Below are 54298 nucleotides of genomic sequence, written 5' to 3'. Positions count from 1 at the left end.
TGCAGGGACTCCTTGAGGACCGCTTCGATACGCTCCTGCCAGTCCAGAGCCTCGCAATCGAGAACGGCCTGCTGGAAGGCGACGACCAGCTCGTCGTGAGCGCGACGGCGACCGGAAAGACGCTCGTCGGCGAAATGACGGGGCTCGACCGCGTCCTCAACGGCAAGGGCAAGATGCTCTTTCTCGTGCCGCTGGTCGCGCTGGCAAATCAGAAACACGAGGACTTCGAGGACGAGTACGGCGATCTCGTCGACGTGACGATCCGCGTCGGGGCGAGCCGGGTCCGGGATAACGGCAGTCGGTTCGATCCCAGCGCCGACGTCATCGTCGGGACCTACGAGGGGATCGACCACGCGCTCCGGACCGGACGGGATCTGGGCGATATCGGTACCGTCGTCATCGACGAGGTGCACACGCTCAAAGAGGACGAACGGGGCCACCGGCTGGACGGGATGATCTCGCGGCTCAAGTACTACTGTGAGGAGCGGGCAACGTCCCGTTCGGGGTACAGCGGCGCTCAGTGGATCTACCTCTCGGCGACAGTCGGGAATCCCCGCGAACTCGCACAGGGACTGCGGGCGAACCTCGTCGAGTTCGAGGAACGCCCCGTTCCGATCGAGCGTCACGTCACCTTTGCCGACCAGCGCGAGAAGACCAGACTGGAGAACAAGCTGGTCAAACGGGAGTTCGACTCGAAATCCTCGAAGGGGTATCGGGGACAGACGATCATCTTCACCAATTCGCGACGGCGCTGTCACGAGATCAGTCGCAAACTGGAGTACGACTCGGCGGCCTACCACGCCGGGCTCGATTACGGGCAGCGTAAATCCGTCGAGCGGAAGTTCGGCGATCAGGACCTCGCCGCCGTCGTGACCACGGCCGCACTTGCCGCCGGTGTGGACTTCCCCGCTTCACAGGTCATTTTCGATACGCTCGCGATGGGTATCGAGTGGCTCTCGGTTCAGGAGTTCCACCAGATGCTCGGCCGGGCCGGACGCCCTGACTACCACGACAAGGGCACTGTCTACGTGCTGGTCGAACCCGACACGAGCTACCATTCCAGCATGGAGATGAGCGAGGACGAGGTCGCATTCAAGCTTCTGAAAGGCGAGATGGAATCGGTTCGGACAGTCTACGACGAACGCGCGGCCGTCGAGGAGACGCTGGCGAACATCACCGTCGCGGGCAAGGCCACCAAACGGCTCAACGGCCGGATGCTTGGCGACGTCCCGACCAAACACGCCGTCGGTAAACTGCTCCAGTACGAGTTCATCGACGGCTTCGAGCCGACACCGCTGGGGCGGGCAGTGACGACACACTTCCTCTCGCCGAGCGACGCCTTCGTCATGCTCGATGCGATCCGCAAGGGCAAGGATCCCTACGATATCGTGGCCGAGATTGAATTGCAGGATCAGTTCTAGCGCCAACCTGTTTGGTGGCGGTCACATCCCGACCCCGAAGATTATTTTACGCGTGGGTCGAACTCGATACTGTGACAGATACAGTAGGGGACGGAGAAGCGGACGAGCTCGTCGTCGATTCCTCGATCGCCGATGACGATATCGAGTTCTACCGAACCCTGCTTGCGAACACGTCAGAAGGGATCCTCACGATCGACGAGGACAGCAATATCGTGTTCGCAAACCCGGCTATCGAAGAGATTCTTGGCTATTCCCCTGACGAACTGGTCGGAAGCTCGAAGATGACGATCATTCCCGAACGGCACCGCGACGACCATCGGGCGGGGTTAGAAGCGTATCTACGAACCGGCAAGCGACATATCGACTGGGACGGCGTCGAACTACCGGCACAGCACAGGGCTGGCCACGAGCTCGTCGTCTCGATCAGTCTCCGCGAACACGAATACAACGGAGAGCGGTTTTTCACCGGCATTTTCACCGACGTAACGGAACGCAGGGAGCGCGAACAACGGCTACAGGAAAAGAACGAACGCCTGGAAAGCTTCGCGTCGGTCGTCTCTCATGACCTTCGCAACCCGCTCGGCGTCGCCAGCGCCTATGTAGAGATCGCTCAGGAGACCGATACCGAGGCAGTCGACGAGCTCGTGGAGGTCGAACGCTCCCTCGATCGGATGGAGCGGATCATCGACGACCTGCTGTGGCTCGCCCGCACCGGGAATCAGGTCGGCGAGCAGGAGCTACTCGATCTCGCCGCGGTCGTCGAAGACGCCTGGGAGACGACGGAGACTGCCGACGCAACGCTCGTGGTCGACTCAACCGGCTGGATCCGTGCTGACTACGACCGACTGATGCAGTTACTCGAAAACCTGTTCCGGAATGCGATCCAGCACGGCGGCGAGGACGTCACTGTCCGGGTCGGACGGATCGAGGGGGGATGGTACGTCGAGGACTCGGGCCCCGGCATCGATGCTGACCTCACTGAGGAGATTTTCAGTCCGGGAATGTCGACGGAAGAACTCGGAACAGGCCTCGGCCTCTACATCGTCAAGAGCGTCGCCGAGGGGCATGGCTGGGAGATAGCCGTCGGGACGAGTACTGACGGTGGCGCGCGGTTCGAGTTCACTGGGATCGACGAGGAGTGAAGCGACCGGGGGTTTCTTGATGCTCTCACACCACGTCCGGGTATGCCCGAGTTTGATGCGTGTTACTTCTGCGGTGTCGCCGTCGACGCTCCGGTTGCCGATTACGACGTGGTCCCGGCCGCGGTGGACGACGAAGAGGGGCCGATCGCATCGTTGTGTCCATCGTGCAAGAGGAAGCTCGAAAAGGTGCTCGAACCGACCGTCCGACGTCTTGGTGCGACCGGGGAAAACGCGGCGGTGACGCTCGAACCGATCACTGACGAGGACGACGCACAGGAGAAATCGAGATCCGACAGTCGGAGCGCCACCCCGACGCCGACAATCGACGATACGCCGGACGGGCGGAACGGAGCAGCGGACGACGAGCCAGCTCCCGGAACCGGCTCATTCGACGATGGGATTGAAGTAGAGCCAGCCGACGGGACACACGACGACGAACAGGCCGAGCACTCGGGCGAACAGCGAGATGAGCAGTCCACTTCCCCCAGTGCGAACGCGTCCGCCGCTGCGGAAGCGAACGCACGCGATACTGACGACGCCGATCCCGACGCTCCCGAACGACCAGAGACGGAGACGTACAACCAGGTGGTCCGTCTGCTCCAGAACCGTGAGTTCCCGGTCGACCGTACGGAGTTCGAGACGCTGGCGAGTTCGGCGTACGACGTCTCACCCGCCGAGTGCGAGCGCGTGATCGCGTACGCGATTTATCGCGGCGAACTCGACGAACGGGATGGGCTGTTGGAAAAACCAGACGAGGCGTAAGGATCAGGCAATATCCCGGTCGATCCGCTCCGGCGCGCGCCAGTCGGTCGTCCGCTCGAGAAAGTCGACGACGATCCGGCCGGTTGCGCCCCAGACTGTGTAGCCGTCGACATGGAAGTAATGGATCACGATCTCGCCGTAGTGGGGGTGGTCACGCTCCTCGAACTCGTAGTTGTCCGGATCGACGAGCCCCGAGACTGGCAGCACCACGATCTCGGCGACTTCTGATTCGTCCGGGACGTACTGGCGGTCGGGGACGCGGGCGACGACCGGCGTGACCGCGTACTCGGTGATCGTCCGGATGTCGTCGAGACGGCCGACGATTCTTGCATCCGCGGGCTCCAGTGCGATCTCCTCGTTTGCCTCCCGGAGTGCGGTCTCGTGGCTGTCGGCGTCCATCGGTTCGCACCCGCCACCGGGAAAGCTCATCTGACCGGGGTGCTCGCCGAGATGGTCGGCACGTTTCGTAAACAGGAGATGGCTCTCGCCGTTCCGGTCGATCACCGGGACGAGGACCGCGGCATCGTGGCGCTCGTCGGTAATCGCGCGCGGGTCGTACGCCGCGACGCGTTCCAGATCGAGATCCATCGGTCGGTACGCCCCGCTACGACCTCCGGATGTATAGCGTTTCAGAATCCGATCGCTACTCGCCCGTCGTCGCGTGCTCGTCGAGCCGTTCCCGGACATCGTCAAGGTCGACAGGGGCCCACGCCTCGATGTCGTAGCTGACGTCGATCAGCGTCTCGATGCGCTCCGTGTCGCTGGCCTCGATCGCCGCATCGGCATCCGATCGGACCCGTTCCGCGGCGACGGTTCCGAGGTCGTCACGATCCGGCGAGCGATTCGGAACGTCCATGATGTGGGGCAGATCCTCCGCGTGCTCGGGGAGCGTCGGAAACGCCGCGGGACCGGCAACGAGCAAGCTGGGATCTGCGGTCTCGTAGCGTATCAGATAGTACTCGTCGAGGGCCTGCTGGATCGCGGCGTCGATCGCGTCATCATCAGGTGTGTCCCCGCGTCGTGCGCCGAGTTCGACGAGTGCCTGTGCCAGTTCTGCGCGTGTCAGCCCGTCGAAAAGGTCGACGACGCCGGCGAGATCGTCGAGTGTTGCGGTCATAGTCGATGACCTGTCCCCCATATAAATAGTCGTTTCCGTGCGTTCGCAGACGTTCGGTGCCGACAGCGTCAGTCCTCGCTCGACGTCAGGGATGGGCCGTCGAGTGCGCGGACGGCCGCCCGTTCGAGAGAGACAGGCGACAGCGAGACCTCCTTCCAGGCGGGCAGTCGCTCATCCTCCCCTGGTGGCGTCACGGCGGCGCTGTAGGCCGCTACCTGTTCGCGCTCTGCCGGGGCGTCGAACGCCAGCCCGTTCATCGAGGCGTCGAGCGCGTACTGCTCGACCAGTCGGTTCGCCGTCCGTCGGTAGTCAGCAGGAAGCGTCCCATACGCCACATCAAGACCGTGATCGTCGAGCACGCGAAACAGCGCATCACCGACGTGCTCGGCCATGTCCGCCAGCCCGGTCTCGCCACGGACCGCCCGGTGGTCGTGCTCGTGGAATCCAAGGTCGACCTGTGCAGTGCCCTCGAACCCACAGTGATCGAAAGCTTCCCCCAGCGTACCGATCTCCAGGCCCCAGCTCGGCTGGGCACGAATCGACTGTGCGAGCTCCGCCGTCATGGCGAACTCGCCAGCCAGTGCGTATCTGAAACTATCCAGATAGCGCAATACTGGGGCATGGTGTCGATCACTGAGGGCCCGGATAAGCGGCGCGACAAACAGCCGAAACAGCCGGCCATACAGGCGCTCGTCCTCGATTCGCGCGTAGTAGCCCTTCGAGAACGAGTAGTCGTGGCCCAGTGGCGCAAGCAGGCGCGGCACGTGTGCCGCCGAGTAGGTCGTCGCGTCGGCGTCGTGGACGACGATATACTCGTGGTCCGCTGCGGCCGCCCCCAGCGCGAGCCAGACGTCACGCCCCTTTCCCCGATTGGTGGGGACGCCGCTCCGTGCGAGCAGGGATTCGACCGGTTCGCTGTTGCACCAGAGCAGTTCGGTGTCGACCGCAAAACCGTCGAGCCACTCCCGGAACGGGTCGACGCGTTCGGGTGGTGCTCTGAGCGGCACCACGACCGTCGCCGGGTCGACTCTCGACAGCGTCGAGAGGGTCCGTTCTGCAGCAGGTGCACCGTGCTCCCGGTGGGTCATCGGAACGACAACCGCGGTGCTGTCCGTCGGTGCCGACGGAACGGGGTCGGTAAAATCGTGCACCGTGGCGATCCGCTCCTGAACGTACTCCATCATAGCCTAGTTGGTCCGCACGCTCAAAACCTCGGCGCTTCCGGCCGTCGTTTCCGGACCGGCCGTTCCACAGGAGTGGCCCCAGTACTTTTGCCGGTTGGTTGTATCTACATGTAGTATGAAATCAGTCCGCAAGGCGTTACGCGACGGAACCCTGGAGAAGGATACGTACGAGCGAATCGTCTGCGGGGACTGCGAGGAGAATCTCAAAACGGAGAACGATCCCGACCAGATCGGCTCCGTTCGGGTCTGTCCCGACTGTGGTGGTCGGTGGAAGGAGCTGCGATAACTACTCGAAGACTGCGTCGAACGCGTCGGCCCCGAGCGGATCGTACTCGCCCGCGATGAGGTTCTCCTCGACGTGTTCGACGGAACTCGTTCCGACGAGCGAGGCGGTTACGCCGGGGGCACTTCGGGCGAAGTTGATCGCACGCTGGGCCGTCGTCTCTCCCTCCAGGCGTGCAGCGACTTCTGCCGGGAGCTCGCCTGCCAACTCACCCTGGCCGATACTTGCGCTCGTAAAGACATTCAGTCCGGCCTCGTGGGCGAACCAGAGAGCGCTCTGCGGACCGTCCTGTGACTCGTGGGCCTTGACGGTGAATGCGTCAGCCATCACCACGTTGAACGGGAGCTGGATCGCACGGAGATGCGTCGCCGCGTTGCCGACCGTCGCCGCGGCCGACCGCGCCCGAGAGATCACCTCGGGCAACGACAGGTAGCGATCGTGGTCGGCCGGCACCCGAAAACACTCCCACGACGCGACGCCGTAGTGAGCGATATCTCCCGCCGCGGCGCGTTCTTCCAGCCGCTCGAAGGCGGCTTCTAGCTGATCGTAGACGGCTCCCCTCGATCGCTCCGCCAACTGCGTTTCTGGGTTGTGGACGTAGTACAGGTCGATCGTCTCGACGTCTAGATTCGACAGCGACCGGTCTAGCTGGTCGTCGAGGAAATCGGGATGGATAGAGTGGTGCCCGCCAACCAGCGAGTCCCGTGGGACGATATCGGTCTCGACGTACTCGTCGAGGACGTACTGTCCGGGGTCCTCGGGACGATCCTCGTCGAAGGCGATAAAGCCGCCTTTCGTCGCGACGACGACCTCCTCGCGGCCCACGTCGGCGTCCGCAAGCGCCCGGCCAACAACGCGCTCGCTGCGCTGGCAGCGGTAGTTGATCGCTGTATCGACGACGTTGATACCACCCTCCAGTGCCGCGCGGATCGCATCGTAGTACCGCTCGTCGACGGCGTCGGTCGGGTCCCCGAGGTAGGTGCCGATCCCGATTGACGACACGAGTCCATCGCCGTAACGCCGGAAGTAGGTCCGCCCGAACTCCTCGTGAAACCGGTCGCGGTAGGACCACGTGCCAGTACTGGTTGCCATAGGGTACGTTCGGACTTCGGATCAAAAAAGGCGTCTAGATGTCGCCCGACATTGCACCGAACAGGCGGTCGGTGAACTGCTCTTCCGTCAGGCCATCCGATGGACCGATTCCCTCCATGTGAGCTATCGAGATCTGTCCCCCGCCCATGCGTGCATGCCCGCCAGCACTCGCCATCGGGATATCCTCGGTGACCGCCGAGAGCACGTCACCCATGTGAACGCGGTCGTCGCGGGAGCGCCCTGACAGGCTGAGCTCCCCCTCCCGCCTGCCGTAGACGACGACCGCTGTCACACCCTCCAGTGTGAGCAGTTCGTCGGCGGCCTGTGGGATCGCATCGACGTTCGACACCTCGCCCACGTCCGCGACGGCGAACGAGCCGTCGATCCGCCGTTCCCGGATCGCCCGTGCCTTGATATCCAGCGTCTCCGCGCTCACCTCCGGGTTGGCGATCCGGTCAAGCGCATCCTCATCGATGCCGGGGTACAGGAACGATGCCGCCTGAAACTCCGCCGAAGAACAGCCTTTGGTGAGATGGTTCGTGTCCGACTGAATCCCGTACAGTAGTCCGGTCGACACTTCCCAGGGGATCCGTAGATCGATATCCTCCTCGTCGGCCACCGGTCGCGCGTCGATTGCCTCGAGATACTCGGCCAGAATCGTCGCGCAGGCCCCGTAGTTCGTCCGGGCATCGGTGAACGACTCGGCCTCCCCTCCGCCGGGATGATGGTCGATCAGCGCGTCCGGGGAGAGCCCCTCCGCGCCTGAAAACCCACGTGGGCGGTTGTGATCGACGAGTACGAGTCCGTCCCCGTCTACGTCAGCCGCAGAGTCAATCCGTGTCATTTCAACGTCGAGGACGGTCCGAAACGCCCGGTTCTCCTGATGTCTGATCTGCCCTGCAAACAACAATCGCGCGTCGGTGTCGACAGTATCAGCGAGAAACGAGACCGCCAGTGCGGCCGACATCGCATCGGGATCCGGATTCGGATGCATCAGTACGTCGACAGTATCGTACTGACCCAGTAATCGCTGGAACCGGAGGCCGGGCGTCCGGCGAAGCCAGCGGATCGCCAGCCAGAGCCCGCCCAGCAGTGCCACTACGATGGCACCGCCAACAAGAAGCGTCCCGTCGGTGTCGACGGCGCGGAGTGCGTCGTCGACGACCCCACGGCTGACGACAGCGTACCGCATACTCGTTGTGAGACCCCCACCGGCTATGAAACTTCGCCAAAGCGTATATGTACGGGGACGTTTCAGGTGGCAAGTCCAGCGGCGCTACAGCCCGGATCAGTCGGACCGATACGCCTCGATCGCAGCACGATATCCCTCACGATAGGTCGGGTACGCGAACTCGTAGCCCGACGCCTGAAGCCGCTCGTTCGAGCACCGCTTGCTTGTCAGGATACGTCGCCGCGCAGCCTCGGATAGCCCTGGATCGTCGAGTCGCTCCGCTTTCGTCCGTTTTGGCGGTTCCGCTCGCCCACACTCGGCAGCCAGCCAGTCCGCAAACTCCCACTTCGATACTGGTTCGTCGTCGACGACCACGACGGTGTCCATGGACAGTTGCGTCTCGAGAATGTGTGCGACAGCTCCGGCAGCGTCCTCACGATGGACCATGTTCAGATACCCTTCCGTGACTGGTCCCTCGATGTATCGGTCGAGACGGTAGCGATCCGGCCCGTACAGCCCGGCGTACCGAGCTACCGTTCCGTCGATACCGTACTCGGCCGCGACCTCCGTCGCGATGCGCTCGGCCTCTGCGAGCACCTGTGTCTTTTCAGTGGTCGGGTCCAGCGGCGTCGTCTCGTCCACCCAGTCGCCGCCGTGGTCGCCGTAGACACCGGTACTCGACGTGTAGACCAGCCTGTCCGGTGGGTTTTCGCGCGTTCCGAAGGACTCGATTGCCCCCCGAAGTCCGTCGACGTAGATCTCACGAGCGGCGTCCGCTCCTCTGCCCCCGGAACTCGCCGCAAAGACGATGGCGTCGACATCGGGAACCACACTCAGTTCGTCTGCGTCGGTAATATCCGCCTGTACGGCGTCGAAGCCCGCCGATTCGATCGTCTTGATACCCTCGTCGGAGCGCCTGACACCGATCACCTCGTGACCAGACTCCGTCAACTGTCGACCGAGTTCGATCCCGACGTAGCCACATCCGAGAATCCCAGCGCGCATACCATTCGTTTGCTTGCCACCGTGTTAACTGCGTAGATCCGCACAAGTGTTGCAGTGGACCGACCTCAGCGCTGGCGGTCAGCAATCGCGTACTCGATGGCGACGAACTCCGCCAGATCCATCGGTGCGCGTCGTTCGAGTTTCTGCTGGATCTCCTTTGCCGAGAGATCGAGGACTACCTCGCTCGCCAGCGCGTCGACGTCCAGCACGGCCATCGACATGCCGAGCAGCAGATGCTCACACGCCATCGTCTCGATGGTTTCGGCGTCTGGATACTCCTCGCCGAGTGCGAGGATCGCCGCCGCGTCCGAAAGCGAGAGCGACGGGGACTCGCCGTCTGCAATCGCTGAAACTGTCCCGACATCGACGTCCGACTCGGCGGCGACGCTCTCGGGGTCGGACCCGTCGATCACGGCCCGGAGCTCCCCGTCGTACTCTGCCCGTAGCCCGTCGACCGAGAGGCCATCTACGTCCACGCGCTGATCCTGAAGCATACCGAACTCGTGCGGCGCGGCGTACATAGCGGTTACCCCTTGTCCCGATCAGGTGCCGACAAGCGTCGCCTCGACACCCCGCCACCGAACCGGTCGAATACGGATCGTTTCCACGTCGGTGCGCCACTCACGCTTCCGGCTTTGCGCCGCGTTGATCGAACGCTCGAATCCATCCACCGTCTCGAACAGGTGATCCGGCCGTGCACCACGCAGTAGCTCCCAGAGGAGCGTGCCATGACACACGGGCGTAACGTGGTCAGCGAAGCGTTCGTTCGTTACCGTTCCCTCGCGTCTGAGTGCCACCGCGTCGGAGTCGATTCGGATCGCATCGGCGGATACCGTATACGACCCCTCGGACACCTGTGGGCTCGCAGCGACCACATCGACAGCAGCAGCGACGCCACCCACGCTCGCAGTTCGACCTCCGCTCAACTGTGATGCTGTGTCGCTCCGGAGCCCAATGAGTTCGACCATACCTCCTGTCGCCGCCCATTCGTGTATAAACTCGTGGACGCTCAGACGAACAATCCGCCTGCGATATACGCAGCCATGAACACCCAGACCGAACATACCAGCGCCCCGCCAGCGCGATAGCCGACCAGCGGCCGATCGAGACCGTTCTCCAGACCGACCGCAAGCGTGGTCAGGATCAGCGTCAGAAGAATCACGTAGGTTCCGACAATCGGCCCCAGTACGGTGGCTGGAACGGCCGCCGTTTCGGTACTCGTCGCATCCAGGCCACCCATCTCACCCGCGAGGGAAACGGTGATCCCGGCAACGAGCGGCCCGAAGATCGTCGCCGTGCTGCGGAGCGTCCCGGTAATCCGCCCGAGCTGTCGTTTCGCGTCCTTCTCGACGGTCCGAAGCTCCTCCAGATGAGAGGCCATCGAGACGATCGCACTCCCTGTTGGACGGCCCTCTCGTGCGGCCAGCGCAAGCAATGTCGCCGTACTCTGAACGCGTGGACTCGGTATCTCAGCAACCGCGCCGTGCTCGCCGAGAAATGCCGTCCGGACGCCGACCCGTAGGTGCCGCTGGCGTCGAACCGCCTCGGAGAGCACGTCCCCAGTCTCGTCGTCAAGTCGTTCCCCTGTCCGGGCAATGGCGGTCTCGACTGCCGTTCCCGTTCCTACCTCGCGGCCGATCAGGTACAGCGCGTCGACGAGGCCAGCCTCGACCGCGCGAGCGTGGTTTCGCACGCGGACGATCGGCCGAAACCAGGCAAGGAGACCGACTCCGATGCCGGAGGCAACGGCAACTAACGGCACCGACCACGATGGAAGCACGGCAGTTCCGACGAGAGCGACCAGAATGGCGGTCCCGGTTCCTGCCAGCACCGGCTGCCACCACTCTCCATTGATGTCTGGATGTGACCGATCGACGGTCGGGGGCGGAAACGCGACGGGCCGACGCAACAGAAGCCATACCGAGCCGAGCAGGACGACGCCCGGCAGGACAAGACAGTAGACGACCACGAGCAAGGTCTGCGTAACGGGGACGCCCGCGGTCGCCGCTGCCGGGAGCACGGCGATCAGCGCGAGCGGTAAGAGCACGCCGAAAGCGTACAGTCCGGTTGCTGGCCCCTGAATCTCGTTTGCGAACGCGGCCATCCGATCGCGCGTTCCGTCGAGCACCGTTCTGAGCGCCCGATCAAGCGAGCGCGGCCGCTCTTCGGGCTGGGCGTCCGCCGCCGTCCCAACCAGGGTCACCGCCCGCCCGAGTTCCGGGAACCAGTCATCCCACTCGGCGGCGAACGATTCGAATCCCGAATCGGGCTGCCCTCGCGCACGCCGCACGTGTTCGGCCAGGCTCTCGGCTAGCGGCCCATCGCCCGTCGACGCAGCGAAGCTCGCAGCGGACTCCGTGGTTGGCGTGATTCGCATCCGGAGCACCGCGCGGCCCACGATCCCCGGCGCGGCACCGAGCGCGAGCGACCGTCGCGCCGAGGCCAGTAGCTCCGGACCGCTGTGAATCAGGTGTGTACAGGCGAGCGCTACCGTGGCGGAACCGAACACTACCACCGGCACGGGCACGTCTGTAAACACGATACCGACCGGCATCAGAAGACAGGCGAGGAGCAGGGCAGCGCCAAAACCCGCCCTGACAACAGCCTCAGGTGCAACCGGCTCGTCAAGAAACGACAGCGAGCGCCGCAGCTCCTCGCTCGTCGAGACGGGTGCCGGATACAGCCGCGCGAGCCCCTCGACAAGTCGAGCCAGCATCACGCTCCCTCACGTGATCGGGACTGTCGGGCGTAGGCATCGGCGACGGCCTGCGGTCGCGTCCGGCCGCTGTCGGCGAGGCGATCGAAAACACGTTGCCAGTGGTCGAGCAACTCCCGGACATCGGCGTAGGACTCGTCGGATCGCGCGAGGCTGTCGACCAGTCGACTCTCCCCGCGTCCGATCCGACCGCTCGGAACCAGTTCACCGCCACTGAGTTCGTACAGTGGCGCGAACGTCACCCCCTCGTCGGTGACGAGGAGTTCCTCGATCGATCGGACTCGTCGCGCCCGGCCGTCCGGGCCCTGATACGGTTCGAGCGTTACGACGAACTCGGTGACGGCAAACGACGACTCGGGGACGTCCAGATCGGAGACGACCCGCTCTCGGACGGACTGGCCGCCGTCGCCGTGGATCGTTCCGAGGACGGCGCTGCCGCTCGCGCCAACCCGCATCGCCTCGTAGAGGACGCGGGCTTCCTCACCACGGACTTCACCCAGAACGAGTGCCCCCTCGCCGAGCCGCAGGGCGGTTCTGAGCGCCTCGCTCGGCGATATTCCTGGCCCATCTTCGACGTCAACCGCGGTTTCGAGCGCCTGGACGTCCCGGCCGGTCTCCTGTAACTGCTCGACCGGTAGCTCGGGGGTGTCTTCGATGACCACGGTTCGAGTGCCAGCGGGCAGTTCCCACAGTAGCGCGCCGAGCGTCGTCGTCTTGCCAGCCCCACGAGTTCCGGCAATGAGTCCCGCACTGGAGCGTCGGACGGCGACCGAGAGCAGGGCGGCCGCGTCCGCAGGGAGCGTTCCGTTCTCGACGAGCGCGGGGAGCGTCAGCGCCTCGTCGCCGTGATCCCGGAAGACAAAGCCCGTGCCGTCGCTGACGGGATCCGTAACACCCGCAACACGGACGCTTCCAGCCGACTCTCCGGCGGAGGTCGTCGCCGCGAGCGTCGGACTGGCGCGAGAGAAGGCGCGGCCGCTCGACCGGCGGAATCGTGAGGCGAAGGCGGCAGCCCCCGCTTCGGTGAGGCGGACGTTCGTCGCCAGCCGGTCACCGTCGTACAGCACTCGCACCGGCGTCGATTCGACTGGCGTCGTGACGAACACGTCCGAGACCGCAGGATCGGATAGTAGGTCGGTCACCACGCCGAACTCGCGGGTGTGTTTGGCGAGGAGCCGGGCGAGGAGTGCGATGTCGTCGTCGCTATCGCAGACGGCCCGAACCGCACGGCCCGGTGCTCTGTCACCCCCCTCGATCGCTCCCGAGGCCAGCCGGTCGTATGCTGCCGCAAGCTGACGATTTCCGGCCGCGGATAACTCGGTGATCGCCGGTTCCAGCTGGTACGTCCGGCTGCCGGTCGATCGGTCGCGGTAGATCCGGGCCGTGCTTTCGGTGCCGAGCGATCTCGTTTCGACGAGTGCTGTATTCGCTGGTGGTCGCGCCGACACGCGCGCACGGGCGACCGTCGATCGAAGCGCCGGCCGAAGCGCCGTCTCGTACCCTGCAACGGACTCGACGACGCTCTCGAGTCCGGTTTCGGCCGCAATTCGGGAGACAGGCGGCGTGCGCGCCGTCGCGCACCGACAGGCGTCGATCGGATCCGATCGCGCGCTATCGGCGAGTTCGGCATCGTGGACAGCGACCTGCTCGACGAATCGGCCAGCAGCCACCAGCAGTGCAGCGGCACGATCGTCGTAGATCCGGTCGAGACCATCGGCGCGAGCCACGACCGTCTCGACGTCCCGCTCGGTGAGCGCATCGATCGCCACACTCCGGCAGCCGCCGCTCTCGCCGAGCTGCCCGTTCTCCGGACAGTCAGTGGCGTCGAGCACGAGTCGATCACCCTCAAACGATGGCCGACACTGACAGCCGCCGTGTCGCTCGGCTCGCTCGTCGTCTCGAAACCGGTCGAGTACCCCCGAAGCGGCCGATCCGAGATTCATCTGTTCTCAGAGCTTCCCCCGGATTCGGTCGACCAGCCCATCCTCGTCGACGCCCTCAACCGGCGGTGTATCGGTGCTCGGCCGCTCCCCGCGATCCGGGCGGTCACGGGCGGATCCTGATCCCTTCGCCTGTTCTCTTGCCGGTGCTCTCTGTCGGGCGGAGCCACAGCAGGGGCACTCAGTTGTTGAAGGAGAGTGTGGCTCTCGCCGCGGTGTGCGTCGCGCTTCGTATTCCTGACTTGTGGTGCCACCATCGGTCGATGTGCGCCCCCGCGGAGTAGTCGGTCGGTCGTGCTCTCGGCCAGGATACGATGCGGCACCGGAGGGCGGGTCACTGGAAGGGACGGACGACCTGTCCTCGGTAGGTCCGTCGGCTTCCAGCCGGTCGACGCGCTCACGAAGGTCATCGACGGCTGCAAGCGCCGAGTCCGCCTCCTGCTCGACGGATTCGTCGAGCGAGCGAATATGGCCAACGTAGCCTCTGATCGCCTGAACTGCGGCGTCGAGTTCGGCGACATTCGCCTCGATGGTCTCGATTCTCTCTGTCAGTTCGCCGTCCGGATCGGTCAGCGCGACGTTGTCGGCGTCGCCGTCGGAAATCGCCCGCTCGACGGCACGAAGCCGCTCGTCGACGGTATCGAGATCGGTCACGAGGCCTCTGGCCGCCCGCTATGATATAAACCTGCGGCAGCTCGGGCGCGTTTCGAGAGCGAGTGCTCCAGCGCCGGGGGAAGGTTGATCACTGTCCAGTGATACTCTGGTGTCATGAAGGTCGTACTGATCGGAGTCGGACAGGCCGGGGGAAAGGTGACCCAGGCGCTGGCCGAGTTCGATAACCGAATGGGATTCGATGCGGTCCGTGGCGCGCTCGCGGTCAACAGTGCGAAGGCCGATCTACAGTCGCTTTCGATCGATACCTGCCTTATCGGACAGGCGAGAGTGAACGGCCACGGCGTTGGCGGCGATAACGAACTCGGCGCAGAGATCATGCAGGAAGACACTGGCGAGGTGATGGGCCAACTCGACGGACGGATCACCGCGGAGGCCGAGGGGATCTTCGTCGTCGCCGGACTCGGTGGCGGCACGGGAAGTGGCGGCGCGCCCGTACTGGTCCGTGAGCTTGCCCGTGTCTACGACATCCCTGTTTACGCACTTGGCGTCCTGCCCGGTCGCGACGAGGGGGCGATGTATCAGGCCAACGCCGGTCGATCCCTCAAAACGCTCGTCCGCGAGGCGGACTCGACACTACTCGTGGATAACGACGCGTGGCACAGCTCCGGCGACAGCGTGGGCGACGCGTTCGATGCGATCAACCAGGCGATCGCACAGCGTGTCGGGCTCCTGTTGGCCTCGGGCGAGGCGATCGAGGGGGTCGGGGAAAGCGTCGTCGACTCCAGCGAAGTGATCAACACGTTCCGGGAGGGCGAGATCTCCGCACTGGGGTACGCAAGCGCAACGGCAAGCGAGGACAGCGCAGAGAATATCAACACGGCGATGAGCACGGCCCGTCAGGCGCTGTTTACCGGGACGAGCCTGCCCGACGCACGGACGGCCGACGCAGCGCTGCTGGTCGTCGCCGGGAGGCCAGAATCGATCCCACGCAAGGGCGTCGAGCGCGCGCGGCGGATGGTCGAGGACGAGACCGGCAGTTTGCAGGTCCGCGGGGGAGACTTCCCGCTCGATTCCGATCGGCTGGCGGCGCTGGTGTTGCTCTCGGGCGTCGAGCGGTCCGATCGAATGGAGGAGTTCATGAAACGTGCCAGGGAAGCAAACGAGCAACAGGCCGAGAGCGACGCCGATCCAGCAGCACAGTTCCAGAACGACGAGCTAAACGATCTATTCTGAGGTCCGGTCCGAACCGTCGTAGATGTATACAAAGTAGACGACAATTGAGAGGCCACTCAAGAAACTCCCAGTCACAGCGACGGCGAGTGGCAGACCCTGATCGACTCGTAGCAGGGCGATGATCAGTAGCGTGAACGCGAACCAGAGCGTCCCCGCGATTGCACTGTACGTTCCACCGACGATCGATATCGAACTCTGACACGTCTTGAGACACGGCTAATCGCCGCTACACCAGACTCGCACCGTCGTACTCCGGACGGTCGTACTCGATGTCGAGCAGATCCAGAATCGTCGGCGTGATATCGAGCAGATCGGCATCCTTGATTTCGGCTTCGGGGTGGTCGATAAACAGCGACGCGTTCTCGAACGTGTGCATCCCATTTCGTGGTCCGGTACCGAAGACCTCGTCGTGGCCCCTGAATCCCGCTTTCAGATCGTAGCCATGGTTCGGGATCACGACGAGATCGGGTGCGATGTCGTCGTGGTCGCCCCGGAACGCGTCCTCCTTCTCGACGACGCGCTCGGCTACCGGGTTGCCATCGGGCCCTTCCAGGGCTTCGAGTTCGGCTTTGAGCTCCCCCCGGACTGCCTCGTACTCGTCTTCCGGGACGCTCCCGCGCGGTTCCCGTCCCTCGAGGTTGAGGTAGATCCGGCCCGGGATCAGCGAGTATGCCCGGGTATCGTCGTCGATATCACCCAGTTCGTCGTGCTCGTCATTCTCGAAGGAAAGCCACCCCTCCTGCTGGAGCCAGGCGTTGAGATGGACCTCGTAGTCCAGCGTCGTGAAGCCGTGATCGCTGGCGACAGCCATCGTGACGTCGTCACCGAGCATCTCCCGGAGCTGGCCGAGGTAGTCATCCAGTTTTCTGTAAAAGTCGAGGAACTCCTCTTTGTACTCGCCGTCACGTTCGTAGTCCTCGAACAGAAAGTGGTTGACCCGGTCCGTCGTCATGAAGACGCCGAAAAAGAGGTCCCAGTCCCCCTGTTCGATGTAGTGAGAGAAGGCCTCGAACCGACGGTCGAGCGTCTCGTGAGCGTTCTCGATGAACTCCGATTTATCCTCGCTGTGGCCGAGTTTGGCGTTCGCGTCGATCTTGTAATCGATCCCCTGTAGATACTCGGCGAGCTCGTCCGGATAGGCTGCCTTGTCGATACCGGGAGAGAGAAAGCCCGAGACCATCCGCTGGACGTTTCGCTGGGGCGGGAACGTGACGGGAACGTTCATAACTGTGGCCGTTCGGTCATTGTCCTGTGCGACATCCCAGACCCGTTCGGTCTGCACGTCACGCCCCATTGGGACGTACGTGTCGTAGCTCCCGACTTCCCGGTCCTGAAAGCCGTAGACACCCGTTTTCCCGGGATTCTTTCCGGTCGTCAGGCTCGGCCAGCAGGCGCTCGACTCGGGGGGAACGATACTGTCGATCGGCCCGGCCCCACCGTCCTCTGCGATCGCTGCCAGATTCTCGAACTCGTCGAACCGGTCCGCGAGCAGACTGTACGGCACCCCGTCAATGCCGAAGAAGGCGACTCGCGGAACGTCGTCGCCGCGTAGCCGATCGAATAGACCCATGTGACAAGATAGAGGGGACTGCTACAAGAAGGTTCTTTTCACTGTGAGATCATCCGCTCGTCGCGGGTCGCGTCAATCCTTGCAGTCGTCCCGGTCGAGAATCGAGTCACGTCACCGGTCGATCCCACCGGTCTCCGGATCGAAGTTCTCGGGGACAACCGTCAGATGATCGATCCCGATACGACTCTCCTCTCGGCGACCGTCGACCGATCGGTCGCCGTCGAGCCGGTCGTCGAGAGGGCCGCGAGCAGTGTCACTGGTTGCCATTGTGTATACAGGTAGCCGTTGTAGGGGTAAAAAATTACCCATGCTCATAACGTATGCGTCTCGGGGAGAGAATAACTCGAGAGTATCGCAAAGAAGCGCCCTCAGTTACGCGGACTGTCGAAGTTCTCGTCGTAGAGCTCCATCGAGTGCTCGATAGCGTCTTTGGCGGCTGCTTTGTCTTCCCAGCCCAGTGTTTCGACTTCCTTGCCAGCTTCGAGGTTCTTGTAGGTCTGGAAGAACTCGTCGATCTCGTCGATGAGCTGGTCGGGAAGATCCTGTAGATCCTCGATGTGGTCGTAGCGGGGATCCTCGGTCGGGACGGCGATCACCTTGTCGTCTTGCTCGCCGTCGTCGTCCATCTTCATCAGGGCAACAGGGCGAGCCTCGATCACGCAGCCGGGAAACGTCTGATCCTCGACGAGCACGAGGACGTCAAAGGGGTCCTCGTCGTCGTAGTACGAGCGCGGTAGAAAGCCGTAGTCGCTCGGATAGTGAACGTTGCTGTGGAGCACACGGTCCAGAACGACGCCCGGAACGTCCTTGTCGTACTCGTACTTGTTGCGCTCGCCTTTCAGACATTCCACGACAGCGTAGATCTCGTCGGGCGCGTCTGGCCCGGTTTCGAGGTCTTCCCAGAGGTTCGTCATGCAGCCTACTCTCCTGCGGGCGGCCAAAAAGTACTTTCGGGATCCGGACGTTATTCAGGAGTGAAGACTGTCCGAATCGTCCGGATTGCGCGCCCTCTTTTGCAAACATTCGAAGCTGCATCTCCGTAATTTTCCGCCAATATAACCTAATAATATCGGTTAATGGTTAAGAAGTGTTAAATATCCAGCCTTCTTTTACTCGTTTAGCCATGTCAGAGGCACAGACAGCCGCCGAAGTGGGTATTGTACGTGATTTGACCGCGTTTCAGCGGAATATTTTGATAATCCTGTCCGAAGAACCGATGTACGGCCTCGCGATCAAACGGGAGCTCGAATCGTATTACGACGACGAGGTCAACCACGGTCGACTCTATCCGAACCTCGACGAACTGGTCGAACTCGGACTGGTCGAAAAGAGTGAACTGGACAAACGAACGAACCAGTACGAGCTCACGTCGGACGGTGAGAGCGCGCTCTTCGAGCAACTCCAGTGGTCGATTTCGAAACTCAGTGCCGACAAACAGCGTGGTGCCAGGCTCCGGACACTCGTCGACGGGTCGGCCTAGTATTCCGGTACTCTCCGATCGACCGTCTCGAAGACGACCTCGATCGATCGGTCAACGACGTCCCTCTGTTCTTCTGTCGGCCAGACGTTGCGCGGGTAGTACTCCGTCCGGAACTCCTGGAGTTCGGCCGCCGTCGCCGACTCGATCGGCCGCGCGTAGTGGTTCCCTATGAACTCGGCCAGGGCCCTCGCGTTGTCCCCGTGGAGATCCCCGTGGTTCTCACGAACCCGCTCGACGACGTCCCTGTTATGTTTTTTCACCGTCTGCCAGTCGTCAGGGTCGCCGGGACCAGTCAGCGGTATCTCGACGGCACGGTCGGTATCCTCGATTCGATCGGGGCGGATCGTCCCATCGTCGAGCCACTCCGCGGGATGTAACACCAGCACCTCCCGTGAGTCCTCCGACCGGATCCGTGCCTCGAACGCCTCGTCGTCGAGTAGGTCGTCCCGTCTGGAGAGATAGGCGTCGCACTCGCTCCCGTCGCTCACTTCTCGGGCCAGTCTGGTGAGCCGTTCGGCTTCCTCGATGACGTCAGTTGGAAGTTCAGGCATCGTCCAGCGCCTCGTTTGCCAGTTCATCGGCCCGGTCGTTGATCTCTCGGGGAACGTGTTCGAGCGACCACGAGTCGAACCCGTCCAGCAGTTCCCGGGTCGTAACGCGCAGTTCGCGTAGTTCGGGGTTGTTCGTATCCCATTCACCCCGGACCTGCTTGACGATCAACTCCGAATCACCGCGGACGTCGGCACGGTCGAAGCCGAAGTCGCGAGCGGCTTCCAGCGCGCGGATCAATGCCTCGTACTCCGCCTGATTGTTGGTCGCCTCGCCGATCACCTCGCCGCCGTCGGCGACGATTCCGTCGCTATTGACAAGCACCCAGCCGACTGCACTGGGGCCCGGATTCCCCCGGCATGCCCCGTCGAAGTAAACGTGCGTGCGACCCCCCTCGTCTCTGAGATGTGCCTCGATCTCCTGCGGGCGCGCACCCTGTACGACGACCTTCTCGTCGTAGGCAACTGCGGTCGCACCATCGGTCGACGCCCGCCACTGCTCGTGGTCTGTGTTGCCGTCGGCGATCTCGACACCCCCCTCTCGGAGCCGGTTTCGCGCCTCGTCGACATCACACTCGTGAACTGGCATTGACGCAAGGTCAGCCTATTCGGGTTATATGTGTTTCCGTTTCCGCCGGGCGTTACCATCGGTATTCGACGTACTGCGATACGATGAATAAACCACGAATTAACTGACCTGCAGTAGACCACAAAATACTTACCGAGGGTTTAAGTGTGTCGGTAGTACTACTATAAAAATGCGATGACACGGTCCACTCGCCAGCGGGAGCGCGAACAAACGACGGAGCAAGGGGAGGAGGAGAGCGAGGGCGTCCGGGAATGTCCGGAGTGTAGCTCTGATAACCTCGTCAAGAGCTCTGATCGCGGAGAACTGGTCTGTCAAGACTGCGGACTCGTCGTCGAGGAAGAGAAGATCGACCCCGGTCCGGAGTGGCGGGCGTTCAACCATCAGGAACGCCAGGAGAAATCCCGCGTCGGAGCCCCAACCACCCAGACGATGCACGACAAGGGGCTGACGACGACGATCGACTGGAAGGACAAGGACGCCTACGGTCGCTCCATCTCCTCGAAGAAACGCAGCCAGATGCACCGATTGCGGAAGTGGCAAGAACGGATTCGGACGAAGGACGCGGGCGAGCGGAACCTGCAGTTCGCACTCAGCGAGATCGACCGGATGGCGAGCGCACTCGGCGTCCCCCGCTCTGTACGTGAGGTCGCCTCGGTAATCTATCGGCGAGCGCTCAAAGAGGATCTCATCCGCGGGCGATCGATCGAGGGCGTTGCGACGAGCGCGCTGTATGCGGCCTGTCGCAAGGAAGGCATCCCGCGCAGCCTCGAAGAGATTTCCGAGGTCTCTCGGGTCGAGCGCAAGGAGATCGGTCGAACGTATCGATATATCTCCCAGGAACTCGGTCTCGAAATGAAACCCGTCGATCCGAAGAAGTACGTTCCCCGTTTTTGCTCCGAACTCGAACTGTCCGAGGAAGTACAGACGAAAGCCAACGAGATTATCGAAACGACCGCCGAGAAAGGACTGCTCTCCGGAAAATCACCGACCGGCTACGCTGCTGCCGCCATTTACGCCGCATCCCTGCTCTGTAACGAGAAAAAGACCCAGCGCGAGGTCGCCGATGTCGCACAGGTGACGGAAGTGACAATCCGGAACCGGTATCAAGAGCAGATCGAAGCGATGGGCATCCATAGCTGAGTCGGCGGTCGTTTTCGACGCTTTTCCTCCCCAGCGACTGCGTCGTGATACTCGGTTGCTTCGCGCTCCGTGGCCGACCCCCAGTGGACCCGTTCAGGTAACTGGTGTCACATTGTAAACAATGTTACATTGTAACAACACGGAGGATCCACGACGCCGAGAAATCGGCTCCACGAAACGAAGATTCTTCACCCGGAACGACCAACTACGATCGAATGCGCCTCGACGAGTTCGTCGACGGGTTAGAGCGGGACGAAGCGGCAGAGCGTCGCCGCCTCGCCGAGGAGAAGTCCTACGAGATCACGGAGTATATCGACCGCGTTGCCGACCGGTTCGAGGACGCGATTCAGGACGACACGATGGTCGGATCGACGTCGCCGTCGGTGTTTGTCGGCACTTCGAACTACCCCGCAGTCTCGACCGGTATCCTCTCCCCGGTCGGCGATGAGGATCGGGCTGGCGACTATGTAACCGACGATAGCTGGTACCGGCAGGGCTACTCCATCGACGACGTCTTTCAGCGCCGCACGGGACTGATGAACTCCCAGCAGCGCGTCGACGTGGACGCGCCGGGACGCCGTGCCGGGCAAACGACGCCAGCAGTGGCCGACGCGTGGGACGGGATGCTCGGCGCACAGCGTGAGGTCGCGATCGCCGGGACCCCGGTCGACGTCGAGATCGGACTGGACGGCCGCCCGGACCTCGGCGTCGACGTCGACGATATCGCCGCGCCGACCGGCCCGAACGTCGCCGCCGAGTCGGTCGACCTCACCGAGAACCCCTACGTTCCCCGGCCCGTCAAAAAGACCCTCGAAGACGACGACTGGCAGGCCGAGGGCGCGATGACGTATCTCTACCGGCGCGGCTTCGACGTCTACGACATCCGCGAGATCCTCTCGGCGGGCGCGCTCGGGCAGGGCGAGAACCGACGGCTCGTTCCGACCCGCTGGTCGATCACCGCAGTCGACGACACCATCGGCGAGTACCTGCGTGGGACCCTGCGAAACGCAACGAGCATCGACGAGACGCAGGTCTGGTACAACGAGTTCATGGGGAACCGCTTCTGGATCGTGCTCACGCCGGGCCAGTGGGAGTTCGAGCTCGTCGAGATGAAAGCGCCGGGCAGCGTCTGGAACCCGACCGTCGACTCGGGCTACTGGCTCGCCAGCGCCTCGGAGGGCTACGAGGGCCGCACGGGCTACGTCGAGGAGACCGCGGGCGCGTATTACGCCAGCCGTCTGGGCGTCCTCGAACATCTCGCGGAGGAGGGTCGTCAGGCCAAGTGTCTCGTCCTGCGTGAGGTCACCGACGAGTACTGGGCTCCCGTCGGCGTCTGGCAGATCCGCGAGAGTGTCAGGAACGCGTTCGACCCCGACGGCGGTCGGGACGTTCCCGGTGCCGAGATCCCGCCGACGCTCGCCGGGAAACACGCCACCGCGGAGACGTTCCGGGACGCGATCACGGGGCTGGAATCACAGCTCCCGATCTCGATTGGCGAGCTCCGGCGAAAGTCCGATATGGTCGCGGGGATCCAGTCGCAGTTGAGCGATTTCTGAAACCGCTCAGGCCTGCGCTTCGATCTTCTCGAAGGCTTCCTCGGTCATCTCGCCGGTCTCGTCGAGGATCGCGTCCCACTCCTCGCTGTCCGGTGGAACCATCCCCGACATGTGTGCGAGTTTCATGATCGAGACGTGGTAGACGACCTGCCTGCCCGGCGCTTCCTCCCAGACGATCATGTTGCAGGGAAAGAGGCCGCCGATAGACTTCGTGACGTCGAGGGCACGGTTCGCGATCTTCGGGTTGCACGCGCCCAGCACGTAGTAGGGATCCCGGTCGGCATCGACTTTCTCGTTGAGCAACTCGGAGGGAGAGAACTCGACGGGGATGCCGAAGCCGACCTCGGCACAGACCTCACGGACGTGTTCGATCGCTTCCTCGTGGCCCATCTCCAGCGTGGCGCGTTTCTCGCCGATATCTTCGTCGGTCAGCTCGGCCGGATCGTATGGCAGCGACATACACGCGGTTCGGCCCCGATGGGCAAAAACCTGCGGCGCTAGAGTGGTACCGGTAGGCACCGGAGTGCCCGGAGGGTGAGTTCCGGAGAAATAACCGGATCGCGCAGCACCAACCAGTCGAGCAGCACGAGGCCAGCGCCATGGGCAACGACCGAGGGCAGGATCGAGTTGCTGTAGTAATCCACGGTTCCAAATAGGACGTCGGTCGGCCCCGACAGCAGAAACTCGATCGGGGGCTTCCCGACGTGCAACAGAGCATAGACCACGGGGCTGATGAGCACGCATTTGAGACCCAGATCACGGACGCCGACACAGAGTAGCCCCCGAAAGTACGTCTCGGTCGCCAGCGCGAGCAAGAACAGCTGGATGGCGTGGGGGACGAACTCGCCCAGCGCCAGCGTCGTCGACCACATCGGGTAGAACGATCGGATGCTCGGAAGCGTCGAGCCGACGATATAGAAGGGCAGGACAAAGGCCGACAGGAGGATGGTGTTTCGGACCGCAACCCGGTCGACCTGCCAGCCGATCCGGCGACCGTGAGCGAGACCGAGCGCGAGCGGGCCGACCACGAACACGAGCATGTCGCGGACGACGCGCTCGGTCAGTCCGCTCGTCGACCAGTACTGGTAGAGGACCAACAGTCCCGCGGCTACAATGAGTGAGCGCTGTATCCAGGTAAGCGACGAAAGCCTCCGGCGCGCAGTGCTCGCGAGTTCGGTCACACCGTATCAGCTGGTCGCGACTGGACCGTCACCGATGACGGCTTCGACGTCGTCGACGAACTCCTGACGGCTCTGGAAGTACGTCGTCTCGACGTCGTCCAGCAGCGATTCGAGCGTTTGCGGACCGTCGGGCGTCCGGATCGTCGTCTCACCCTCGCGACGAACGACCTCGCTTCGCTCGACCGGCCACGTGAGCCGGGACGCCGGACGCGCGAGCGGTGCGCCTTCCACGGGCGTTCCGTCGCCTAACTCGACGGCAGGCTCCTCTGCTTCCGCGTCGTCGTCTGACATATATCGACGTTCAGGGCCCCGGCGATTATGTGTTTCGCTTCACGGCGTCGCCCGACTCTACCCGCCGGTGTAGCCAACTTTGTTTCACGCTGGGCGGAGAACGGCAATACTTGACGGCGCGGCGATCCCTGAGCGGCGATGTCTGACATACTGTTATGTATGAGGGGGTACAACACGGCAAGTATGACTAGCCTCGCGGACGTTTACGAGGGCCACGTCGGGGAGGTCAAAGACGTCCGGCGGCTCTACGTCGGCAGCGGACTGTTCGTCGCGGGAGCGGTGCTGACCATCCTCGCGATGCTCGTCGCGACGACCGGGCTGCCCGGCCTCGTCGGGATCGACGGCGAGTTCACACCGAACCTGATCGGCGGTATCCTGGCCGGACTCGGCGTTCCAGCGACGCTGCTGGGCGTCTCCACGATCCTTCCTGCTAGCGAACGCCTCCGCGCCGCCTCGGTAATCGGCGCGAGTATCGCCGTCCTCGGCGTTGCATTGTTCTGGCACGCCTATCCCAGCGACTGGGCGGGCTACAACCAGAACCTGACGCCGTACGTCCTCGGCGTCTACTTCCTCGGGGTCATGATCACGCTTGGCTGCCTGTTCGTCGGCATCGCGAACTTCAAAGAGCGCAATGATCCGGGCGGCACAGTCTCGCTTGAGGTCCGCACCGAGTCCGGGGAAACCCGCGTCGTCGAGGTCGACCGCTCGGAGGTCCAGTCGGGCAGTCTCGGCGGGATCGGGATGCTCGGCGGGACGCCGGATGGCGAGGTTGAAACGCAGACGAATCGGCCCGGAACGTCAGGAAGCGCCGCGCAGAGCGACGCCGGTGCCTCCCAGAGGTCGACCCAGTCGAACCGGGAACCGGGTACCTACGGCACATCGACCGGCGGAGCGACCCGGTCGAGCGGCGGAAGCGCAGGCGGACTTGGCCCCTCGGGCACGGCCAGTGACGGCGGGGCGAGCACGAGCGATATCAGTTCACCACTGGAGGACTCGCCGGGCTCGTCCTCGACCGCAAAGGACGTCGGCGATCGATACTGCGGCAACTGCGAGCATTTCCGCTATGTCAACTCCTCGGCCGGAATGCAGCCGTACTGTGGCTACGACGGCGAGGTTATGGAGGATATGGACGCCTGCGAAGAGTGGGAGCCGAACCGCTGATCACCGGACACCGTCGAGCGTTTCGGTCATCCGCTCCCAGTGACCCCCTTTCCAGAAGTACTGTCCGCAGGAGCGACAGCGCCACAGCGTTGCCCCTTCTTCGTCGCGTGGCAGTTCGTCCGGCACGTACTGGGGAAGCCCCGGCTCGGCTCCGGAAACCGCTTCGACAGGCCCGTTACACCGACCGCACTGCTGGGGCGTCTCGGTCGGGCTCAGCTCGATCCCGGCAGCCGCGAGTTCGGCGAGCTGGGCGTCGGTTCCACGGCTCCGCAGCAGTACGGCTCGCTCGGCCCGGTCCGACAGCTCCCGGTCCCGTGTCAGAATCGTCCTGTCTTCGGCGTCCGCGACCGCGAGCACGGCGTCATCGTCCTCGATCCCGCGATCCGGGGCGTAGACCGTATCGTGCCCGCAGAGCCGAAGATACGGCGGCAGTCGGCCACACATCGCGTCGACGAGCAGGCGCGCCATCTCAGTGCAGGAACTCCCGCAGATCGTCGATCGGCCACGTGTTGATGACGTCGCCCGGCTCGGCCCAGCCGCGACGTGCGGTGTGGACGCCGTAGCGGACATTGGCGAACTCGCCGGGGCTGTGGGCGTCCGTGTTGACGGCGATCGGCGCACCGGCGTCGACGGCGACCTGGACCGGACGCCCCCACAGGTCCAGCCGCGCAGGGTTGCTATTGACTTCGAGGGCGACGTCCTGCTCGGCTGCCACGGCGGCGAGCTCGGTGATGTCCAGTTCGAGCCCGGACCGCTGGTTCAGCAGGCGACCATGTGGATGCCCCAGCACATCGACCGCCGGGTGCGTCATCGCCGTCGTGAGCCGGTCAGTTGCCGACTCCATGTCGGCGTCGAGCGCGCTGTGTGGCGAGGCGACGATCACGTCGAGCGCGTCGAGCGCGTCGTCGCCGACCGAGAGCCCACCATCGGCGTCGATATTCGCCTCGACGCCGGTCAGCACGTCGATCCCGGCATCGGCGGCAACGTCCTCGACGGCCTCGATCTGTTCGATCAGTTCGTCGTCGTCCAGACCCGTATTCCCGAAGATACCGGGGCCGCTCGCGTGGTCGGTCACTGCGAGATACTCGTGGCCGAACGCGGCGGCCTGTTCGACCATCTCCTCGATCGTGAAGCCGCCGTCCGACCAGTCCGTGTGCGCGTGGATGTCCCCCCGAACGTCGGCCTCGGTGACGAGGTCGGGAAGCTCGCCCGCGGCCGCGGCCTCGATCTCGCCGCGCCCCTCGCGAAGCTCCGGCGGGATCGTCGGCAGATCGAGGGCGTCGTACATGCTCGCTTCGGTATGCCCACCGATCCGCTCGCCGACGCGCTGGTCGCTCTCGGGAGCCGCCACGTCGCTGATATCAAAGGCCCCGTACTCGTTGAGTTTGATGTCCCGATCGAGCGCGTAGTTACGCAGGTCGACGTTGTGCTCTTTGCTTCCCGTAAAGTACTGCAACGCGCTCCCGAACTCCGCGTCGACGACGACCCGGATATCGACCCGGACGCCGCCACCCGCCCGGACGCTTGCCTTGTTCTCGCCGGACTCGATCACCGATTCGACGCGCTCCCAGTCGGTGAAGGCCTCGAGGACGGCGGCGTGATCCTCGGCCCCGACCAGCACATCGACATCGCCGATCGTCGCGCGCCAGCGGCGGATCGATCCAGCCACCTCCACGCGCTCGACCGGGTCGCTGTCGGCAAGATACGTTACGAGCGCGTCCGCGAGTGGGCGACCGTCACCCAGCAACTCGCGCTCGCGAGCGCTCCGGGCGAACTCGATGTTCTCCAGAATGTTCTGTTCGGTTTTGGGTCCGAAGCCGTGGATCTCGCGGATATTCTCCTCGCGGGCGGCCCGGTCCAGATCCGCGAGCGTCCGGACGCCGAGTTCGCGATAGAGCGTCCCGACGGTCTTCGGGCCGACCCCCTCGACGCGCGTGAGGGCGTCCATCTCGACCGGAAGCTCACCGCGAAGCTCCTCTAGCTCCTCGATCGTGCCCGTCTCGACGTATTCGACGATCTTGGCGGCGATGGCGTCGCCGACCCCGTCGATCTCGTCGAGCGCGTCGGTGCCCTCCGCAGCGAGCGAGGCGACCGACCCCGGATGTTCCTGAATGTTCTCGGCGGCGCGCCGGTAGGCGCGGGGCTTGTATTCGACGTCTTTCGCTTCGAGCAGATCGGCCATCGCTTCGAGCTCGGCGACGATCTCGTCGTCGGTCGTCATCGGCCCCTCCCCGTCCCGCCGAGACGTCTCGAGCTCGTGTCCTCGTGGCCAAGCGCCTGTCTGAGGAAGGACATCCAGCGTTTCTTGTCGGCGGTCTCCTGTGCCATCGTCTCTCGTTCGAGGTCAGTGGGCTGGAGGTTCTCCAGAGCGTTGAGCGCACGATCGATACCGACGATCGATCGGGCGAGTCGCTCACCCTCCTCGAAGCTGATCTCGCCGTCCTCGATGCGCTGGCGGCGCTGGAGCCGTTCGCGACGCAGGTTCTTTTTCGCCCGGTCGACCCGTTCGCGTTCGCTCGCCGGATAGGTCTCGCGTCGCTTGATCTCGAAGACGAACTCCTGCAGCTCGATCTCCTCACCCTGGACGGCGATCCGTTCGGGGATCTCCGTGCCGACCGTCGCGCCCTCGCGGTCGACGCGTTCGAGGAGCTGTTTGCGCTGGTACTCCTGCATACTCTCCAGTGGGGTGTCGACGGGCAAAAAGCCACGGCGAAATCGGACCGCAAACCCCTTTTGACGGCCGCCCGAAGGAGTAGCAAATGGCGAAATGCGACGTGTGTGGGCGCGAAGAGAATATGCCGTACAACTGTAGCCAGTGCGGCGGTACCTTCTGTCCGGAGCATCGCCTGCCGGAGAACCACGACTGTCCGGGACTCGCCCAGTGGAACGACCCGAGCGGCGTCTTCGACAGCGGGTTCGATGATAGCGTCGACGACCCCGACGGCTCGCGGAGCCTGCTCGACCGGATCGGCATCGACACCGGACCCGGCGGGCCGCTGGGTTACTTCCGTGGCAACATGACGTTCGTGTTCCTCGTGTTGATGTGGATCACGTTTGCCGCCCAGCTAGCCGTTCAGACGTTCACCGGGGTTGTCGGAAACCCAAGCTTCTACGATCCGACAGTGTTCAGAGCCCTCTTCACGCTCGATCCGCAGAACCCGCTATACCTCTGGACGTGGGTCACGTCGATCTTCGCACACGGCGGACTGTTCCACATTGCGGTCAACAGTATCGTGATCTACTTCTTCGGCCGACTGGTCGAGGACTACATCGGCTCGCGGGAGTTCGCCATACTGTTCATCGTGAGTGGGATCCTTGCGGGGCTCGGACAGATCGGCATCGGTATTCTCATGGGCGATGCAGTGCCTGTACTCGGAGCCAGCGGCGCAGCCCTGGCGATCATGGGCGTCCTGACGATCCTGAACCCGGGACTCAAAGTGTACGTCTACTTCATCCTCCCGATGCCGATCTGGCTGCTGACCGTGCTGTTCGCGGGCTATTCGGTGTTTGCAGCCAGCGCCCCGGGGGTTGGGGCAGGCGTCGCTCATATCGCCCACCTCATCGGTCTCGGTATCGGACTGATCTACGGGAACTACGTCAAGGGCCAGATCCGGACGCCGAATCAGGTCCAGCTGGGCGGCGGTCGTGGCCCCGGTGGTCCGGGCGGTCCGGGCGGCCCTGGGGGTCCGGGTCGCGGCCGATTCTGAACGATGAACGGCCCGCCAAAGCTGGCACGTCCCGATCTCGTGCCCGATCCCGACAGGGGACGCGAGACGATGGAAGCCCAGCAGCGCGATATTGCCAGCGAGGCGAGGTTCGCGGACGACTTCGAGTTCGATCCGGCAACGATCATTGATGGCCCGCTTGCGACGCCGGACGAGGACCCCCCGCTCGTCGCTGGCATCGATCAGGCGTTTCTCGACGACCGGGTGATCAGCGCGATCGTCGTCTCACGCGGAGGCGAGGTCGTCGAGCGCGTCTACGCCGTCACCGATCTCTCGATCCCCTACATCCCCGGCCTGCTGGCGTTCCGTGAGGGCGGCCCGATCCTCGACGCCGTCGCTGAGCTGACGAGCACACCCGACCTGTTCGTCTTCGACGGGAGCGGCCGGATCCACTTTCGTGAAGCTGGGATCGCGACCCACATGGGAGTCGTGCTCGACGTGCCGAGTGTCGGCGTCGCCAAGAGCCTGCTGTGTGGGACGCCCACCCGGTCAGTCGAGGGGCTCGCGGCGGGCGAGCGCGTTCCGATCGAAAGCGACGAGGACGTCACCGCGACGGCGGGTGAACGGATCGGCTACGCCGTCCAGACGCGCCAGTACGACTCGCCGAATCGTCACATCAACCCGCTGTACGTCAGCCCAGGCCACCGAGTCGGGGCGGCAACGGCCGCCGATCTAGTGCTTGCACTTGCCGACGGCTACAAACTGCCCGAGCCGACACGGCGGGCCGACGCGTACGCCGACGAGGCAAAATCCCTCGTCGACGATTGACGCCGCTAGGGGGATCCCACCGGGACTTCTCCTATGCTTAATTACTTGGCGGCTAATTGATGGGTATGGCCGATACGCGAGACGACGAGACGGGCGAGACGCCGCCCCGTGAGGGGAAACTGAAGACGGTGCTGATCACCGGCTGTTCGTCGGGGATCGGACGCGAGGCGGCGAAGGCATTTCTCGACGACGACGGTTGGACGGTCTACGCGACCGCACGCGATACCGACGACATCGCCGATCTCGGCGAGGCCGGCTGTGAGACGGCTGAACTCGATGTCACCGACGAAAACCATGTCCGACAGGTCGTCGAGCGTGTGATTAGCGAGACCGGACGGATCGACGCACTGGTCAACAACGCCGGCTACGCCCAGATGGGACCAGCCGAGGAAGTCCCAACCGAAGTCGTCCACGAACAGTTCGACGTCAACGTCTACGGACCACACCGGCTCACCAGAGCCGTCCTACCACACATGCGAGACCGCGAGCGCGGGACGATCGTCAATATCTCAAGCGTCGCGGGACGCGTTTCCCATCCGGGCGGCGGCGTCTACTGCAGCTCGAAGTTCGCGCTCGAAGCGATGAGCGATGCGCTCCGCTCGGAGGTCGAGCCGTTCGACGTCAACGTCGCGCTGGTAGAACCGGGACCAGTGAACACCTCCTTTGGCGACGAGATGCGATCCAAGACCGACGCCCTGGAGCGATCGGGCGCGTACGACTGGTTCTATTCGATGATCGAGGATACCAAAATCATCGGCGGTGGTGGCTTTGGCTCCGTCGAGGCAAAAGAAGTCGCAGAGACGATCCTCGAAGCCGCGAACAGCCCGGATCCCAGGTCGCGCTATCCAGTCGGACAGTTCGGCAAGCTGAGTTCGCTAGGTCGGCTTACACCCGACCCCATCCGTGACGCGCTGTTCGGGATCGTTCGGCGGTTCGTCTGACTATACAGGTTTCTCGTACCGGCGTGCACCACGGACCATCCGAACGGTTACCGCCAGGGTCCCGACGACAAAGACGATCCAGATTCCCTGATAGCCATCGAACGGTTGTGTATACTCGAACCCGGCAACGATGGCAGTGAGCGCCGCCACGTACAGGGTTTGCGTCCCGATGAAGGTAGCGAGTCCGTCCTCATCCTCGATTTTGTCCGGATCGTAGCCCGCGATCAACTCGACGACGCCGAAGTATTTGATAAGTACCCCAATCAGCGTAAGGACGGCAGTCGCCACGAGCATGGACAGAACGGTATCGGTCATTATAGCGAGACTTTCCGGCGGCCTCAACTAATATTTTTCACTTGAGACACCGAGCAACAGTCCGGAGCATTCGCTCGCCTCGCACTTCGTCGGCAAAGAGCGGAACGCGTTTAATATCGTGGCCGCGGAACAGTTCGTGAGCCGACTGCAACGCCTCCTGCTGGACGTCCCAGCGACGCTGACAGAACTCGCAACTGTCGAGGTTCGGCGTGACGAACTGGTCGGCGTCGACATCGTCGGTCACGTCCGCTAGGTCCTCCATCACCTTGTTCACTACCACCGTCCCAACCGGAATCTCGAACTCACGCAACTGGTCGACGAGCCGCTGGCTCTCGAAGACGCTCATCTCCTCGGGCACCATCACGACGCGAAAGTCCGTCTGTGCCGGATCGCGAAGCGTCTCACGGAGGCGTTCGATCCGCTCGCTGAGCTCTCGTAGCTCGTCGACGCCCCCCTCGTCAGGGACGTCCTCGCCGCCGAACATCCCCTTGACGCCGTCGAGCATGCCGCTGAAACGCTCGCGCATCGCGAGGACCCGACCGACCATGGTATCCATGATCTCGGGGAGTTCGAGCAGCCGCAGGGTATGACCCGTCGGCGCAGTATCGACTACCACCCGATCAAAACGCGGATCATCCATGTACTCGATGAGTTTCTGGATCGCCACCGCCTCATCCGATCCGGGCATCGATCCGCCCATCAGCATATCCATGGGTCCATCACCGCCGAGCAGGTCGCCAAGACCACCCAGACCGCCCTGTGGGTCAGTACCCGCCCCGGCCTCCGCACTCATCTCCGGGCCGCCTGCAGACCCGGGTTCGGCCCCAGCGCCACCGCCGAACATCGCTGCGTTCTCCTCCATCGCATCATCCGGATCGATCTCCGCGGCGTACAGCGGGACGTCCTCACGAATCCGTTCCGGACGCGGCGAGATGTCGGCCTCGAAGGTGTCCGACAGCGAGTGGGCCGGATCGGTCGAGACGACCAGCGTTTTCGTCCCCGACTCGGCACTGGCCAGAGCGGTCGCCGCGGCCATCGTGGTCTTCCCAACACCGCCTTTCCCGCCGTAGAGGACGTACTCGGGCGTATCGGACGTGATTTCGATACCCGGTTCGACGTCAACCTCGACCCCGTCGTCATCACTCTCATCGGTCGGATCGACAGACCCATCATCCGGCTCCGTCGACCCCTCCTCGACCTCGTCGACCGCCTCGACGTCGATGCTGCTCATACCCGCGCTACCGCTCGCGGGCTTGTGTACCCGTCGGTTTATACGGGATCGGGCGGCCAGAGTGCATGGACGCCCGGGGTCGGTGGGCAGGGCCGACCCATAGTCCGACTACCCCGAAAGGGCTGCGCTAAAAATACTCCGCGAGCCGATCCGCGGCCTCCTCGACGCGCGGCGAGAGCAAGGCGAATCGAAGCCACTCGTCGCGGGCGCTCCCAAACGCCTCACCGGGCATTCCTGCGACCCCGGTGTCGTCGATCAACTGCTCGACGTTCGCAAGTGTCCCCGGGAAATCGGGGAAGCGCGCGAGCACGTAGAAGCCGCCATCAGGGATCGTGTATTCGGCTCCCGCCCGTTCGAGACCGTCGGTGAACGCCTCGATTCGCGCGTGCATCCGTTCGCGGTTCTCCCGGTAGTACTCCGTCTCGGTTCCCTGTAGCGCCTGCAGAACGGCATACTGTGCAGGACGACTTCCAGCCACGTTGACCAGCATGTGCCGCGTCTTCACCGGGTCGACCAGCGCGTCGGGAACCACTGCATAGCCGACTCGGAACCCTGTGATCGCCAGCGACTTCGAGAAGGAGTTGGTGACGATGCGATGTTCGGAGTCGACCGCCAGCGCGCTCGCAAAGGTGCCGGAGTAGTCGAAGTGGTCGTATACCTCGTCGCTGACAAGTATAGCGTCGACGTCCTCCGCAATCGCCACGAGCTCGCGCATCGTCGCCTCGTCGTAGACCGCGCCGCTGGGGTTGTTCGGTGTGGTGACGACGATCGCCGCGGTCTCCTGGGTGGCGGCGTCACGGACCTGTGCGGGGTCGAGCGAGCCGTCCGCATCGGTGGCGACGTACTCCGGAACACCGCCCAGTATCTCCGCTTTCTGGGGATAGTACGGGTACACCGGATCGGTGAGCAGTACCTCACTACCTCTCGAACGCTCCAGCGCTGCGGCCATCGCGAGGTAGTTCGCCTCCGCGCCGCCGTTCGTGACGACGACCTGTTCGAGGTCGACCCCTCGGCGGTCGGCAATCTCGGCGCGTAGTTTCGTCAACCCCTCGCTGGGCTGGTACTGGAATGTTTCGGGCTTACCCCCAGCGTACTCGACGAGCCCCTCGCGAAGCGCGGCAGGGGGTTCCCAGTCGGGGCTGCCACTTACCATATTGATCACGTCACCGTCGGCTCGGTCGGCGTACTGCATGACCTGAAAGAACAGCGGGCGGTCGTTGCTCATGCCAACCCGTTCGAGCGGCGACAGGAGTCTCTTTCGAGACGACGTGGATTCAAGACGGTGCCGACCGATTCGCCGGTATGAACGAACCGGACGACAGCACGAAACCACCCGGGACTGATCTCGCCGCCGAACTCGGTGACGAGCTCCGTGACCGAGACGCCACCATTGCCACCGCAGAGTCATGTACCGGCGGACTCATGGGCGCAGCGCTGACGGCAGTCCCCGGTTCCAGTGACTACTTCGACCGCTCGCTTGTCACCTACGCGTACGACGCAAAGCGGCAACTACTGGGGGTCAACCGTGAGGATCTCGACGACTACGGCGCGGTCAGCGAACCGGTCGCCCGACAGATGGCCAGCGGCGTTCGGGATACTGCTGACGTGACCTGGGGCGTGGGTATAACCGGCGTCGCGGGGCCGGGCGGCGGAACCGAGGAGACTCCTGTCGGGACGGTGTATATCGCCGTCGCGTACGCCGGGCCGTGGGACACGAACGAGTCGTACACAACGGTCTCACGCTACGAATTCGAGGGCGACCGGTCGACGGTTCGTGCCGCGACCGTCAGACAGGCGCTTGACGATGTTCTCACGGAACTCCGAAACCAACCGTAAGTATCCAGCCAGTAGTACGACACGAAGGGAAAGTATCATTCGGCGGGCGGCCGGAGACACCGAGTACACCCAAATGAACAAAAAAGGACACGTGCTCAACGCCGTCTTCCTGAGCATCGGTCTCGCGTACCTGCTCGAGCCCGCCGGTGACGAGACCACGTTTATTACGATGGTCGCAGTCGGCATTCCCGTCACGCTCGGCGCGCTGTTCCCCGACGTCGATACGGACTTCGGGAAGCACCGGAAAACGCTGCACAACCTCCCGATTCTGGCACTGTTCGTTGCGTTCCCGTACTTTTTCGACGGGAACCTCCAGTACGTCTGGATCGGCGTGTTGACACATTATGTGCTCGATATAGCGGGGAGCAAGCGTGGCATTGCGCTGTTTTACCCGATCTGGAAGAAGGAGTTCGGTCTCCCGGTCGGCGTCGCGGTGAGCAGCAATCGTTCGACGCTGATGACGGTCGTGGTTACGCTGGCCGAGCTCGTCGTCGCGGCAGTGATCATCTACGATGTCCCGCTGATGGCGCTCGACGCTGCGCGGTCATCAATCGGCGTCTAGTACACCGAAACGTCGTCAAATCGTCCCTCGTACAGTGGTCGGTCTGGATGTGTCGCTTCCGTCCCCGAGAGAACGATCCGATCGAACTTCTTGCCGGTGTTCTCCCAGCCGAGATGTGCGAACTCCGCGACCGACTGGAGCCGGGAGCTCCACCCTTGACGACGACAGGCCTGGCGTGAAACGCCGTCCTGCAGTGCAGCACACAGTTCGTCCTGAGTTCCGATTTCGTGGTCGAACGTCGTCCACGCCAGGCCGACAGAGCCAGGGAGGTGAGCATACGAGGACGCGGTAACCGGAGCGTCAACGGCACGCGCAATCTCGCGGGCCCGGGTGGTGTGTCGTGGCCAGTGTTTCAGATTGCATACCTCGACGGCGTCGATCCGCTCACGGTGGGCCACGACGTCGTCTGCGGATAGTCCAACCGTGAGAAACTCGGGATGGGGCACGATCACAGTGGCGTCCTGCCGAGCGAGTTCTGTCATCGCACCATCGAGCGAGATGAAGTCGGGAATCGGCTCGGACAGTCCCATCGCGAGGACGTGTTTGCGATCGCGCCACGAGCCGGTGAACACCTCGCGGGCGGGAACCACGAGCAGTTCGTCGTCCGAAAAGCGATCCGCTCGGCGCTCTATCTCGGGCAAGGGCATGAAATGAGGAGCGTACACGAGTACGTCAATCCCGCGTGCCTTTGCCCGCTCGGCGACGCCGTCGTCGAGTATTTTCACGTGGCAATCGACCCGGGTCCCATCGCGTTCGGTCACAGTCCCGAATTTCGGTCGTCCCGAATTAGCGGTTCCGGTATCCGGTCATCGCCAGAACCCATCGTAGTAATCGAGGACGGAAACGAAGGCAACGTGTGGGAGCGTTAGCACGGCGATAAAGACCAGATAGACCCCCATCAGGCTCCCGGGATCGGTTGCGGCTCCCGGCAGCAACAGGTAGAGCGCGACACCGAACACGAGCGAAAGCGCCGTCAGCGGGGCAGCGTCGCGGGCAAACCGGGACAGTGGAGTGACGACGGCCCCATCGGCAATCTCGCTCTCCACGTGCTCGTCCAGCAACAGGAACCGGACGATGTGTCGAAGCGAGTGCCAGAAACAGAAGTACAGGCCGATCGCAAGCAGTGGTGGGACGGTAGCAAAAAACCCGACCAGTAATCCGGTTTCGACAGCATCGATCCGCCACGGACGAGAATCCGTCCTGCGGACCCACCCGAGCGAGAGCGCACCGACGACGAGTGCCCCGTACAGCGCGGCCACCAGGAGCCGTGCCTCGGCAGTAAAGAACGGATCCAGAGCGCCGACAGCGCCCGGGTCGACGACGCCGACGATCCACTCGGCGACGCGTCGGTACTCACCCGGGAACGCGACCAGCGGCACTAGCATCGGTGCGCCGCCGCGGACGAGAGCGGTCAGTGCCGTCCCACCGGGACCCCGGACGTGGTTGCCGCCGACGAGTTCGCGAACCGGGTGGATGTCCCCTTGCCCCCAGTGGAACCAGGTGAGCAGGATAAAGAAAACGAACGCGGCGGCAGGCGAGAGAAACCAGACGACAGCGTAGCCACTGCCGAGGACGGCGTAGACCACACCGACCTCGGCCATCGACCGAATCGTCAGAGCCGTTCCTCTCGCACGGGGAGTGACGAGATGGTCGACCGCACCGTGGGGAAGTCCCAGCAGGAGGACGCTCAAGAATAGTGGGGCCAACTGTATCGAAAGCGGAATCTCCGTCCCGACGATCGTGACAAGGACCGAGGTCGCAAGGAGCGTGATCCAGCCCGGAAGAAGTGCCAGCCTAGCGGCCCCCTCTAACCGCCGCCCAGCAAGCGCTGCCACGAGTCGCTCTGCAGTAGGGCTGGAAGTGTCACTCATCAGTAGGTACTCTGGAGCGCGACAATAAAAAAGGCGACTCGTCGAATCCGGGTCCGATCAGTCGTCAGCAGGGGCCGCGCCCGATGCGGCGGAGCCGGAGCCGAGCGTCGGCATGTCGGCGATAATCGACTCGTTGTTGACGACCCAGTTCAGTAGCAGGAACGCGAAGATGTACTTCGCGACGATGTCGAGGCCACTGTAGGCCCACGACGTAATTGCAACGCTCTCGATGATCGCGATCCCCTCGGCACCGAGTGCCCAGAAGATCGGGTAGCCGAGCCACATCGCGACGGTGAGAATCTTCAGCGTGTTGAAGATTTCATCCGTTCCGTTCGCCTTGGCGTCCTCCGGCCACTTGACCAACAGGACGTAGAGGACGACCAGGAAGAACATGCAGCTGATGAAGTACCAGAACCAGCGCAGACCGTGAGAGGACACGGTCAGCGCGGCGGCGAGCCCGGTCACACACATCCCGATGTCAGCGACAATCGCCGTGAACAGATCGGTTACGTTAGAGCCTGCAAGCAAGCCGAGTGCGAGCAGGATCATCGGTGTCGACAGTGCCCAGGTGAGGTAGCGGCCCCACATGGTTAGTACTTCTTCGCCCCCGAGTGCGTGATTCGCCGGCATCTCCAGGAAACTGATCGTCAGACCGGACACAAGTCCGGTGTAGCTGGAGATGGAGACGAGCGGAACCATCAGCGTCGCGACGAAGATCAGCTGGGATCGTGGATCTTCGACGTTACGCCCCATATACACGAACAGCAGGATTGACAGCCCGGCAAGCGCGATGTTTACCCAGAACGAGGCGCTAAGCAACGCGTCATCCTGCACTGCCTCGAAGATTTCTGGCTGGGTCATCTCGAGGAACGTCCCGAACTGTGCTATCGCGGCCGCATCACCGGCTATCGCCTCTAACATAATACGTTGGGAATGGGGGAGTTGGACATAATAACAACATGACCTTACTAGTATGATTTCAGTTTGCACTGGGGGATGCGGCTGCCCACCGTGCAGAGCAAAACAGCGACCAGCAGCTACTCGACAACGGAGTTCGGTTCGTGGGTAGCAAAAACTGCCGGAAGGTATTACCCGATGCGAACCAACGTATAACTATGTCTACCGCCCAAACGCTGCTGGTCCATCCGGAGGGTGGTGCCCAACGAGTAGTAGCCACCCTGGAGGACGCTGGCTGTCAGGTCGAACATGTCGAACAAGCTACAGCAGCTCTCGCCAAACTATCCGCACGGCAGTTCGACTGTCTCGTCAGCGAGCACGACCTGCCGGGCGACGACGGACTGTCGCTGTTGTCAGCAGTCAGGGAGACACACCCGGAGCTGCCGGTGATCCTCTTTACCAATTCGGAGCAACAGGAGATTACGACTCGCGCGTTCGAGAACGGCGTGAGCCGGTTTCTCCGGAAGAATGGGTCGGCGTCGCTCGAACAGCTGCGTATCGAAGTCAATGAGGTGACCACCAGGGGAGCAAAGCCGGTTAACAGGGAAGAAATCGAAGCGAACCGACCGACGGTAGAGGAGATTTCGCGAGCAGTACAGGAATCGCCGATCGGAGTGACGATGAGCGATCCCTCGCTGCCCGGCAACCCGCTCGTATTCGTCAACGAGGCCTGGTCAGAGCTGACCGGCTACGACGAAGAGCAGATGCTCGGTCGCAACCCTCGACTCCTACAGGGTCCGGGGACGGACCCGGAAGTCGTCGGCGAACTCGCTGACGCAATCGAGGACGAAGAGCAGGTCACGGTGGAAATACGCAACTACCGGAGCGACGGTACACCGTTCTGGAACGAACTAACGGTGGCACCAATCTACGATAATGACGGCAATCTCGCTCATTACGTCGGGTTCCAGAACGACGTCACGGACCGCAAGAGGACCAAACAGCTCGCAGAGCAGCGCGCTGAGAAGCTGGCTGCCGAACGGACAGTACTCCAGCGGATCATCATGCGGGTCAACGGATTGCTCAGCGATATTTCACGCATCCTCGTCGAGGAAAACGACCGAGAAGTGATCGTTCAGTCGGTCTGTGACGAGGTCGTCGATTCGGAGAACTACGTCGCCAGCTGGATCGGAAGAACGAACCCGACCGACACGCAGTTCGAGCTCTCTTCGTACTCGGGGACGGTCGAGGGCATCGAGTCGAAGATCGAGCTCGACTCGATGCCGGCTGCCGTTGGAGATGCAATCGAGTCAGGAACTGTCGAAACCTGTACGATCGGCTCCGAAACGGACGCTGTGCTTGCGCCAGAATCAGTCGGCGCACGGCGGCTTACGGTCGTCCCGTTGATATACCAGCAGAAACAGTACGGTGCGCTCGGGGTCTACGCCGAAGGGGATAACGCCCTCGACAGCCGCGAAGCGCAGCTGTTCGAGTCGATCGGACAGATGATCGCTAGCGGACTCAACACCGTCGAAACAGCGCGAATACTGACTACTTCCAGCGTCATCGAACTCGAACTGGAGCTGTACGACGAGACGTTTTTGCTCTCCGCATTCGCCGGTGCGATCGATTCCGAGATAGAGTATATCGGTCTGGTCGGTGAGAAGGGCTCTGAAATATATATACAGGTGCCACAGATCGGAGGAGAGGTCGAGGAACTGCTCTCTCTACCGGATGTCGAGAGCGTCCGGAGGATCTCCGAGACAGACGACGGTCATCAGTTTGCGATCGGAGTCAGCTCCACGGAACCGTTCGACACACTGGCCGACTACGGTGCATCCGTGCTGAAAATACGCGCTGAACCCTCCCGAGCAACCATCTCGCTCGAGGTTCCACCGGAATACGACGTCAGGTCGATCCTCGAACTGCTGGAATCCGAGTACGACCGGATCGAACTCAGATCGAAACACGAACGCGAGGGACGCAAAGAGAGTTTCAACGAGTGCAGTACGGACATCGAGAATCGGCTCACGAACCGACAGATGACAGCACTGAAAGCTGCCCATATGAACGGCTACTTCGAATGGCCACGCGAAGTCGATGGTGAAGAAGTCGCCGAGACGATGGGAATCACGCGTCAGACCTTTCACCAGCACCTGCGTGCGGCAGAACAGAAGCTGGTCGAACTGATCATAGAACCTAACTAGTAAGGATCAGTGCTTTTCACTATTTGAAAACAGACATACCGACGATGAGTGTCAATCACCGGCAGAGCCCCTGCCCAAGTCTGGGCGCGTGTCGTCCGAGCACTGGCATCGGTTCGCCACCGTTGCGCTCGCGACCGCAGGCCGGTGATTGGCGATGAGCGTCCCACTCACCTACATGGGTTTTCATCTGGTGTTTATTATCCCCCCACTGCTCGTGCTCGGCTGGCTTGCTGCACGCCGGGAGACTGCGAGCTGGGGACGTGCCCCGCTCTCCGGGCTCGCCATTATGCTGTTTCTCGCCGTCGTCTACACGACACCGTGGACGAACGTTATGATTCCCAGAGGCGTCTGGTGGTACGGCGACGGCGCGGTACTCGGAACGATCTGGTACACGCCGATCGAGGAGTACCTGTTTTTCATCCTGCAGCCGATCCTGACTGCGTTCTGGCTGTTCCAGTTCCTGACTGTCGAAGACCGGTCGCTACTGATTCCACTGTCACATCGGCTCGCGGGAGCGGCTGGTGGTCTCTCGATCTGTATTCTCGGCTATTTCCTCATGGCAACCACGTCGACGTTCTATCTCGGGTCGCTACTGTTTTGGGCGGGACCGATCCTCGCCATCCAGTGGGCGTTCGGAATCACGTATCTGATAAAAGAAGTCCCACGACTCGTCGCGGTGGCGCTTGCGGTCCCGACGCTATACCTCTGGATCGCCGATCGGATCGCGATCGAGCTGGGTATCTGGTCGATTTCGGAGACACACACGATCGGCCTCTCGATCCTTGGCCTCCCGATCGAGGAGGCGCTGTTTTTCCTCCTGACAAACGTCTTCCTTGTCCAGGGGATCGTCCTCTATATGTGGCTGCTCGACCGCCCCTACGAACTCGCCGGGGTCGGCTGGATCAGCGAGCGGGCACAGGCACTCGACCGCGAGCGAGTCTGAGTGCCGAAGGGTTTTAGCCCCTGCCGGGAGACGCGTGCAGTAATGACCTGGGCATGCGGGATTGACGGCTGTGGCGAGGTGTTCGAGGAGATCGAGGACGCGATCATCCATCAGACGAGCGAGCACCAGCGCCGCGAGTGCAAGGTCTGTGGCGTTGTCGTCCCCGACGGCTATCTGGCGCTCAGACACGCGTTTAACGAACACACTCGCGCCGAGTACGTGCGCGCGTACGATGCGAACTCCGACGACGTCCGCGAGCGCGAAGAAGTAAAGGACGAAGTCGAAGCGACAGCCGATCTCCAGCAGGTTGTCGAGCGGTTGAACGACAGCGGTTCGTTATAGTTACCGTTCGTCGCTGTCGAGCACGCGGATCTGGTCGCCCCTGACGGTTACGGGAATCGGAACGGTCGCCTCGTAGAGTTCGACGGTTACCTGATCTTTGCCCTCGTCGATGCGCTGGACCTGTGCCTTCTCGCCTTTGAACGGTCCGGCGACGAGTTCGACGATATCGCCTTCCGCGATCCCCTCGACGTCCGGCGTCGGGGAGAGGAAGTGTTCGACCTCTCCGATGCCGCTCTCGCCGGGGACGATGCTCCGGGCGTGGGGAATCTCCTCGAGGACACGAGAGAGGATCGCATCGTCTTCGGCTTCAACCATGACGTAGCTAGTAAGCGAGTCGGGCGCGAGCGCCGCGTGGATGTCGTCTTCCTCGCGAGTCATGATCATGTCGGCGACGGTGCGTTCCTGACTCGCGGTCGTTTTGACTGCGTAGATCGACATGCTATCTCACGCTCCAAGGGCTGCCCAGAGCAGGAAGCCGCCCTCGTAGGGCGGTACCAGGTGGAGCATAAACGCGGCGATCAGGAAGCCGATGAAACCGACGACGAGGATGCCAGCACCGGCGATCTTGGCGACCTGTGAGAACTCGTTCCACGACGGCGTACTGGCCATTTTGAGGACCCGCACGTACGACGTGAGATCTAGAGGGACGTCCATGTGTATAGGGCATCTAACAGAGGGGCCTTTTTCTATCTTTCTACCCGTGGATGACGCGTCTCGGGCTCGACAGGTCAGTTTTCGGGGCGCTCCGGGATCTGGTCGTCGCTCTCGTCCATTTCAGTTCCCAATCGGTAAACTTCTGTCCGGTCGCTCCGTGAGTTTCCGGAGTCGTCGATCGGTTCCCAATACCCCGCTAGACCGTCCTTCGCATCCGCTATCTGGACGGGGTGTGCATCGCTCGACGCGCAGCGGATACTCGGTACAGATCGACTCGGTTGGGGTCTTCGAGCGTTCGTCAGGAAAACGGGAGCAGGATTATTCGACGAAGTCGATATCCTCGACGCCGTCGGCAGGCTGGCCCTGTGGTTCGGGCGTCCGACCCTGCGGCTCGGGCTGGGACTCGTCCTCGTCGCTGCCGCCGTAGATCTGCGGGGAGTCGACGCCGGTGACGACGATCATCGTTCGCATCATGCCTTCGAGTTCCTCGTCGACGGAGGTGCCCCAGATGATCCGGGCGTCCGGATCGATCCGGTCGTAGATCTCCTCGACGACGCCCTCGGCTTCCTCGATGGACATGTCGGAGCCACCGGTGACGTTGACCAGCGCGGAGTTCGCACCCGAAATATCGACGTCAAGCAGCGGCGAGCGTAGCGCCGTCTTGACCGAGTCCTGGGCCTTGGCGTCCGAATCGGACTCGCCGAGCCCGATCATGGCGACGCCGCCACGTTCCATGACCGTTCGGACGTCGGCGAAGTCCAGGTTGACCAGGCCGGGTTTGGTGATCAGTTCGGTGATTCCTTTCACCGAGCGCATCAGCACCTCGTCGCTAACCTTGAACGCCTGTCGGACGGGAAGCTTGCCGACCGAGTCGAGCAGACGGTCGTTCGGGACGACGATGACGGTGTCGGCGACGTCGCGGAGCCGTTCGAGACCGGCTTCGGCGTTGGTGCGCCGAACCTCGCCCTCTGCGGTAAAGGGCGTCGTGACGATGGCGATGGTCAGCGCGCCGCTCTCGCGGGCGGCCTTGGCGACGACCGGGGCACTGCCAGTGCCAGTGCCGCCGCCGAGGCCAGCCGTGACGAAGACCATATCGGAGCCGTCGACGGCGTCGTAGATCTCCTCCTGACTCTCGATGGCGGCCTCCTCGCCGACCTGCGGGAGCGAGCCAGCGCCACGGCCCTGGGTCTTCTGTTCGCCCATCAGGATCTTCGTGTCGGCTTCGATCTCCACCAGATGCTGGACGTCGGTGTTGGCCGCGACCAGTTTCGCGCCGTGGATCCCTTCCTCGAACATCCGGTCGACCGTGTTACCGCCTGCACCGCCACAGCCGACCACCGTAATGTTCGTCTGCAGGTCCTGCAGGACGTCTTCGAGTTCGTCGTCGGTCATCGTTCCCGACGGGTTCACGTCCTGCGTCGCGGTGCTTCGCTCCGCCCCCTCCTCCCCCTCCTCGGCCTCGTCGATGGCATCGTCCACGATTGAGTCCATTCTTGGACTGTCTTACTAAGTGAAGGTTAATTATCTTTCCCCTCAACCGTCAGACGGCTGTCAGACACTCGTCTCAATGCCCGCGACTGGTAAGGAACTCCTACCAGTCGACCGAGGCGTACGGTGAGACACCGGACCGATTCGACTGGACGGGGTTACTCGCTGGCAGTGCAAGCGGTCCAATGAAACTGAATGCAGGTCCCCTGCGCAGTCTTGGGTGTTACATTGTTACAATGTGATATTGTGGCGCCACGCCTACTGTACCGTCACGAGCGGGGCGCGCTGTAGCAGCGTCGATAACCCTCCACCACGAGTTTTTTATTACTACCTGAAAACAACGTATTATGCCCTCACGCGATACTATCGCCCACGTCTTCGCAGTCGTCGTCGCCTTCCTGTTGCTGTTCGCCGCAACCGCGCAGGACATCGGAACGGAGTCACTCACTGAACCGGCCAGCCTCGCTCTCTTCGTCGTCTTTTACGGGCTAATCTTCGGCGGTTCCCACCTGTATCTCGCCCTCCGTGGCGAGGACGGGATGGTACCGGTCGAGAGCCGCTGGCGCTTCGTCGGCGCGCTCGGGACGGTACTCGCGCTGGGCGTGCTCATCGCTCTGGCGGGCGGTCAGACCATCGGCTCAATCTCCGTCCAGTCAGTAGGACTAACGCTCGCCGCGCTCGTCGGCTTGATCTATCTGGTGCTCGAAGCGCGGGCGGGCTACCGCGGTACGTACTCGGAGACGTAGTGGTTCGTGAGGTCGTAGTGTTTCAGGGGCTGTACAGCCCGACGAACGGATCGACCGTCTCCCGCGTTCCTGAAACCACGACGCTTCGACCGTCCTGCTCGGTCGAAACCTCGGTATGGGGCTCGAACCGCTCTTCGCCGTCGCCCTCACCGCCAACCCACGACTCCACGTTGTCGAGCGCAACAGAATCCTCGTCCTCGAAGACGATGACGTACCGTTCGTCGATCGGATCGCCGTCCAGCGCGACGTCATAACCGTACCCGACCTGGCCCTCGAAGGCGGGGAACTCGAGGTCGGTTTCGGAAAGCGGGTCGGACGTCTCGCCCAGGGTGCGGGCACCCCCGCCAATGTGGTCGAGTAGTTCGGCCATATCCTCGTTCTCGTCGACGTAGAGCGCCGTTTCGCCGGTCTGTGTGTCCGCGAGTGCCTCGACGTCATCGGCGGGGTACTCGTCCTCGACCCATAGCAGGACGGTCTCGCTCAGGCCGACCGCGATATCGACCGGCTGGCCCGGCAGTTCACTCAGATAGAGGTCGAACCCGCCGTGACTGCCGACGTGCTCGAAGCCGACGTCTTCGACCAGTCCGTCGCCGATGGCGTCGGGTGCGTGGTCGCCGTACAGCACCTGCTGGCTGTTGTTGTCGACGGTGAGGTACTCGCCGAACGTGTCGATTGGGCGGCCAGTCAGCGAGGGGAGCGGCCGTGGCTGGGAGCCCTCGCCGCTTACGCCTGCCTCGATCTCCTCGTAGTCGTCTTCGGACAGCGGTCCCTCGCCGAGCGTGTCTTCGAGCGCCAGAAACGCCTCGTAGGAGAAGAACTCGAACGGATAGTGGTCATCACCGGTGACTGAACCAGGCGCGGAGACCCACGAGGAGAGATCGAACTCGGGAATATCGATCGGTTCTTCGTCGCCGTTCGCGTCGTCGCCGCCGAGACAGCCGGCCAGCCCTGCCACCGCGCCAGTCGTGGAGAGCGCGCCCACGGCCTGCAGTACGTCGCGCCGCGTGGAGATACCGGACCGCCGGGTAGATTGATCGGACATCTGGATATCCGGATCACATTCTCCGAGTTGGTAAATAACTGTTGGCAACCGGCCAGTACCGTCCCGGCTTTCGCATGGGTTTTCACCGTCGAGACGGTACGTGGGTGTATGACTGACCCCGCGACGCTCGACGTGACCCTCGTCGACGGCTACGTCGACGAGCCCGCTCACTTCGGGGTTCCGCCGTACATCTCGACGTACCCGCGCTACACAGCCGGAGCGCTGGTCGACGCCGGCGTTCCACGCGACCAGATCACGTATCACACGATCGACGAGCTACGCGATGACAGATCGAAGTGGGCTGACGTGGCGAACGCCGACCTGTTCTGTTACATCGGCGGGATCACGGTCCCCGGCAAGTACGTCGGGGGGACACCGGCCGAACCCGACGAAGTGAAGGAACTCGCCTGGACGGCAAAGGGCACCACGCTGATGGGTGGGCCAGTAAAGTTCGGCGTCGGCGACGGAAACGAAGGTGGAATCGAGACTGAACGCGACGATCTGGACTACGATTTCGTGGCGAAAGGCGACATCGAGGCCGCGGCCTACGATCTCGTCGACAGCGGCCTCGATGGCTTTGGCAACCGGATGCGCTCGAACGAGGAGATCGACCAGTGGGCGGCCGACGGCACCTTCATCGTCGAACAGCACCCGAACCATCCCGACTACCTCATCTGCGAGATGGAGACCTCGCGGGGCTGTCCGTATCGCTGTTCCTTTTGTACCGAGCCGCTCTACGGCGATCCCGACTTCCGTCCCCCGCCGTCGGTCGTCACCGAGGTCGATCTGCTCGCCGACCACGGCGTGAAACACTTCCGGCTCGGACGGCAGGCCGACATTCTCGCGTACGGCGGCGACGGCGAGAAGCCCAATCCCGACGCCCTGCGCCAGCTGTACGGCGGCATCCGCGAGGTCGCACCCGATCTGGAGACGCTGCATCTCGACAACATGAACCCGATCACGGTGGTAAAGTGGCCGGAGCTAGCCCGAGAAGGGATCCGGATCATCGCCGAACACAACACGCCCGGCGACACCGCCGCGTTCGGCCTCGAATCCGCCGACCCGAACGTGATGAGCGACAACAATCTGAACGTCACCGCCGACGAGTGTCTCGAAGCGGTGCGGATCGTCAACGAGGAAGGCGGCTGGCGGCCCGGCCAGGAGCCGGGCGATGGGCCAGCAACAGGAAACAACGTCCCGAATCGGCTCCCCAAACTCCTCCCCGGCATCAACCTCGTCCACGGTCTCAAAGGCGAGCGCGAGGAGACGTTCGCACACAACAAACGCTTCCTCCAGCGCGTCTACGACGAGGGGCTGATGCTCCGCCGGGTCAACATCCGGCAGGTGATGGCCTTTGCCGGAACCGACATGTCCGAGACTGGCGCGGAGATCGCCCGCGATCACAAAAAGCAGTTCAAACAGTACAAACGCGAGGTCCGCGAGGAGATCGACAACCCGATGCTCCAGCGGCTCGCTCCGCCCGGAACGCGCCTGCCGGACGTCCACCTGGAGTACCATCAGGACGGGAAGACGTTCGGCAGACAGCTTGGGACCTACCCGCTGCTGGTCGGTATCCCGGGCGAACTCGAACTCGGCCGAAAGATCGACATTGCGATCGTCGATCACGGCTACCGCTCGGTCACAGGCGTCCCCTACCCACTCGACGTCAACGCGGCGTCGATGGACGAGCTCACCGCCATCCCGGGGATCGGCAAACAGCGAGCGGGCGATATCGTCGTCAACCGCCCCTACGAGAGTCCTGCGGAGATCGAGGCGGATGTCGATTTGACGGAGTTCACCATGGCAGGGCGGCCGAAAGGTGCGGACTGATAGCTGCTGAAAGGAATAATACTGCACCGACGCGGCCTGCCGCGTCGGCCTTTTTGGCCGAGATTTTTGCGCCGAGTGGTCGCCGGCGGCGATCCCGAGGCGGAAAAAGGTCGTCGCACCTGACGGAGTTCACCATGGCAGGGCGGCCAGACGGTGCGGATTGATACTGTCCCGACTGGACAGTCCAGAGGCTGACACCGACTGGACGACTGGATTGATCCGCCTATTTTGCGGCGAATATATCTGCCAGAAACGCTGATGAACTGATTCAGCACGTCTTTTCGCCGACACTACTATTACGGACGACTACAACGGTTGTGATGGAGGTATTTGACCTTGGAGATATCTGATAAACTGCGGTGTCTGTTCAGTGCTGAGGTGCGAGCGGAGGAGGACAACTACGTGGTCGAGATCCCGCGGCGAGAAGTCGAAACCGGCGATATTGAAGCCGGAAACACCTACCGGGTTGCGCTCATCGAGCGCGAAACGGAGACCGGTCAGGGCAGCGAATCGAGCGGTGGGACGGGGACGCCGCCGGAGCCACAGCCGCCGGTCGAGATCAACGAGACACGCTACGTTGAGATCGAGGATATCGGCAAGCAGGGCGACGGCATCGCTCGCGTCGAGCGGGGCTACGTGATCATCGTCCCCGACGCCGAGGTCGGCGAACGGGTCAAAGTCGAGATTACCGAAGTGAAATCGAACTTTGCGGTCGGCGAGATCGTCGAAGAAAGCTTCTAGCGGATCTTCTCGCCGTCTCGGTCTTTTGGACCTTCCGAGTCGTAGACAACGATGCCGTCCCGGTCAGTTGGGACGTAGTTGTCCCGGACGCCGATCGCTTCCTGGAGTTCCCGTATTGCCCGTTTTTTGAGTGCGCCAGCAAGCGCTTCGGCGTCCTCCCGGTCGATCTCGCGGCCGAGCCCCTCACACTCGTGTGCGCGGACCATCCCCGATTCGTCGACCGCCTCGCCCATCGGCTGGCTGGTGCCGCCGAGGGCGACGCTAAATGGGTAGGTCTCACAGATCAACGGTCGGTCCTCGTGGACGGTACAGGCTCCGGTTCCGTCGGGTGACTCCTCGTAAAACTGGCAGTCGCCACACGCGTCCGTTCCAAGCGCCCACTCGAACGTCTCGCCCTCGGGGCCGTCTTCGCCCTCCTCGATGCCGTAGGGCATCGGTCGCGCAACGTCCCGCCAGTCGTACTCCTGGTTCTGTAACTCCCGGATCTCGTCCGGGAAAATCGTCGCCGTGTGTGGGTCCTCCTCGTCGGCCTTGCAGCAGGCACCACAGCGTGTGCACTCGAAGCCGATGGTCTCGATGGCATCGGCCAGCTCGTCGACGTCGAGCGTCCGCGCACGCTCCAGTTCGGCTTCGAGGCTCTCCATACGATAGCGAGCGGGCGAACGAGCAAAAGGCCCGCGTTCCCGCCGGCCAGCGGAGCCGGGCAGTGGCGCGTCCACCGGCGGCTGGCGGGCCCGAGCGTCGACGCCCCCTCGACACTCAGGCCGGGCGAGCAGTCCCGTTCACCCATTCCACTCGCCCCTCGACGGCAAGTTTGCCGAGATGGGCGATCACCGTCTTTCGGGCGAGGTCACGGACGCCGTCGAGCGATTTTTCGTATACCTGCTCGACGATCTCTTGGGGTGTGCTTGCACCCTCCTGCACTGCTCGCTCGACGCGGCGCTCCCGGTCGATTCGGTGGGCGATGAGCCGCGACAGCATCTCATCTGGCTCCTCGATGACGGGGCCGTGGCCCGGATAGAGCCGGTCGGGATCACGTGCCAGCAGCCGCCGGAGCGCGGTGAGATAGCCACGCATATCGCCGTCCTGTCCGCCGACGAAGACGCTCCCCTCGGCGACCGCGAGATCACCGACCAGCAGGCCCCTCCCGGAGTCGCAGAGGACGTCGAGGGCGAGATGATCCGGGGCGTGGCCGGGCGTTGCGATCGCTCGAAGTGTGTGAGTCCCCGCATCGATGAGCGCCCCGTCGCGAACCGTTTCCTCGGGAGCGATCCCGGTTGTCCGCTCGAATCGGCGCTCGTAGCCCGCTCGTGCGAGGACGGTCAGATCGTACTCGGTCGCGTATTCGGCGACAGCGCCGACGTGGTCCGGGTGTGTGTGCGTAACAAGGAGTTTGGCGGGTGTGCAGTTCTCGACGGCTTCGTCGAGCGCGTCGGTGCGACGGGCCGGATCGACGAGGACGCCATCATGGCGGCCGACGACGTAGGCGTTCGCCGATCCGGTGGGTATGCGGGCGTCAAGGTCGATCGGGACACGCCGAACGGGGGTCATTCACGCAATATTCCGCGAGGGGGGACAAAAACGAACCGCTCAGTTGTGGAGGAAGTAGACCTGCTTGCGCGCATCACGGAAGCTGTACCGGGAGCCGATTAGATCGACCTCTTCGAGTCGGTTGAGCGCGTAGCGGACGGTGCGGTCCGGAAGTAGCGACTCTTCTGCAAGCTGGCCCTGCGAGAGCGGTGCATCGGTTTCGAGTACTTTTGCGATCAGTTTCGCGCTCGGTGGGAGTTCGCGGAGGCGTTCGCGGTACTCTGCATCCGAGAGGGGTTCTTCGATGCTGTCCGAGCGTTCACCCGTGATCGTGCTCATACAGCATCAGCCGCTGTCGTGAATGGTAAAACTTGGCTATATGGAGGTCCAAATAAATAGAATAATATTAAGAGTATATATGCCATACCCAACTCTCACGGTTTTTTGCAATACTTGCACGGGACTACGGGACAGCACGGATCCTGCGACGCCCAGATATCGATCCGTTTCCAGTATCGTTTTATCCCCGGGACAGATACTCCCGGTAAGCGTGAAAGGGCAGGAGTGGTACCAGGCGACCGACATCGCCCAGGAATACGACGACAAACGGTTCTCCCAGGGCGGCCGTCTCATCGACCGACGGGAGAAAGAAGCCGTGCTCGATGCGATCGGGCCCGTCGAGGACAAGAAGATTCTCGAAATAGCCTGCGGGACCGGCCGGTTCACCGCGATGCTAGCAGAGCGCGGGGCCGATATCGTCGGGCTGGACATCTCGGCGGAGATGCTCGGCGAAGCCCGGACGAAAGCCGATGCCGCTGGGGTTGGTGAGACGGTCGAGTTCATGCGTGGGGACGCGGGACGGCTTCCGTTCGAGGACGACGAGTTCGACGCCGTCATCGCGATGCGATTTTTCCACCTCGCGGATACCCCCGCGGAGTATCTCGCGGAGATCAAGCGCGTCTCGAACGGCGACGTAATGTTCGATACCTTCAAAAACACCAGTACGCGCAGTATCTATAACTGGGCGCTCCCGATGGGCTCACGGCTGTACTCTCGCTCCGAGGTCCGCTCTCTGATCAAGGGTGCCGCACTGGAGCTAGTCGGAGACTCTCACGACTTCGTCCTTCCCTACGGATTCTATCGGTCGCTGCCGAACTCGCTTGCGAACGTGTTCCGTCGTATCGATACGACGATCGGAAAGAGCCCGATTGGCGATTCGATCGCGTCGGTCTCGTACTGGCACGCCACCGTCTGATAGTGTTTCGTCTCACTGGTTACCGCCGATCGCCAAGCCGGTACCGTCGGTCGGCAGTAATTGGCGAGACGAAACACTATGAGTCTTTACACGTACTTTCGGGATATTTATAGCTCTGGCAGGGAAACCGGGAGGTATGGACCTCTCGGTAGTAGTTCCTACGCTAAACAACCGGGAGGAGCTACGGTGCTGTCTCGATGCACTTGCGGAGCACGCCGGAGAGATAGAGCTGATCGTCGTCAACGGCCCATCCTCCGACGGGACGACCGGGATGGTACGGGATCGCGACGATGTCGATGTTCTCGTCGAGGTGTCAGAACGGAACAAAAACGTTGCCAGAAACGCCGGAATCGAAACGGCGACTGGTAACGCGATCGCGATCGTCGACAGCACGTACGCGGTCGAGCCGTCGTGGTACGACGCGGTGGTGTCCGCGCTTGACGCCGGTGCCGAGGTCGTCACTGGACCAACACATCGGCGTCTCCGAGCCGGAGTGACGACCGAAACGGAAACGACGGAGGAGGTAGCCGGACGGAGCGTGACGTTTTTCAACGGCGATAATGTGGCGTTCACAGCCGACACCATCCGTGCGCTCGATGGCTTCGACGAGTATCTCGCGAGCGATGGCGAACGCGACGCATCCCACCGTCTCGCTGGAATGAGCTACTCGGTTACGTGGAGTGGCGAAATGAGCGTCAGGGGAGAGTACGAGGCCGACGGGGGCGAGCTAGATGGGGAGATCGGTTACAGCTACCGCTCACGGGCCTATCGGCTCGTCAAGAACTATGGGGTCCGGCCACAGACAGGAGTCAAAACGCTCTGGCGGGCGTTACGCGATTCGATCGACGCTGCGGGCGATGTCACGCGTGGCGACCTCCAGCCGACGGTCTGGTTACGGAGCGGTCGGGACGTGATCGGTGGGCTGCTCGCTGGCGTCTACGCCGGTCTTCGGGCGCGTCGTGCCGACCGATCCTATCGCCGGAATCCCAACGGCGTTTCGAGTCGGCACGACCGTGCAGTGCAGCGGTACGACCGCCGGTGAGCTATTGCCCACACTGGCACACGATCACCCGCCGTCGGGGGCGAGTGCGTCGATCACCCGCGATGGGTTGGTATCGAACACCCGATGCAGTTTGTCCTCGGAGACATCGAGCGTGAGAATTTCCATCACGGCGACGTTCGGGTGGGTCTTCGGACCACCACTCCCGAACAGGATACGATCCGGGTATTCGAGCAACGCCCGTTCGAGTTGATCCCGATACCGGACGTAGCTCGTATCCAGATAGTAGTCGTCGTACTCGTCGAGGAGGTCGATCCCTCGATCCATCGCGTCCTGATTCAGGGGGTGACCCCCGAAGTGAGCGAGGATCACGGGGAAGGAACGGCCGAGCAGTTCGTCGGCGATCGTCTCGGGCGGGACCCGCTCGCCGCCGTGAACGAGTACCGGCAACCCGACGTCTTCGAGCACCGCGAGTACTTCGTCGTCCGGTATCCCGTCACGGACTGGATCGAGTTTGAAGCCGTGGAACCGATCGTCGTAGGCGTACTGTTCGATGTCCTCCGGGGTCGTATGGTACTCCTCACGGGAGGCGGTCAGGTTTCGGAGCTGTGACGTCGCACCGCGGCCAGGATCGCGCACCCCGTTGATCCGGGCGAACGCGACGAACGGTCGGTCGACGCTCAGGCGGGCGACTGCGTTGTTTGAGCGGAGATAATCGGTGTTCGATCGCTGGCCCGGAAAGACCACGGACCGGACGACACCCGCCTGGTGCATCTCGCGCTCTAGCGTATCCGGTGTGATCGACGGACCCATACTCGCGCCGGGATCCGCGTTGAGCCGGACGTGAACGTCGACGACGCGAAACCGGTGTTCCAGCTCCAGCATACGCGGGCCTTTCGCGCCGCTCCTGTTTTAGTTATCGGTTCGAGCGGGTAACCGGTGGGAGCGCATCGGAGCCCGGAGCAACCGTTTCAGCAAGATTTATATAGAATTGCAAGGTACATATCAATCGTAGATTACCATGGCAAACGCAAACCGTCAGCGACGCATGGGTGGACAGCCACTGTTTATTCTGAGCGAGGACTCCGAGCGGACGTCGGGGAAGGACGCCCAGCAGTCGAACATCACTGCCGGGAAGGCGATCAGTGAAGCCGTACGCACCACACTCGGCCCCCGCGGGATGGACAAGATGCTGGTGTCGGACTCCGGCGACGTCGTCATCACGAACGACGGTGCGACGATTCTCGAAGAGATGGATATCGAGCATCCCGCCGCGGAGATGATCGTCGACGTCGCCCAGACGCAGGAAGACGAAATCGGCGACGGGACGACCACCGCAGCGATCATCGCCGGACAGCTACTCGCACAGGCCGAAAGCCTCTTCGAGGACGACGTCCACGCGACGACCATCGTCGAGGGCTATCACGAGGCTGCCGAACTCGCCCACGAGGCCATCGATGAGATGACGCTCGACGACGAAGTCGACGAGGAGCTCCTGCGATCGGTCGCCGAATCCAGTATGACTGGCAAGGGTACGGGGGGTGTCACCGCCGATTCGCTCGCCGAAACTGTCGTCGAGGCCGTCTCCCATGTCAGCGGCGAGGAGGGCGTCGAACGCGACAACATCACCCTGCAGACGCAGGTCGGCGGCTCCTCCGGCGAGACCGAACTCATCCAGGGGATCGCCCTGGACGAGGAGCCGGTTCACGACGGGATGCCCGACGCAGTCGAGGACGCCGATATCGGCCTGCTCGATGTCGAACTCGGCGTGAAGGCTGGCGATGTCGATGCCGAGTACAATATCGATAGCATCGACCAGCTCAACGCCGCTATGGACGCCGAGGAGTCCGAGCTCAAAGAGACCGCAACGGCGATCGTCGACTCCGGCGTCGACGTCCTGTTCAACAGCGAGGATATCGACGACCGTGTCGCCTCGATGCTCGCCAACGAGGGAGTTCTCGCCTTCGATGGCCTTTCGAGCAGCGACATCCGCGGCATCGCCAGCGCCACGGGCGCGCGCCGCGTCGGCGCGCTCGAAGACTTCGAGAGCGAGGAGTTCGGCCACGCCGACTCGATCAAGACCGAACACTTCGCAGAGGACTCCCTCGTGTTCATCGAGGGCGGTGCAGCCGCCGAATCGGTCACCATTCTCGTCCGCGGCGGGACCGAACACGTCGTCGACGAACTCGAACGCGCGCTGCGTGACGCGCTGGACGTCGTCTCTTCGGCCGCCGACACCGGTAACGTCGTCCCCGGCGCTGGTGCAACCGAGATCGCCATGGCAGCACACATCCGTTCGGAGGCCGCGGGGGTCTCCGGCCGCAAACAGCTCGCCGTCGAGGCCTTCGCCGACGCGCTCGACACTGTCCCGCGTACGCTCGCCGAGAACGGCGGCGTCGACGCCATCGACTCGCTGGTCGAACTGCGCGGCGAACACGACGAGACCGGTCGCGCTGGACTGATCATCGACGGCCAGTTCCGCGAGATCGGCGACCCCGTCGAGCACGGCGTGGTCGACCCCGCCGCCGTCAAACACGAGGCCATCGAGAGCGCCACCGAGGCCGCGACGATGATCGCGCGGATCGACGACGTGATCGCGGCCGAGTGAGCGGTTGAGTCTCGAAACCGCAGTCGGCAGCGAGTAGCGGCCGAGTAAGCGGCGGAGCGTTTCATTTTCCGTGGATTCGAGGGGGTGGAGTAGTCGTAAACGGATCAGCTCGGACTACCGGAGAGGCTGCCGGAATTTGTAGAATGTGTGGAAATTGTGGCCCTGGATACGAGTTTCCTGCCAGACACCGGTCCCGTCAGTGCATGCGTACCGACGAAATCACCCGTATTGGCACGTTAGAGCACAATATTTTTGATCCATCGCGGCGAATATATCTACTGGCCATGGTCAAATTCGCCGTCGGTCTGATCGTACTGGGCACGGCTGCGCTCGCCGCGAGCAGCGTCGTCTTGCCGTCGGTCGCGTACGGCGGTCCGCTGAGCGACGCGTACCTGTTACCGCTGGTCGCAGTCGTGCTGTACTTCCTCGCCGCGGCAGTGCTGCTCAGGTCGGCACTGGCGAGTGCGTACAGTCAACCGGTGTGAGCCGATCAGCCATCAAGAGCCACGAGGCGGGCGGTGTTCAGATAAGGATTGAAAAGTGAGGCGGTGCGTTTTCAAAGTGATTCA

General features: G+C 63.0%; 60 protein-coding genes (1 of these 60 cut by a window edge). 24 read left to right on the top strand and 36 right to left on the bottom strand.

The genetic code is table 11. The features are described 5' to 3' along the window. The 3 genes from AArcSt11_RS14260 to AArcSt11_RS14250 all read left to right on the top strand — a co-directional run. A protein-coding gene (locus AArcSt11_RS14260) for a DEAD/DEAH box helicase (protein WP_250598058.1) crosses the window boundary here: on the top strand, window positions 1-1421 show its 3' portion. Its footprint begins 631 nt before the window's first position; the window shows 1421 of its 2052 coding nt (coding positions 632-2052); its start codon lies off the left edge, out of view; it ends in the stop codon at window positions 1419-1421. A 71-nt stretch (window positions 1422-1492) separates the two neighbouring features. Next, window positions 1493-2563, top strand: coding sequence for a two-component system sensor histidine kinase NtrB (locus AArcSt11_RS14255; RefSeq protein WP_250598057.1), 1071 nt, complete (start codon window positions 1493-1495; stop codon window positions 2561-2563). Window positions 2564-2605: 42 nt separating this feature from the next. Beyond that, complete coding sequence (locus AArcSt11_RS14250) at window positions 2606-3325, top strand: DUF8528 domain-containing protein (protein ID WP_250598056.1); 720 nt, start codon at window positions 2606-2608, stop codon at window positions 3323-3325. A 3-nt stretch (window positions 3326-3328) separates the two neighbouring features. On the opposite strand, the gene AArcSt11_RS14245 is transcribed toward AArcSt11_RS14250, so the two are convergent. From AArcSt11_RS14245 to AArcSt11_RS14235, 3 genes are all read right to left on the bottom strand, one after another. After that, the gene (locus AArcSt11_RS14245; protein WP_250598054.1) at window positions 3329-3913 is read right to left on the bottom strand and encodes an NUDIX hydrolase; all 585 of its coding nucleotides are present in this window, start codon (window positions 3911-3913) and stop codon (window positions 3329-3331) included. 55 nt (window positions 3914-3968) lie between these two features. Then, window positions 3969-4442 (bottom strand): DUF7109 family protein, encoded by a 474-nt coding sequence (locus tag AArcSt11_RS14240; RefSeq protein WP_250598052.1) that lies wholly within the window; start codon window positions 4440-4442, stop codon window positions 3969-3971. A 68-nt stretch (window positions 4443-4510) separates the two neighbouring features. Continuing rightward, complete coding sequence (locus tag AArcSt11_RS14235) at window positions 4511-5623, bottom strand: glycosyltransferase family protein (protein WP_250598129.1); 1113 nt, start codon at window positions 5621-5623, stop codon at window positions 4511-4513. Between the two features lie 118 nt (window positions 5624-5741). Between AArcSt11_RS14235 and AArcSt11_RS14230 the strand changes: the two genes are divergently transcribed. Further along, window positions 5742-5912 carry an HVO_0758 family zinc finger protein gene (locus AArcSt11_RS14230; protein ID WP_238477793.1) on the top strand — a complete coding sequence of 57 codons (171 nt, stop codon included), beginning with the start codon at window positions 5742-5744 and terminating at the stop codon, window positions 5910-5912. Here the strand turns inward: AArcSt11_RS14230 and AArcSt11_RS14225 are convergent, their stop codons facing one another. The 8 genes from AArcSt11_RS14225 to AArcSt11_RS14190 form a co-directional block, all read right to left on the bottom strand. Further along, window positions 5913-7001, bottom strand: a complete 1089-nt coding sequence (locus tag AArcSt11_RS14225; protein ID WP_250598051.1) for an aldo/keto reductase — start codon at window positions 6999-7001, stop codon at window positions 5913-5915. Between the two features lie 34 nt (window positions 7002-7035). Next, window positions 7036-8193, bottom strand: coding sequence for a DHH family phosphoesterase (locus AArcSt11_RS14220; protein ID WP_250598050.1), 1158 nt, complete (start codon window positions 8191-8193; stop codon window positions 7036-7038). Between the two features lie 96 nt (window positions 8194-8289). Further along, window positions 8290-9177 (bottom strand): SDR family oxidoreductase, encoded by an 888-nt coding sequence (locus tag AArcSt11_RS14215; RefSeq protein ID WP_250598049.1) that lies wholly within the window; start codon window positions 9175-9177, stop codon window positions 8290-8292. Between the two features lie 65 nt (window positions 9178-9242). After that, complete coding sequence (locus tag AArcSt11_RS14210) at window positions 9243-9671, bottom strand: DUF5791 family protein (protein ID WP_250598048.1); 429 nt, start codon at window positions 9669-9671, stop codon at window positions 9243-9245. A 48-nt stretch (window positions 9672-9719) separates the two neighbouring features. Continuing rightward, window positions 9720-10145, bottom strand: coding sequence for a DUF7283 family protein (locus tag AArcSt11_RS14205; protein ID WP_250598047.1), 426 nt, complete (start codon window positions 10143-10145; stop codon window positions 9720-9722). A gap of 41 nt (window positions 10146-10186) precedes the next feature. After that, window positions 10187-11893, bottom strand: a complete 1707-nt coding sequence (locus tag AArcSt11_RS14200) for a type II secretion system protein (RefSeq protein ID WP_250598045.1) — start codon at window positions 11891-11893, stop codon at window positions 10187-10189. Next, on the bottom strand, window positions 11893-13836 hold the full coding sequence (locus AArcSt11_RS14195) for an ATPase, T2SS/T4P/T4SS family (protein ID WP_250598043.1): 1944 nt from the start codon (window positions 13834-13836) through the stop codon (window positions 11893-11895). Before AArcSt11_RS14195 ends, AArcSt11_RS14200 begins: the two co-directional genes overlap by 1 nt. 6 nt (window positions 13837-13842) lie before the next feature. Beyond that, the gene (locus AArcSt11_RS14190) at window positions 13843-14487 is read right to left on the bottom strand and encodes a DUF7310 family coiled-coil domain-containing protein (protein WP_250598041.1); all 645 of its coding nucleotides are present in this window, start codon (window positions 14485-14487) and stop codon (window positions 13843-13845) included. Window positions 14488-14601: 114 nt separating this feature from the next. Here AArcSt11_RS14190 and AArcSt11_RS14185 point away from each other — a divergent pair, with 114 nt between their 5' ends. Continuing rightward, a complete protein-coding gene (locus AArcSt11_RS14185) occupies window positions 14602-15681 on the top strand; it encodes a tubulin/FtsZ family protein (RefSeq protein ID WP_250598039.1) in 1080 nt (359 codons plus the stop codon). Window positions 15682-15907: 226 nt separating this feature from the next. Here AArcSt11_RS14185 and AArcSt11_RS14180 read toward each other — a convergent pair whose 3' ends face one another. The 3 genes from AArcSt11_RS14180 to AArcSt11_RS14170 form a co-directional block, all read right to left on the bottom strand. Then, window positions 15908-17251, bottom strand: coding sequence for an alkaline phosphatase family protein (locus tag AArcSt11_RS14180; protein ID WP_250598037.1), 1344 nt, complete (start codon window positions 17249-17251; stop codon window positions 15908-15910). Between the two features lie 111 nt (window positions 17252-17362). Next, window positions 17363-17518 (bottom strand): hypothetical protein, encoded by a 156-nt coding sequence (locus AArcSt11_RS14175; protein ID WP_250598035.1) that lies wholly within the window; start codon window positions 17516-17518, stop codon window positions 17363-17365. Between the two features lie 101 nt (window positions 17519-17619). Then, entirely contained in the window at window positions 17620-18165 is a 546-nt protein-coding gene (locus AArcSt11_RS14170; protein ID WP_250598033.1) for an inorganic diphosphatase, read from the bottom strand. Between the two features lie 209 nt (window positions 18166-18374). Between AArcSt11_RS14170 and AArcSt11_RS14165 the strand changes: the two genes are divergently transcribed. Beyond that, entirely contained in the window at window positions 18375-18731 is a 357-nt protein-coding gene (locus tag AArcSt11_RS14165) for a PadR family transcriptional regulator (protein ID WP_250598031.1), read from the top strand. On the opposite strand, the gene AArcSt11_RS14160 is transcribed toward AArcSt11_RS14165, so the two are convergent. Together AArcSt11_RS14160 and rnhA are read right to left on the bottom strand one after the other, a co-directional pair. Continuing rightward, complete coding sequence (locus tag AArcSt11_RS14160) at window positions 18728-19282, bottom strand: DUF7108 family protein (protein WP_250598029.1); 555 nt, start codon at window positions 19280-19282, stop codon at window positions 18728-18730. The genes AArcSt11_RS14165 and AArcSt11_RS14160 overlap by 4 nt on opposite strands. Further along, a complete protein-coding gene (rnhA, locus tag AArcSt11_RS14155) occupies window positions 19275-19868 on the bottom strand; it encodes a ribonuclease HI (protein ID WP_250598027.1) in 594 nt (197 codons plus the stop codon). Before rnhA ends, AArcSt11_RS14160 begins: the two co-directional genes overlap by 8 nt. 174 nt (window positions 19869-20042) lie before the next feature. On the opposite strand from rnhA, the gene AArcSt11_RS14150 reads away from it, so the two are divergent. Then, window positions 20043-21008 carry a transcription initiation factor IIB gene (locus tag AArcSt11_RS14150; RefSeq protein ID WP_238477810.1) on the top strand — a complete coding sequence of 322 codons (966 nt, stop codon included), beginning with the start codon at window positions 20043-20045 and terminating at the stop codon, window positions 21006-21008. A 215-nt stretch (window positions 21009-21223) separates the two neighbouring features. Continuing rightward, the gene (gene nreA, locus AArcSt11_RS14145) at window positions 21224-22564 is read left to right on the top strand and encodes a DNA repair protein NreA (RefSeq protein WP_250598025.1); all 1341 of its coding nucleotides are present in this window, start codon (window positions 21224-21226) and stop codon (window positions 22562-22564) included. 6 nt (window positions 22565-22570) lie between these two features. Here the strand turns inward: nreA and AArcSt11_RS14140 are convergent, their stop codons facing one another. The 3 genes from AArcSt11_RS14140 to AArcSt11_RS14130 are packed head-to-tail and all read right to left on the bottom strand — an operon-like array spanning window position 22571 to window position 24036. Then, complete coding sequence (locus AArcSt11_RS14140) at window positions 22571-23023, bottom strand: DUF302 domain-containing protein (RefSeq protein ID WP_250598023.1); 453 nt, start codon at window positions 23021-23023, stop codon at window positions 22571-22573. A gap of 38 nt (window positions 23024-23061) precedes the next feature. Then, a complete protein-coding gene (locus tag AArcSt11_RS14135) occupies window positions 23062-23745 on the bottom strand; it encodes a CPBP family intramembrane glutamic endopeptidase (RefSeq protein ID WP_250598021.1) in 684 nt (227 codons plus the stop codon). 6 nt (window positions 23746-23751) lie between these two features. Continuing rightward, entirely contained in the window at window positions 23752-24036 is a 285-nt protein-coding gene (locus AArcSt11_RS14130; RefSeq protein ID WP_250598019.1) for a DUF5789 family protein, read from the bottom strand. Between the two features lie 183 nt (window positions 24037-24219). On the opposite strand from AArcSt11_RS14130, the gene AArcSt11_RS14125 reads away from it, so the two are divergent. Then, window positions 24220-25197: a cell division protein CdpA domain-containing protein gene (locus AArcSt11_RS14125; RefSeq protein WP_250598017.1), complete on the top strand. Its 978-nt coding sequence runs from the start codon at window positions 24220-24222 to the stop codon at window positions 25195-25197. Here the strand turns inward: AArcSt11_RS14125 and AArcSt11_RS14120 are convergent, their stop codons facing one another. Genes AArcSt11_RS14120 through AArcSt11_RS14110 form a run of 3 tightly spaced genes read right to left on the bottom strand, consistent with a single transcriptional unit; the run spans window position 25198 to window position 27870 of the window. Next, on the bottom strand, window positions 25198-25665 hold the full coding sequence (locus tag AArcSt11_RS14120) for a Mut7-C RNAse domain-containing protein (RefSeq protein WP_250598015.1): 468 nt from the start codon (window positions 25663-25665) through the stop codon (window positions 25198-25200). A gap of 1 nt (window position 25666) precedes the next feature. Next, on the bottom strand, window positions 25667-27418 hold the full coding sequence (polX, locus tag AArcSt11_RS14115) for a DNA polymerase/3'-5' exonuclease PolX (RefSeq protein WP_250598013.1): 1752 nt from the start codon (window positions 27416-27418) through the stop codon (window positions 25667-25669). After that, entirely contained in the window at window positions 27415-27870 is a 456-nt protein-coding gene (locus AArcSt11_RS14110) for a DUF5788 family protein (RefSeq protein WP_250598011.1), read from the bottom strand. Before AArcSt11_RS14110 ends, polX begins: the two co-directional genes overlap by 4 nt. A gap of 86 nt (window positions 27871-27956) precedes the next feature. On the opposite strand from AArcSt11_RS14110, the gene AArcSt11_RS14105 reads away from it, so the two are divergent. From AArcSt11_RS14105 to AArcSt11_RS14095, 3 genes are all read left to right on the top strand, one after another. After that, the gene (locus AArcSt11_RS14105; RefSeq protein ID WP_250598009.1) at window positions 27957-28904 is read left to right on the top strand and encodes a rhomboid family intramembrane serine protease; all 948 of its coding nucleotides are present in this window, start codon (window positions 27957-27959) and stop codon (window positions 28902-28904) included. Window positions 28905-28907: 3 nt separating this feature from the next. Further along, a complete protein-coding gene (locus AArcSt11_RS14100; protein ID WP_250598008.1) occupies window positions 28908-29690 on the top strand; it encodes an endonuclease V in 783 nt (260 codons plus the stop codon). A gap of 65 nt (window positions 29691-29755) precedes the next feature. Further along, window positions 29756-30631 carry an SDR family oxidoreductase gene (locus AArcSt11_RS14095; protein ID WP_250598007.1) on the top strand — a complete coding sequence of 292 codons (876 nt, stop codon included), beginning with the start codon at window positions 29756-29758 and terminating at the stop codon, window positions 30629-30631. Here the strand turns inward: AArcSt11_RS14095 and AArcSt11_RS14090 are convergent, their stop codons facing one another. The 3 genes from AArcSt11_RS14090 to AArcSt11_RS14080 all read right to left on the bottom strand — a co-directional run bounded on the left by AArcSt11_RS14090 (window position 30632) and on the right by AArcSt11_RS14080 (window position 33402). Next, complete coding sequence (locus AArcSt11_RS14090; protein ID WP_250598006.1) at window positions 30632-30946, bottom strand: DUF3784 domain-containing protein; 315 nt, start codon at window positions 30944-30946, stop codon at window positions 30632-30634. It lies immediately after the preceding gene. A gap of 37 nt (window positions 30947-30983) precedes the next feature. Further along, window positions 30984-32177, bottom strand: a complete 1194-nt coding sequence (locus AArcSt11_RS14085) for an ArsA family ATPase (RefSeq protein ID WP_250598005.1) — start codon at window positions 32175-32177, stop codon at window positions 30984-30986. Between the two features lie 127 nt (window positions 32178-32304). Further along, window positions 32305-33402, bottom strand: a complete 1098-nt coding sequence (locus AArcSt11_RS14080) for a pyridoxal phosphate-dependent aminotransferase (protein ID WP_250598003.1) — start codon at window positions 33400-33402, stop codon at window positions 32305-32307. A 77-nt stretch (window positions 33403-33479) separates the two neighbouring features. On the opposite strand from AArcSt11_RS14080, the gene AArcSt11_RS14075 reads away from it, so the two are divergent. Together AArcSt11_RS14075 and AArcSt11_RS14070 are read left to right on the top strand one after the other, a co-directional pair. Beyond that, window positions 33480-34013, top strand: a complete 534-nt coding sequence (locus tag AArcSt11_RS14075; protein ID WP_250598001.1) for a CinA family protein — start codon at window positions 33480-33482, stop codon at window positions 34011-34013. A 73-nt stretch (window positions 34014-34086) separates the two neighbouring features. Beyond that, window positions 34087-34575 carry a metal-dependent hydrolase gene (locus AArcSt11_RS14070; protein ID WP_250598000.1) on the top strand — a complete coding sequence of 163 codons (489 nt, stop codon included), beginning with the start codon at window positions 34087-34089 and terminating at the stop codon, window positions 34573-34575. Here the strand turns inward: AArcSt11_RS14070 and AArcSt11_RS14065 are convergent. The 3 genes from AArcSt11_RS14065 to AArcSt11_RS14055 are packed head-to-tail and all read right to left on the bottom strand — an operon-like array spanning window position 34572 to window position 37307. Further along, window positions 34572-35336, bottom strand: a complete 765-nt coding sequence (locus AArcSt11_RS14065) for a PHP-associated domain-containing protein (protein WP_250597999.1) — start codon at window positions 35334-35336, stop codon at window positions 34572-34574. The two genes, AArcSt11_RS14070 and AArcSt11_RS14065, sit on opposite strands and share 4 nt — an antisense overlap. 45 nt (window positions 35337-35381) lie before the next feature. Further along, window positions 35382-36446, bottom strand: a complete 1065-nt coding sequence (locus tag AArcSt11_RS14060) for a Brp/Blh family beta-carotene 15,15'-dioxygenase (RefSeq protein WP_250597998.1) — start codon at window positions 36444-36446, stop codon at window positions 35382-35384. A gap of 57 nt (window positions 36447-36503) precedes the next feature. Beyond that, complete coding sequence (locus tag AArcSt11_RS14055; protein WP_250598128.1) at window positions 36504-37307, bottom strand: bacteriorhodopsin; 804 nt, start codon at window positions 37305-37307, stop codon at window positions 36504-36506. Window positions 37308-37561: 254 nt separating this feature from the next. Between AArcSt11_RS14055 and AArcSt11_RS14050 the strand changes: the two genes are divergently transcribed. The 3 genes from AArcSt11_RS14050 (at window position 37562) to AArcSt11_RS14040 (ending at window position 40835) form a co-directional block, all read left to right on the top strand. Continuing rightward, on the top strand, window positions 37562-39550 hold the full coding sequence (locus AArcSt11_RS14050) for a bacterio-opsin activator domain-containing protein (RefSeq protein WP_250597997.1): 1989 nt from the start codon (window positions 37562-37564) through the stop codon (window positions 39548-39550). Between the two features lie 154 nt (window positions 39551-39704). After that, a complete protein-coding gene (locus tag AArcSt11_RS14045; RefSeq protein WP_250597996.1) occupies window positions 39705-40493 on the top strand; it encodes a lycopene cyclase domain-containing protein in 789 nt (262 codons plus the stop codon). A 42-nt stretch (window positions 40494-40535) separates the two neighbouring features. Then, complete coding sequence (locus AArcSt11_RS14040; RefSeq protein ID WP_250597994.1) at window positions 40536-40835, top strand: DUF7565 family protein; 300 nt, start codon at window positions 40536-40538, stop codon at window positions 40833-40835. Here the strand turns inward: AArcSt11_RS14040 and AArcSt11_RS14035 are convergent, their stop codons facing one another. The 3 genes from AArcSt11_RS14035 to ftsZ all read right to left on the bottom strand — a co-directional run bounded on the left by AArcSt11_RS14035 (window position 40836) and on the right by ftsZ (window position 42980). Beyond that, window positions 40836-41273 (bottom strand): transcription elongation factor Spt5, encoded by a 438-nt coding sequence (locus AArcSt11_RS14035; RefSeq protein ID WP_250597992.1) that lies wholly within the window; start codon window positions 41271-41273, stop codon window positions 40836-40838. 6 nt (window positions 41274-41279) lie between these two features. Then, window positions 41280-41489: a protein translocase SEC61 complex subunit gamma gene (locus AArcSt11_RS14030; protein WP_238477832.1), complete on the bottom strand. Its 210-nt coding sequence runs from the start codon at window positions 41487-41489 to the stop codon at window positions 41280-41282. 318 nt (window positions 41490-41807) lie between these two features. Further along, the gene (gene ftsZ / locus AArcSt11_RS14025; protein WP_250597990.1) at window positions 41808-42980 is read right to left on the bottom strand and encodes a cell division protein FtsZ; all 1173 of its coding nucleotides are present in this window, start codon (window positions 42978-42980) and stop codon (window positions 41808-41810) included. Between the two features lie 344 nt (window positions 42981-43324). Between ftsZ and AArcSt11_RS14020 the strand changes: the two genes are divergently transcribed. Further along, window positions 43325-43723, top strand: coding sequence for a hypothetical protein (locus tag AArcSt11_RS14020; RefSeq protein WP_250597988.1), 399 nt, complete (start codon window positions 43325-43327; stop codon window positions 43721-43723). 22 nt (window positions 43724-43745) lie between these two features. On the opposite strand, the gene AArcSt11_RS14015 is transcribed toward AArcSt11_RS14020, so the two are convergent. After that, window positions 43746-44765, bottom strand: a complete 1020-nt coding sequence (locus tag AArcSt11_RS14015; protein ID WP_250597986.1) for a hypothetical protein — start codon at window positions 44763-44765, stop codon at window positions 43746-43748. Between the two features lie 108 nt (window positions 44766-44873). On the opposite strand from AArcSt11_RS14015, the gene AArcSt11_RS14010 reads away from it, so the two are divergent. Together AArcSt11_RS14010 and AArcSt11_RS14005 are read left to right on the top strand one after the other, a co-directional pair. Continuing rightward, window positions 44874-46595: a radical SAM protein gene (locus tag AArcSt11_RS14010; RefSeq protein WP_250597984.1), complete on the top strand. Its 1722-nt coding sequence runs from the start codon at window positions 44874-44876 to the stop codon at window positions 46593-46595. 336 nt (window positions 46596-46931) lie between these two features. Next, the gene (locus AArcSt11_RS14005; RefSeq protein WP_250597982.1) at window positions 46932-47336 is read left to right on the top strand and encodes a TRAM domain-containing protein; all 405 of its coding nucleotides are present in this window, start codon (window positions 46932-46934) and stop codon (window positions 47334-47336) included. Here AArcSt11_RS14005 and AArcSt11_RS14000 read toward each other — a convergent pair. The 3 genes from AArcSt11_RS14000 to AArcSt11_RS13990 all read right to left on the bottom strand — a co-directional run bounded on the left by AArcSt11_RS14000 (window position 47333) and on the right by AArcSt11_RS13990 (window position 49205). Beyond that, window positions 47333-47980 (bottom strand): YkgJ family cysteine cluster protein, encoded by a 648-nt coding sequence (locus tag AArcSt11_RS14000; protein WP_250597980.1) that lies wholly within the window; start codon window positions 47978-47980, stop codon window positions 47333-47335. The genes AArcSt11_RS14005 and AArcSt11_RS14000 overlap by 4 nt on opposite strands. Window positions 47981-48095: 115 nt before the next feature. After that, window positions 48096-48887: an MBL fold metallo-hydrolase gene (locus AArcSt11_RS13995; RefSeq protein ID WP_250597978.1), complete on the bottom strand. Its 792-nt coding sequence runs from the start codon at window positions 48885-48887 to the stop codon at window positions 48096-48098. 39 nt (window positions 48888-48926) lie between these two features. Next, window positions 48927-49205, bottom strand: coding sequence for a MarR family transcriptional regulator (locus AArcSt11_RS13990; RefSeq protein WP_238477840.1), 279 nt, complete (start codon window positions 49203-49205; stop codon window positions 48927-48929). A 211-nt stretch (window positions 49206-49416) separates the two neighbouring features. On the opposite strand from AArcSt11_RS13990, the gene AArcSt11_RS13985 reads away from it, so the two are divergent. Beyond that, window positions 49417-50121 carry a class I SAM-dependent methyltransferase gene (locus AArcSt11_RS13985; RefSeq protein ID WP_250597976.1) on the top strand — a complete coding sequence of 235 codons (705 nt, stop codon included), beginning with the start codon at window positions 49417-49419 and terminating at the stop codon, window positions 50119-50121. A gap of 136 nt (window positions 50122-50257) precedes the next feature. Further along, on the top strand, window positions 50258-51163 hold the full coding sequence (locus tag AArcSt11_RS13980; RefSeq protein WP_250597973.1) for a glycosyltransferase family 2 protein: 906 nt from the start codon (window positions 50258-50260) through the stop codon (window positions 51161-51163). Window positions 51164-51187: 24 nt separating this feature from the next. Here AArcSt11_RS13980 and AArcSt11_RS13975 read toward each other — a convergent pair whose 3' ends face one another. After that, the gene (locus AArcSt11_RS13975) at window positions 51188-52006 is read right to left on the bottom strand and encodes an amidohydrolase family protein (protein ID WP_250597971.1); all 819 of its coding nucleotides are present in this window, start codon (window positions 52004-52006) and stop codon (window positions 51188-51190) included. 163 nt (window positions 52007-52169) lie between these two features. Here AArcSt11_RS13975 and thsA point away from each other — a divergent pair, with 163 nt between their 5' ends. Then, window positions 52170-53729: a thermosome subunit alpha gene (gene thsA / locus AArcSt11_RS13970; protein ID WP_250598127.1), complete on the top strand. Its 1560-nt coding sequence runs from the start codon at window positions 52170-52172 to the stop codon at window positions 53727-53729. A 284-nt stretch (window positions 53730-54013) separates the two neighbouring features. Then, window positions 54014-54214: a hypothetical protein gene (locus AArcSt11_RS13965; RefSeq protein WP_250597969.1), complete on the top strand. Its 201-nt coding sequence runs from the start codon at window positions 54014-54016 to the stop codon at window positions 54212-54214. Window positions 54215-54298: the final 84 nt, after the last annotated feature.

The sequence above is a fragment of the Natranaeroarchaeum aerophilus genome (assembly GCF_023638055.1).
In the GTDB taxonomy this organism is placed as follows: domain Archaea; phylum Halobacteriota; class Halobacteria; order Halobacteriales; family Natronoarchaeaceae; genus Natranaeroarchaeum; species Natranaeroarchaeum aerophilum.
The sequence above is the reverse complement of the archived record's forward strand: the minus strand, read 5'-3'. Positions and strand labels throughout refer to the sequence as shown.

What these genes read in the sequence shown, in the direction of transcription:
- AArcSt11_RS13990 (WP_238477840.1), bottom strand. Translation starts at nt 49,205, where the DNA reads ATGAGCACGATCACGGGTGAACGCTCGGACAGCATCGAAGAACCCCTC.
- AArcSt11_RS14210 (WP_250598048.1), bottom strand. Translation starts at nt 9,671, where the DNA reads ATGCTTCAGGATCAGCGCGTGGACGTAGATGGCCTCTCGGTCGACGGG.
- AArcSt11_RS14185 (WP_250598039.1), top strand. Translation starts at nt 14,602, where the DNA reads ATGAAGGTCGTACTGATCGGAGTCGGACAGGCCGGGGGAAAGGTGACC.
- AArcSt11_RS14015 (WP_250597986.1), bottom strand. Translation starts at nt 44,765, where the DNA reads ATGTCCGATCAATCTACCCGGCGGTCCGGTATCTCCACGCGGCGCGAC.
- AArcSt11_RS14055 (WP_250598128.1), bottom strand. Translation starts at nt 37,307, where the DNA reads ATGACCCAGCCAGAAATCTTCGAGGCAGTGCAGGATGACGCGTTGCTT.
- AArcSt11_RS14215 (WP_250598049.1), bottom strand. Translation starts at nt 9,177, where the DNA reads ATGCGCGCTGGGATTCTCGGATGTGGCTACGTCGGGATCGAACTCGGT.
- AArcSt11_RS14175 (WP_250598035.1), bottom strand. Translation starts at nt 17,518, where the DNA reads ATGGCAACCAGTGACACTGCTCGCGGCCCTCTCGACGACCGGCTCGAC.
- AArcSt11_RS14125 (WP_250598017.1), top strand. Translation starts at nt 24,220, where the DNA reads ATGACTAGCCTCGCGGACGTTTACGAGGGCCACGTCGGGGAGGTCAAA.
- AArcSt11_RS14035 (WP_250597992.1), bottom strand. Translation starts at nt 41,273, where the DNA reads ATGTCGATCTACGCAGTCAAAACGACCGCGAGTCAGGAACGCACCGTC.
- AArcSt11_RS14180 (WP_250598037.1), bottom strand. Translation starts at nt 17,251, where the DNA reads ATGGGTCTATTCGATCGGCTACGCGGCGACGACGTTCCGCGAGTCGCC.
- thsA (WP_250598127.1), top strand. Translation starts at nt 52,170, where the DNA reads ATGGGTGGACAGCCACTGTTTATTCTGAGCGAGGACTCCGAGCGGACG.
- AArcSt11_RS14205 (WP_250598047.1), bottom strand. Translation starts at nt 10,145, where the DNA reads ATGGTCGAACTCATTGGGCTCCGGAGCGACACAGCATCACAGTTGAGC.
- AArcSt11_RS14030 (WP_238477832.1), bottom strand. Translation starts at nt 41,489, where the DNA reads ATGGACGTCCCTCTAGATCTCACGTCGTACGTGCGGGTCCTCAAAATG.
- AArcSt11_RS14240 (WP_250598052.1), bottom strand. Translation starts at nt 4,442, where the DNA reads ATGACCGCAACACTCGACGATCTCGCCGGCGTCGTCGACCTTTTCGAC.
- AArcSt11_RS14050 (WP_250597997.1), top strand. Translation starts at nt 37,562, where the DNA reads ATGTCTACCGCCCAAACGCTGCTGGTCCATCCGGAGGGTGGTGCCCAA.
- AArcSt11_RS14235 (WP_250598129.1), bottom strand. Translation starts at nt 5,623, where the DNA reads ATGGAGTACGTTCAGGAGCGGATCGCCACGGTGCACGATTTTACCGAC.
- AArcSt11_RS14045 (WP_250597996.1), top strand. Translation starts at nt 39,705, where the DNA reads ATGAGCGTCCCACTCACCTACATGGGTTTTCATCTGGTGTTTATTATC.
- AArcSt11_RS14200 (WP_250598045.1), bottom strand. Translation starts at nt 11,893, where the DNA reads ATGCTGGCTCGACTTGTCGAGGGGCTCGCGCGGCTGTATCCGGCACCC.
- AArcSt11_RS13980 (WP_250597973.1), top strand. Translation starts at nt 50,258, where the DNA reads ATGGACCTCTCGGTAGTAGTTCCTACGCTAAACAACCGGGAGGAGCTA.
- AArcSt11_RS14225 (WP_250598051.1), bottom strand. Translation starts at nt 7,001, where the DNA reads ATGGCAACCAGTACTGGCACGTGGTCCTACCGCGACCGGTTTCACGAG.
- AArcSt11_RS14110 (WP_250598011.1), bottom strand. Translation starts at nt 27,870, where the DNA reads ATGCAGGAGTACCAGCGCAAACAGCTCCTCGAACGCGTCGACCGCGAG.
- AArcSt11_RS14245 (WP_250598054.1), bottom strand. Translation starts at nt 3,913, where the DNA reads ATGGATCTCGATCTGGAACGCGTCGCGGCGTACGACCCGCGCGCGATT.
- AArcSt11_RS14090 (WP_250598006.1), bottom strand. Translation starts at nt 30,946, where the DNA reads ATGACCGATACCGTTCTGTCCATGCTCGTGGCGACTGCCGTCCTTACG.
- AArcSt11_RS14170 (WP_250598033.1), bottom strand. Translation starts at nt 18,165, where the DNA reads ATGACGAACCTCTGGGAAGACCTCGAAACCGGGCCAGACGCGCCCGAC.
- AArcSt11_RS14080 (WP_250598003.1), bottom strand. Translation starts at nt 33,402, where the DNA reads ATGAGCAACGACCGCCCGCTGTTCTTTCAGGTCATGCAGTACGCCGAC.
- AArcSt11_RS14120 (WP_250598015.1), bottom strand. Translation starts at nt 25,665, where the DNA reads ATGGCGCGCCTGCTCGTCGACGCGATGTGTGGCCGACTGCCGCCGTAT.
- AArcSt11_RS14105 (WP_250598009.1), top strand. Translation starts at nt 27,957, where the DNA reads ATGGCGAAATGCGACGTGTGTGGGCGCGAAGAGAATATGCCGTACAAC.
- nreA (WP_250598025.1), top strand. Translation starts at nt 21,224, where the DNA reads ATGCGCCTCGACGAGTTCGTCGACGGGTTAGAGCGGGACGAAGCGGCA.
- AArcSt11_RS14130 (WP_250598019.1), bottom strand. Translation starts at nt 24,036, where the DNA reads ATGTCAGACGACGACGCGGAAGCAGAGGAGCCTGCCGTCGAGTTAGGC.
- AArcSt11_RS14000 (WP_250597980.1), bottom strand. Translation starts at nt 47,980, where the DNA reads ATGGAGAGCCTCGAAGCCGAACTGGAGCGTGCGCGGACGCTCGACGTC.
- AArcSt11_RS14020 (WP_250597988.1), top strand. Translation starts at nt 43,325, where the DNA reads ATGCCCTCACGCGATACTATCGCCCACGTCTTCGCAGTCGTCGTCGCC.
- AArcSt11_RS13995 (WP_250597978.1), bottom strand. Translation starts at nt 48,887, where the DNA reads ATGACCCCCGTTCGGCGTGTCCCGATCGACCTTGACGCCCGCATACCC.
- AArcSt11_RS14220 (WP_250598050.1), bottom strand. Translation starts at nt 8,193, where the DNA reads ATGCGGTACGCTGTCGTCAGCCGTGGGGTCGTCGACGACGCACTCCGC.
- AArcSt11_RS14085 (WP_250598005.1), bottom strand. Translation starts at nt 32,177, where the DNA reads ATGAGCAGCATCGACGTCGAGGCGGTCGACGAGGTCGAGGAGGGGTCG.
- AArcSt11_RS14250 (WP_250598056.1), top strand. Translation starts at nt 2,606, where the DNA reads ATGCCCGAGTTTGATGCGTGTTACTTCTGCGGTGTCGCCGTCGACGCT.
- AArcSt11_RS14150 (WP_238477810.1), top strand. Translation starts at nt 20,043, where the DNA reads ATGACACGGTCCACTCGCCAGCGGGAGCGCGAACAAACGACGGAGCAA.
- AArcSt11_RS14075 (WP_250598001.1), top strand. Translation starts at nt 33,480, where the DNA reads ATGAACGAACCGGACGACAGCACGAAACCACCCGGGACTGATCTCGCC.
- AArcSt11_RS14070 (WP_250598000.1), top strand. Translation starts at nt 34,087, where the DNA reads ATGAACAAAAAAGGACACGTGCTCAACGCCGTCTTCCTGAGCATCGGT.
- AArcSt11_RS14100 (WP_250598008.1), top strand. Translation starts at nt 28,908, where the DNA reads ATGAACGGCCCGCCAAAGCTGGCACGTCCCGATCTCGTGCCCGATCCC.
- AArcSt11_RS14140 (WP_250598023.1), bottom strand. Translation starts at nt 23,023, where the DNA reads ATGTCGCTGCCATACGATCCGGCCGAGCTGACCGACGAAGATATCGGC.
- ftsZ (WP_250597990.1), bottom strand. Translation starts at nt 42,980, where the DNA reads ATGGACTCAATCGTGGACGATGCCATCGACGAGGCCGAGGAGGGGGAG.
- AArcSt11_RS14165 (WP_250598031.1), top strand. Translation starts at nt 18,375, where the DNA reads ATGTCAGAGGCACAGACAGCCGCCGAAGTGGGTATTGTACGTGATTTG.
- AArcSt11_RS13975 (WP_250597971.1), bottom strand. Translation starts at nt 52,006, where the DNA reads ATGCTGGAGCTGGAACACCGGTTTCGCGTCGTCGACGTTCACGTCCGG.
- AArcSt11_RS14040 (WP_250597994.1), top strand. Translation starts at nt 40,536, where the DNA reads ATGACCTGGGCATGCGGGATTGACGGCTGTGGCGAGGTGTTCGAGGAG.
- AArcSt11_RS14195 (WP_250598043.1), bottom strand. Translation starts at nt 13,836, where the DNA reads ATGAATCTCGGATCGGCCGCTTCGGGGGTACTCGACCGGTTTCGAGAC.
- AArcSt11_RS14230 (WP_238477793.1), top strand. Translation starts at nt 5,742, where the DNA reads ATGAAATCAGTCCGCAAGGCGTTACGCGACGGAACCCTGGAGAAGGAT.
- AArcSt11_RS14010 (WP_250597984.1), top strand. Translation starts at nt 44,874, where the DNA reads ATGACTGACCCCGCGACGCTCGACGTGACCCTCGTCGACGGCTACGTC.
- AArcSt11_RS14095 (WP_250598007.1), top strand. Translation starts at nt 29,756, where the DNA reads ATGGCCGATACGCGAGACGACGAGACGGGCGAGACGCCGCCCCGTGAG.
- AArcSt11_RS14160 (WP_250598029.1), bottom strand. Translation starts at nt 19,282, where the DNA reads ATGCCTGAACTTCCAACTGACGTCATCGAGGAAGCCGAACGGCTCACC.
- rnhA (WP_250598027.1), bottom strand. Translation starts at nt 19,868, where the DNA reads ATGCCAGTTCACGAGTGTGATGTCGACGAGGCGCGAAACCGGCTCCGA.
- AArcSt11_RS13965 (WP_250597969.1), top strand. Translation starts at nt 54,014, where the DNA reads ATGGTCAAATTCGCCGTCGGTCTGATCGTACTGGGCACGGCTGCGCTC.
- AArcSt11_RS14060 (WP_250597998.1), bottom strand. Translation starts at nt 36,446, where the DNA reads ATGAGTGACACTTCCAGCCCTACTGCAGAGCGACTCGTGGCAGCGCTT.
- polX (WP_250598013.1), bottom strand. Translation starts at nt 27,418, where the DNA reads ATGACGACCGACGACGAGATCGTCGCCGAGCTCGAAGCGATGGCCGAT.